Origin of the sequence: Leisingera coralii, assembly GCF_049056525.1 — a bacterium.
Classification (GTDB): domain Bacteria; phylum Pseudomonadota; class Alphaproteobacteria; order Rhodobacterales; family Rhodobacteraceae; genus Leisingera; species Leisingera coralii.
Window position 1 is genome coordinate 1 of the sequence record NZ_JBHUPT010000086.1, and the last position, 43,323, is coordinate 43,323.

The following is a 43,323-nucleotide window of genomic DNA, read 5'->3' on the forward strand; positions in this document are numbered from 1 at the left end:
GGCGTCACCAGCCCGTCATCGTGACAGAGCCGGAAAAATCCAGCTTCTGGCGGTCCAAGGTTGGGGCTCAGAGCAACCACGGCCCCCTTGCACTGGAGTTTATTCTTGAAAAAGGTGGCGCTGCCTACGCCAAGCAGGGCTCTGTACTGCCCTTTCTTAAAACGGGGCAAATCAGCATTTTCGAAGAAGCGGTCAAATTCGCCCACCCCGTGTATATTGTCCGTCCGGCTGATATCCCCAACCCAGCGCTGGACCAGGCTGTCGCTCTGCTACGGAAAATCGTAAGTGACGAGTCCGCCGTAGAAAACTAGCAGGCTCGCTCAGGCGGAGCGGCAGACTTCCACGCCTATGCGGATGATCTCGCTGCTCTATGTGCCACTTGCCTTACTCTGGGTGTGGGCCTTTGGCTTAGGCGGGATCCTGGCGGCGGCGGTGGCGGTCAACCTGACCGCCGTCGCTGGAGCTGTCTGGCCCGCACGGCGCACCAGGCTGTGGCCGCAAAGCGCCCGGATCACCCGGCACATTGCGGCGTGAAGCCGCGTCGGCCCTAAAAAATTCCGGCCACTATGATGCCGCGGGGAACCTTTCGGTGTGGCGGGCGTTGAAAGGGCAGCCAGATGCGCGCCCTGGCGGGCAGCCGCATCAAACAGGATGACCCCGCCGGTGGCCGCCGTTTTCAGGAAACCGCGGCGTGGATGACCGGTCCAACGCAAGCCGCAGCGTCTCGGGCCGCGATACGGGCGCCCTACCCGGCTCCCTCGTACCGGCTTTCCGGACAAGCAGGAGACCGATGATGAGCCCCACTGACAAGCGCGTGCTTGCCGAAGAGGAAAAAGAACGCGAGGCAGTAGAGGAGGCCACCGGCCTGTCCGCCAAGCTGATTTTCGAGACTATCAGACTGGAAGGCGAGGAGGAGCTGAGGCGCCCGGTGCGAGCCCTGTGGTGGTTGGGTCTGGCGGCAGGGCTGCTGATGTCCTTTTCGGTCTGGGGCGAGGCGATCCTGCGCTCAAGCCTGCCTGAAAGCAGCTGGCGGTTCATCGTTGAGAACCTTGGCTACAGCCTGGGGTTCGTGCTGGTCATTCTGGGCCGGATGCAGCTGTTCACGGAAAACACCATCACGACCGTGGTGCCGGTGACCCTTTGCCCGACGTGGCAGTCGTTCCGGCGCACCGGCCGGCTGTGGGCGGTGGTGCTGACGGCAAACGTCGCGGGCGCCTTCATCGCTGCTGCATTCCTGGCATTTACGCCTGTCATGTCCGCCCCGATGGCAGAGGCGATGCTGGCGCTGAGCCATCATGCAACCGGCATGCCCTGGGCCGAAGGGCTGGTGCGCGGCATCCCAGCGGGCGTGCTGATTGCAGCACTGGTCTGGATGCTGCCCCAGGCCAATGGCTCGGAATTGCGGCTGATTATCCTGATCACCTGGCTGATCGCTCTGGGCGATTTCACCCATATCGTTGCGGGGTCGGTCGAAATGGCCTTTCTGATGGTTCAGGGTGAACTGCCCCTGATGCCCGCGCTGTTCCGCTTCTTCCTGCCGGTACTGGCTGGCAATGTGATCGGTGGGACCGCAGTATTCACTCTCCTGACCTGGGCCCAGATCCGGCCGGAAGTGAAAGAGGCTGAGGAAAAAGAGGGCGGCGGGCTGAGGACTTGAGCCACCGTTCGCAGCGTCTTTCACATGCAGGCCGCATCGCGGAGGCGGGTGATGACTGGAAACTAAGCGGCCAATCGCTTTCAGCGCCGCCGCGGTCAGTAATCCCTCGGCTGCCTGGCGGCGGGTTCCAATCCTGACTGCTGCGCCGCTCCTTCGAAACTCGGGGCGGCGAACACGGTGACACCGGTGCCTCTCAAATCTGCCAGATCGCGCTCGTCCGCGCCGCTCAGCCCGTCTGCCGGCACCCGCAGCAGCACCGCGGAAATCCGGCCCGGATGGCGGCGGATGGCAGCGGCGTAGATGGAGGCGTCTTTCTGTCCCGTGTCGCCGATCAGCACCGCTGGCAGCGATGGATGCGCGCTCAGCAACAGGTCGATGCTTTGCCCCTTGTGGCTGCCGTGGCCTGCGGAGATGAACTGGGTTTCGCTCAATCCAAGGTCCCGCAGGAACATCGGGCCGCGCACCACCCCTGCCTGCCGGAACACCCGTGCCAGAAAGGCATGCATGTTCCAGGGAGAGGAGCTGACGTAATACACAGGATTCCGCCCGCCTTCCGACAGCTGGCGGAGCAAATCCGCCGAGTCCGGAAAGACGTGCCGCGTCAGTGCATTACCGCTAAACGTGGTCCACAGGTTCCGCGCCAGCGAATAGGCGGAGGTCTGCAGGACCGTGTCGTCAATGTCGGAAACCACTAGGAACCGGGCATCCGGACGCGGGACCAGCACCGGGCACGCGGTGTGCGTGCCGCCATCCTCGATGGCAACCTGGATGTCATGCCAGCCCGGCCCCCGGCCCGGCGGCAGCGGCAGCGGCAGCTGGAAATACCCCTCTTCATCACTGACCGCTGTGGCGCCGTCGTGGCAGACGGTAACACCGGCGACTTCATCCGTCAGGAAGAGCGAGATCATCTGCCGCACATTGCGCAGAACGCTTTGGCCGTCGCGCGGGGTGCTGCGGCGCAGTTGTGTCAGCACACGGCCGCGCACGATCAGATGCTCCGGCGTGGCGTATCCGATATAGGGGTCGATCACCAGCTCAGCACCGCGGCGCGGCCTGCGCGGCAGAAACCTGTCGATCAGGCGCTCGGCACGCAGGGCGGTGCGGTGCAGGGCTTTCTTGAGCATGTGAAACCTCGTTGCTGTGTCAGGTATACAACGCGCGAGGTTCCGATAAAGTGCCCGGCTCCGGTCTGATACCGGAACCGGGTTCAGGGCCTGTGCTGAGGCACCGTGTCAGCAGGCGGCGGTCACGATGATTTCCACCTTCAGCTCGGGCCGTGCGAGCTTGGCCTCGCCGCAGGCCCGGGCCGGGGCATGGCCCTGGGGCACCCAGGCGTCCCAGACCGCGTTCATCTCGGCAAAGTCCTTCATGTCGGCGAGCCAGACAATCGCCTGCAGGATCTGCTGCGGCGAGGAGCCGGCCTTCTCCAGCAGCGCCTCGACGCGGGACAGGCAGTCGCGGGTCTGTTCGGCCACATCGGCGCCGTCTCCGACCTGGCCGCAGAGATAGGCCACACCGTTGTGCTTCACGATCTTGCTCATGCGGGGGCCGGTTTCAATCCGTTCAATCATCTCTTTCTCCTATTCGGCGGCATTGGCGGATGGTTCTTCCATCGCTGCCAGTTCGCCCAGTGTCACAGGTTTTATCGGCGGCCGGATCCGGTAGTAACCCGTTTCATCCGGCGTCTGACCGTTGGCCTCGGCCAGCAGCGCAGTCACCGTCAGCCCGCAGTAACGGCCCTGGCAGGGTCCCATTCCGGCCCGCCCAAAGGCCTTGGCCTGGTTCGGGCCAAGGCAGCCGAGCTTGGCATAGCTGCGGATGTCGCCCGCGGTGACTTCCTCGCAGCGGCAGACGATGGTGCTGTCCGCGGGCTGCAGGGCTGCGCCGTAGGGCGGGTAGGCCGCATCCAGGAACGGCCGCACCGCGGTTTCCCGGCTGCGCCGGCTGAACAGCGGCGCGGCAAGGCGGTCGCGCTCCTGCGCGGTGATCCTGCCCAGCTCCTCTGCCGCTTTCAGCGCGGCGATGCGGCCCGCAAATTCGGCGGCCATGGCACCGCTGATGCCGGCGCCATCCCCGGCGATCAGGACGCCGTCCTTGGCGGTCTCGCCCCATGTGCCGGTTTCGGGCACAAAACACTGCTGCGATTCGGACCAGACATGCAGCACCCCGATCGAGCGGGCGGCCTGGGTGTTCGGCACCACCCCGTGATGCAGCAGGACGGTGTCGCAGGCGATGCGGTGATCCCGCCCCTTGCTGCGGAAGGTCACCGCTTCGGCCTGGGTGCTGCCCGCCACCGCGAGCCTGGTTGCACCGGTATAGCGCGGCACGCCGGCGCTTTTGATCTCCGCCAGCATCTTCAAGCCCTTGGCCAGGTAGCGCCAGCCGCGCAGCGCTCCGGGCAGGTGGCGGCCAGCTGCCAGCGGGCTGGCCGCGGTCTGGGTTTCGACCAGCGCCAGCGGCGGCGTGCCGGCGCGCACCATCTGCGCCGCAATGAGGTAGAGCAGCGGCCCGCTCCCGGCGAGCACCGCGCGGCGCGGCAGCACGCCGGACTGCTTCAGCAGGATCTGCGCGGCGCCTGCGGTCATCACCCCGGGCAGGGTCCAGCCGGGCATGGGCATCGGGCGCTCCAGCGCGCCGGTTGCCAGGATCACCCGCTCCGCCTCCACCTGCTCACCGCGGCCATTGCGGGTGAAGGAGATGCGGAAACCGTCCTCAATGGCCCAGACAACGACGCCGGACAGATGGCTGATCCCTGTCTGGTGAAGGTTTTCTGTCAAGGACATACCATGAAGGTACTCCTGGCCAAGGATGGCGCCGCGCGGGCCGGCAGCGCGGTCCACGTCGCGGTATATCTGCCCGCCGGGGCGGGTCTGCTCATCCAGCAGGGTGACGCTCAGGCCCCTTTGAGCGGCTTCCGCAGCTGCGGCCATACCACCCGGGCCGGCGCCAATAATGGCCAAGTCACACCGCTGCATCGGAAGCCTCCGCTTCATGCGGGCGGGCAATCCGCATGCCCTCTTCCACTTCGAGCATGCAGGCCTGCTGCACGCGGCCGCCAATCTCCACCAGGCACTCGAAACAGGCGCCCATCATGCAGAACGGTGCCCGCGGCGCGCCGGAGACGGGCGTGTGGCGGAACACCTGCACGCCGGCAGCCAGCATCGCGGCGGCCAGGTTGGCGCCTGCGGGCAGCTCCAGCGGCTGGCCGTCGAACCAGACCCGCACGCGGGGGGCGTTGTCCTGCAGCTCAAGAAACGGGGAATCGGTCTTCACTGAACACCTCCAGATCAGGGGCGGCAGCAGTGCCTTCCAGCCAGTCCGGCAGGAACAGCGCGTGGGCCGCGGCTAGGGTGATGCCGCTGTGGCAGGTGACAAGGTAAGCGCCCGGCATCTCCGGGCTCTCCTGATAGATCGGCAGGCCGTCGGGCGACAGGATGCGCAGCGCGCCCCAGCTTCGCACCAGCTGCGCCTTGGCTAGCGCCGGATAGGCCGCGATGGCCTCAGCGGCCAGACCGGACAGGCCCGGCTGCGTCACACCGTCGTCCAGCCCCACCTCTTCGTTGGTGGCGCCGATCTGGATGCCGCCCTCGTCCACCTGGCGGGCAATCAGCGAGGGGCGGTTGATCATCTTCGGCAGCTTCTCGGTGATCAGCACCTGGCCGCGCTGCGGCCGCACCGGGGCCTTGAAGCCCAGCTTGGGGCCAAGTTCCATCGCGCCGAGGCCCGCGGACAGCACAACCCTGTCTGCCGTCACCGTGGTGCCGTCGCTGCAGTGGACGGTGAACGCATCCGGTTTGGCAACCGAGGTCACGGTTTTGCCGTTCAGGACTTTGCCGCCCAGCCGCCGCACGTCCTCTGCCAGCGATACCAGCAGCCGCAGCGGGTTTGCGTGGCCGTCCTGGTGATGCAGGATCGCGCCTGCCACCTTGGGGCCGATATGCGGCTCCTCGCGGCTGAGCGCGTTGCGGCCCAGAACCTCGTAGGGGTAGTTGCCGCCCAGCTTGTCCTTCAGGGCGTCGTATTGCGCGACGGTGGCGTAAAGCGTCTCTTCGGAGAAATGCAGGTCATAGCCGCCGTTCTGCTGCAGCCCGATGGACCGGCCGGTGCTGTCTTCCAATTCCTTCGCAAAGCCGCCCCAAGCAGCCGCGGACTGCTGGCTCCAGCTGGCATAGCGCGGCTGCTTCATGCCCTTGGACTGGACCCAGACCAGGCCGAAGTTGCCCCGGCTGGCGCGGAACGAGCCGTCATCGCCGTCCAGCACCGTGACGCGCTTGCCGCGCCTCAGCAGCCCCCAGGCCACGGACAGGCCGACAACGCCGCCGCCGATCACTGCATAATCTGCTTCCATCCTGCCGTTTCCCAAAGGTTGGCTGCGGTTGCGGGGCGGCGCGCGGCCGCCCCTGTCTTTGATGCGGGGTTACTTGCCGATCTGGTCAAGAATGCCCTGGCCCCAATCGGCGCCAACGTCTTCCAGAACCACCGGCCAGACATCGCTGCGCACCTTGGCAGCCATTGCGGCCAGTTCCTCGTCGCTCAGCGCGACAATCTTGGCGCCCAGGTCATCGGCCAGACGCTGTTCCCATTTGCCCTGATCCTCTTCGGCAACGGTCCAGCGCTGCGCCTCGAAGTCGGCAGCGGCAGCTTTCAGCGCCTCCTGGTCCTCCGCATCCAGCTCAGCCAGCGAGCCGTTGGAGATGATCATGTACCAGACCTCAAAGTGGGTGTTGGCAGGCACATAGGCCTTGGTCACATCGCGGAACGAGGCGTAGTAGCCTTCGGCGCCGGAGCCGATCACGCCGTCAACCACACCGGTCTGGATCGCGGTGAAGGCTTCGGAGAAGGGGATCGGCGACGGGATGTAGCCCAGGGCCTCGCCGGTCAGCTGGAAGCTCTTGATGCCGGGCACGCGAACCTTGATGCCGTTGGACTGGGACGGGTCGCCGGGGTTGACCGGATCGGTGTTCAGCGCAACGCCGCCGAAGTACACCGGGTAGGCCGCCAGCATGGTGATGTCCTGCTCGGCATAAAGCTCCGCCATCACGTTGCGCACCGGGCCGTCCGGGCCATAAATCGCACGCGCCTCGGCCCAGTTGTTGGCCAGATAGGGGAACGAGCTGATCTGCATCCGGCGGTCCGCCGCGGCGGCTGCGGGCTGGGTCGCCATGTCGATGGCGCCGACGCTGATGCGTTCCTGCACTGTGGTGTAATCGCCCAGGGCAGAAGCCGGGAAGATGTTGATCGAAACGTCGCCGCCGGTGGCCTCGTCCACCTGGGCTGCAAAGGCGCGCAGCTCCTTGTCGATGGTGGTGTCCTGAGGGCGCACGTGGCTCATCTTCAGGTCGGCGGCCTGGGCGAGGCCCGCCAGCGACATCAGGGCAGCGGCAGCGGTGCCGGTCAGAAAGTGTTTCATGGGTAGTCTCCTCCGTAGGGTGTCAGATGTGTGTCTGGGGTGGTTCAGTAGCCGAAGAAACGCGGCAGAAAGAGCGACAAGTCGGGCCACAGCGAGGTCAGGAAGACCACCGGCACATAGCCTGTCACGATCAGGATCATCGCGGGCGGGATCACCTTGGTGACCTTCACGTTGCCGATCCGCGCGCCAAGGTAGAGGATCGAGGCATAGGGCGGGGTGACGCCGCCCATCGCGGTGTTCACACCCATGATCGCGGCGAACTGCACCGGGGTGACGCCGATCGCCTGCATCAGCGGCAGCAGCAGCGGCGCGATCAGGATGATGGCGGTGACGTCGTTCACGACCATGCCGACCAGGAACAGCAGGATGTTGATGAAGATCAGCAGCAGCACCTTGTTCTCGGTGATCTCGAAGATCGCACTGACCATCTTCTGCGGGATCGCTTCATAGACGAACATCTGGCTCAGGATCATCGAGAACAGGATCATCACCATGATCGCGCCTACGGCGGTCGCGGCTTCCTTGCCGGCCTCCAGGAAGCTGTTCCACTTGAGGCCCTTGTAGATGAAGAAGCCGACCGGCAGCGCATAGATCACTGACAGGGCCGCGGCTTCGGTCGGGGTCATGATGCCGCCATAGATGCCGCCCAGGATGATCACCGGCATCAGCAGCGCCGGGGTGGCGTTGAAGCCCTTCTTCGCCACGTCGCCAGCCAGCTGCGAGAAGCCGGGCGCGTCGTCCAGCACCAGGTTGAACTTGCGGCTCATCCACAGGTTCATGGCCGAGAAGTTGAACATGATCAGCAGGCCCGGCCCCAGGGTCGCCAGGAAGCAGGCGAGGATCGAGGTGTCGGTCACCCAGCCATAGACGATCATGGTGACCGACGGCGGGATCAGCAGGCCCAGGATGGATGAGTTGGCAATCAGTGCGGTGGCGTATTCCCGCGGGTAGCCGCGTTTTTCCATCTCGGGGATCAGCAGCGGGCCGATGGCGGCAATGCCGGTCAGGCCGGAGCCGGAGATCGCGCCGATGATGGCGCAGCTGACCGCCGCCACAACGCCCAGGCCGCCGCGGATGTGGCCGATGAAGGCATTGACGAAGTTCAGCAGCGAGGCGGCAATGCCGCTGGCTGACATGATGGTGCCTGCAAGGACGAACAGCGGAATGGCCAGCAGCACCGGGTTGCCCAGCTGCTGGGACCCCCACAGCATCATGCCTTTCATGGTCACATCGCCGAGGAAGTACATGATCATCAGGGCGGCGCCAAAGCAGTACGGCAGCGGCACACCAAGGGTCAGCGTCAGCACCAGGACGGTGATGGCAAGAAGGGCGATCTCGATCATTTTGCGGCTCCGGGGCGCAGGGCATTGACGTGGCGCACCAGGTGCACCGCGGTGTAGAGCATCATCAGGGCCAGTCCGGCCACCAGTGCTGCTTCGGAATAGAATGTCGGCAGGTAGAGCGTCGGGCTCTCTTTCCAGACCCGCCAAGCGTACATGGTGTATTCCCAGGCCCAACTCAGCAGCCACAAACCGACGGTCAGGCTGATAATTTCACCGATAATCGCCAGCACGGTGTGGCCGCGCTCTGTCTTGATGGCGATTTCCAGAACGTTGGCGCGGATGTGGGTATCCTCGCGCGAGGCGTTCACGGCGCCGAGGATATACAGCCAGATGGTCGGGTAGAGCATGGTCTCTTCCAGCCCCATCACCGGGATCTGCAGCAGATAGCGGGTGACCACCTGCACGAACTGACCCAAGGCGACCAGGCAGATCAGACCCGTCAGCAAGTATTTCGAGAATGTGTCCATCGGTCCTCCTTCCGGTGTCCCCTCACCGGGTTTGGCGGATTTGGCTGGACAAAGGGCATAAGATCAATTTCAAAATATCTCTGACTCCATAAATTGCCTTGATACCCATGCCATGAACTTCTCGATCCGCCAGATCTTCACCTTCCGCGAGGTCATGCGCAGCGGCTCCATCTCCCAGGCCGCGCGCACCGTCGGGCGAACCCAGCCCGCTGTCAGCACGATGATCTCGACGCTGGAGGGCGAACTGGGCTTCAGCCTGTTTGTCCGCGAACAGGGCAAATTGATCCCGACGCCTGAAGCGCGGTTCTTTCTGGAGGAATGCGAAACCGTCCTGGAACGCATCGAGCGGATCGAGCGCACGGTGAGCAAGATCCGTTCGCACGAGGCCGGCAAGCTGCGCGTCGCCTGCCACCCGGCGGCGGCCGGGCTGTTCATGCCGCGGATTCTAACGGATTTTCTGCAAGGCAAGGATGAGCTCGAGGTCTCGCTCATCATGCGGTCGTCGGATGTGATCGAGGATCTGATCGCCTCGCAGCAATACGACATCGGATTTGCTGAAACCCCCGTGCCGCGCCCGTCCATCAACCAAATGGATTTCGACCTGGAAAGCGTCTGCATTGTCCCGGAAAGCGATCCGCTGGCTGCGGCCGAAGAGATCACACCGCAGGATCTGGACGGGGCGCCGATGGCGGTACTGTTCGAAAAGCACCCCATGACAGCCCGGACAGAGGCCGCGTTTCAGCGCAGCGGCTGCCGGTTCCGCAAGCGGCTGGAACTGCGCACCTGGGCACCCGGCCTGCAGTTTGTTGCGGCTGGCATGTGCTACATGATTTGCGACATGATCACCGCCTATGGGTGTCTGCAGCAGCGCCAGACAACCGCAGGGCTGGCGATTCGCCGGTTCACGCCGCGAATCGGCTCCAGCGTTTCGATTCTCACACCCGGCTACGCCACACAGTCCCTGACCTCCGAAGCCTTCACGGCGCGGCTCTGCAGTGCCATCGAAAACATGCAGACTGAAATGGAAACCTGCCTCAACCGGCAGCCATAGGTGCACAGGCATCTGCCGGCGGCTCCCCGCCGGCAGCGCCCATTCATCAGTTGCCGTTCAGCGGTGCCTTCAGCAGCACCGGCTTGCCGCCTGACATATCGATCCAGGCATTGGTGCCGTTCAGCCTGGACCCGGCGATGTTGTCTTTGTCGAAATGGATCTCGAACTGCTCCGGCCCATGCGCATAGGCAACGACCAGTCCGTATTCCGGGTCCAGGAAGCCGCCATGCGGCTTGAGGCCGGGATAGCTGATCCGCCATGCCTCTCCCTCCGGGCCAACATGGCCAAGCGTCAGCTTGCCGATGACATCTCCCGGCAGCCCAAAGAACCAGACCCAGGGACCGCCGGACACGATGGTCATCACCTCGTCGATGCCGGTGCCGTCTTCGGCGTGGTTGACGTGCAGTGGGCCGAATTTCTTGTGCACCCAGGCCCGGGTCTCCGCATCCATCTTGTTCATGTCGTAGACCTTGGGATAGGGCGCGACGCCCGGTTCCGAGGTGGTGAGCGAACCGCCGTTTTCGACCGTGGGCTCGCGCCCGGCAGCTTTGATCTCGGCCAGCAGATCTTCGCGGGTCAGCCCGAAGTCTGAGATCAGCTGCGCCTCTTCCGCCGCAGTGATCGCGCGGCTGCGGGAGGCTTTCAGAACCGGCAGCGCCTGGTCCGGGATTGCAACCGTGCTGACGCGGACGCCCACGCTGCGCAGAACCGCGTTCACGTCCTCCACACCCACAGCTGCGGCGCGGCCGTCAGTGTATTCCAGTTTCAGAAGGCCGGCGGTCTCCTCCGCACCGGCAAGGCCTTGGGCCGGCAGCCACAGCACGGTTGCCGCCACGGCAAGTTTCGCAATCAGTTTCATGAGGGAAGTCTCCAATTCAGGTTTCGGGGCTGTGCTCAGGCCGTCGGCCGGTCTCTCTGCCATCACAGGTCTCCCAGGTGACCCGGCCAAAGTATTTGGTTTCCTGAGGGCCGATAATCGGGGTAAGGGGAAACCTGATGTTGAGAAAAACTCACCTATAGCCCGAGGATACCGATGGAAGGAATGGGAGACATCCCTGTTGTCGTGGCGGTAGCCGAAACACATGGGTTCGCAGCTGCGGCACGCCGGCTGGGGGTTTCCAAATCCGCTGTCAGCAAGCGGATCACGCTGATTGAAAAGCGGCTGGGGGCGCAGCTCTTTCACCGTTCCACCCGCAATGTCAGCCTGACCGAAGCGGGCGAGCATTTCTACGCCCATGCCGTCCGGGCGCTGGAGGCCGCGCAAGAAGCGGAGGACAGCGTCCAAGCCTTGCAGGAAGCGCCCAAGGGGAGGCTCAGGGTGAATGTGCCGATGGCCTTCGGGCGCCTGCATGTAGCGCCGCTGATTTCAGAGTTCCTCTCGCGCTATCCCGGCGTGTCGGTGGACATGGTGATGGATGACCGGGTAACCGATCTGTTCGCCGATGGCTTCGATCTGGCCCTGCGCGGCGGGACGCTGGCGGACTCCTCGCTGGTCGCCCGTAAAATTGCGCCCCTGCACAATATTCTGGCCGCCGCCCCGGAGTATCTGGAGCGGTTTGGCACACCTGAAGCCGTTGCTGACCTCAGCCGTCATAACTGCCTGCAGTATTCCTACAGCCGGGACTTTCAGGAATGGGTCTTTCACTGCGGCGGCAAGCTGGAAACCTTCCGGCCGCAGGGCAGCTACAGCGTCAACAACGGCGAAGCGCTGCGGGAGGCGATGCTGGGCGGAACGGGCATCGGCCGGCTGCCAAGTTTCACCGCAGGCCCCGACCTGGCCGCGGGACGGCTGGTAAGGGTGCTGCCGGACTGTCCGCTGCCGTCGCAGACCCTTTATGCGATCTACCCCGAACGCCGCCATCTGCCCGCGAAGGTGCGCGTGTTCATCGACTTCATTCTTGAGCATCTCGGCGGCGAAGTTCCGCCCTGGGACCGCGACGCAGGCCTGTGAAACCGGCGGAAATGCAGCGGTATGCCTGCCGTTGATGGCAGGTTTGTTTCGTTTAAAATCAGTATTTTGCCATACGTTTCCCGGGCGAAAATCTGCCTCGGCGGCGTATCTCCCGGGAACCTTTGCGGAATACGGCGCGTTGTCCGGCTGAAGCAACCCGAAAGGACAGTACCATGAAACCTTCCTATATTTTCGCCGCCGTGGCCGGCATTGTTGTGCTGGCTTTTGCTGTTTACATGATCGACATCGACCAGACCGAGGAAACCCGCCTGCCTGACGTCGATGTCAGCGTCGAAGGCGGCCAGCTGCCTGAATTCGACGCCGACGTCGGCGACATTGAAACCGGCTCCAAAGACGTGACCGTGACCGTTCCGACCGTCGACATTCAAAGCCCGGAAGAAGACGCCAAGGACGACAGCTGATCCTGGCCTCCGGAGATCAAAAAAGCGCAGCGCAACCCGCTGCGCTTTTTTTGCGCCCTCCAGGAACACGGTGGCGGCGAAAGACCCCTCAATCTCCTAAAATGGAACCATTCGCCAAGGGCGTGCGTTGAGGTGTCAGAAGATCAAGCCAAAGGGGAAACACCATGGAATATGGACTTATTGGCCTGCTGGTCCTGGCGGCCGACATTTACGCTATCATTCAGGTCTTGGGCTCCGGGGCCTCGACCGCTGCCAAGATCGTTTGGGTGCTCGTCATTCTGATCCTGCCGGTGCTGGGCTTCATTGCCTGGCTGGTGGCAGGCCCAAGGTCCTCTGCAGCGAAAATCTGACACTGCCGTTTCTGATACGTCCCGGCCCGGCTCTGCGCAGCCGGGCCGCTTTCTATTGCAGGCAAGCCCTGTGCGGCCGCCTCACTCCGCCTTCTGCTGCGCATCCAGCAGGTTTTCCCCGCCATCCAGCCCTTCGCGCTCCCGCTCCGCCGCGCCGGCAACCGCCAGCTCCGCCCGCTCCGGGTCAGCCGCTTCCGGCAATTCGGCGCTGACGGCCTCCTGCGCTGACGGCCCGGACGCCGCTTCCTTGGCCGGAGCTGGCACCGCCTCCGGCGCGCTGTCCAGCCGGACCCTGTAGATCGGCTCCGGCAGGCCGAAACCCGCTCCTTCCAGCGCCATCTTGGCGGCCCGGATCGCCTCGCCGCGCGCCTTGGCGAAATCCACCCGGGTCTGGTCCACCCAGCCGGTGAAGGTCAGGATCACGTTGGAATCCCCCACCTCGCTGATCCAGGCGCCGACCTCAGGGTCCTCCAGTACAAAGGGCTGCGCCTCCAGCGCGGCAACGGCGGTGGCCAGCGCCGCCGCCAGATCCGCATCCGCGTCCACGCCCAGGTTGAAGCCAAAGCGGCGCCGGGGATCGCGGGTGAAATTCACGATGCGGCCCTTGAACACGGTGGCATTGGGAATGCGGATGTGGTTGCCCTCTGGCGAGATCAGGATGGTCGCGCGCGAGGTCAGCCGCGCCACGGTGCCCTTGTCACCCTGGATATCGACGAAGTCATTGGGCCGGAACGGCTGCCGCAGGCTGAGCAGGATCGAGGCGATGAAGTTCTCCACCGTATCGCGCACCGCAAATCCGAGCGCCAGCCCGACCACCCCCGCCGCCCCCAGCACCGCGCCGATCAGCGCGGTGGCATTCAGGATGTCAAGCGCCAGCACCAGCCCGGTCAGGATGAACAGGATCCGCGCCACCGCCCGGTAGACATCAGCGATGAAGGCATTGGGTGCCAGCCGGGCCCAGATGCCGATCCGCGTGGTCAGCAGCCAGCCGCCCGCTGCCACCGCGGCAAAGGCGGCCAGTGCCACCAGGAAGATCGGCCCGTTGGCCAGCAGGTTGCGAGTGCGGGCGGCGATCCGCTCCATGGCCGGGGCCAGCCGCTCCTCCAGAGTGCCGCTGATCTGGGTCTCGTTTTCGATCGCCACCACGCCGGCGACCCGGTTGATGATCTGCGTCAGCCGGTCCTGGGCGGCGTTGTCGATCACCTCGCCGGTGATGCGGACTACTCCTTCGGACACGGACACATTCACCGCACCGTAGCCGTCAATCTCCGCCAGAAGCTTCTCGATCCGGCTCAGGATCTCGCTGTCGCGCACCGCCGCCTCGCCGACCTCGATCCGGCCATCGGTCTGCACCGGGTCCGCAACGGTCTGGGCTTGGGCTCCACCGCAGCCAAGCCAAAGCGCCGCCGCCAGCATTAAACCATGCAAAACCGCCAGCACCCCCCGGCCCGGTCCGCTGAGGCGCCCCTTGCGCCGTGCGCAGCTTGTCATTTCGCGGCTCAATTCCGCATCCTCCCGATCAAATCACGGCCCGGCGCAGTGTCAGGCGGGCTCAACCAGTCTTTGCCGCAGCAGCCCGCCAGTGCAAGGCCGCAGCCGCGCAGATCCCAGGCGTGCCCCCGCCGCCTGCCAGATTTTATGTCCTTGCTATGTCACAGTTTAATGCGAGCCGCTGCGCAGCGGTGCCATTCCTCGCGTTCAAAAACTGAGGAGTAACAATGAGTACCAAAGCCGCCGGCGCAAACGCGCCCGTACTGATCCTGACACCCAACGCGCTGGAGGCAGCAGACATCAGCGACTACCTGCTGCGGCGGGGGTATCCGGCGGTCAGCAGCGAAACCCGCCTGGACGGTCTCGCCAACCCGCTGGAATTCACCGCGCGCGCGCCTCACATGGTGTTCTTTGGCTTCCCCCTCAGCGATCCGGCGGCACGCGACTGGCTGCGGTCGGCCATGGTCACGGAATGGCGCATCATTCTGATCAATGGCGACACCACGGAGCCGGAGCTGCAGGCGCTGCCAATGCTGAGCCGCCCGTTTGCAACCCCGCATCTGGATGCAGTGATGCAGCTTCTGGGCGAATAACCGCCTCTTCACCGGCGGCAGGGGACAACCCTGCCGCCGCGGCTTCGCGCGGAAACCAGTCAGGCATTTCGCCTCTCGGCTGCGAAGCAGGGATAACGCGCAATCACGGAACTTCGCTGCCGTCACCTGGGGTCGGCAGCATCTCCGATCGGACCGCAAACGGCCCCGTACCCGGTGCAGGCCGCGTTCCGGCTGACCGGCTCCAACGCTGCAAACAGCCGTCACTGCAGCTGCGAAAACAGTGCATCGCCCGCCGCGGCGTCCTGATCCAGCTGAGTCGCCTGGTCATCCTAAGCAGCACGGCAATGCCGCGTATCCCCGCGCCGCCTGCCGCTCCGCTGCGGCAGGGCACCCGGCGGTTCCGTGGCTGGCCGCCATGACGCCGGGCCTCTGACCATATTGGCCGCCAGTTTAACTAACTTCAACGCAAGTAGTCAGCCGCCCCTTAACCCAATGTTTACAGCCCTTTCCGGGCAATTGCGGCCAAAATCGGGCAGTTCTGCCGCAATTGCCCGGAAAGCGCCGCGAACGTTCCGCAATTGGCTTTCAGCGTGGAGGCAAACCCGCGCCTTCCGGCCGGACCCCCCGCTGCCACGAGGAACTGACGCTGTGCCGCACGACACTTATTCCGCCGATCCGGCGCCGGTCTGCGAACTGCCCTGCGGCTTCAAGCTGCTGCAGGGCCAGTACCAGATCGAGCGGCCGCTGATCAGCGGCGGCTTCGGTATCACCTATCTGGCCCGCGACAGCCTGGAGCGGCGCGTTGTCATCAAGGAATGCTTCCCGGCAGGCCTCTGCCGCCGCGATGGCACCGACGTGGAACCCAGCGCCCCCGAACATTCGAAATCCTGCCGCAATGTGCTGCGCGCCTTCCTGCGCGAGGCGCATCTGCTGGCCCGCGCCCGCCACCCCGCCATCGTCGGGGTGCACCAGGTGTTCAAGGAAAACCAGACCGCCTACATCGCGATGGAATTCATCGACGGGCTGGACCTGCTCACCGTGCGCGAGGAGCAGCCGGAAAGGCTGACCGGGCCGGTGCTGCGCCGGATCCTCAATCAATCGCTGGAAGCGCTGGCATGCCTGCATCGGCTGGGCGTCCTGCACCGGGACATCTCGCCGGACAACATCCTGCTGGACAAGGACGGCACGGTGACGCTGATCGATTTCGGTGCCGCCTGCGGCAGCACACCCGATGACAGCACCGCACTGCCGATGCTGCTGGCGGTCAAGGACGGCTATTCCGCCCATGAACTCTACAGCCCCGATCTGCCCCAGCGCCCGGCCTGCGATCTCTATGCGCTTGGGGCCACGCTGTATTACCTGATCACCGGCGCTCCGCCTGTTTCCAGCCAGAAGCGGCTGGCAGCGCTGCTGGCCGGCGAACCGGACCCGTGCCGCCCGCTGCTGGGCGGGCCGTGGGCCGCGGACCCGGCGCTGCTGGCGACCGTGGATATGGCAATGTCGGTGCTTCCAGCGGAGCGGTTCCAGAGCGCAAGCGGCTGGGCTGCTGCCCTGGCAGAAGAGGACTCGCCGCAGGACGCCGCAAATACGCAAACCGGTCCGGCCCCCGCAACGCACTCAGCACCCGCCGATGACTCCGGCAGGCTGGTTGCGGTTATTGCCGAACTGGTCGCCAAGACCAATAGCAGCCTCATACCGGGCCTGCCCCTTTCCGCCCGCCAGACGCAGACCCCGCCTGCCAGCCCCCCGGCCGCCCCCCGCCGCCCGCTGGTCAACATCTTCGGCGAGCCGGTCACTGATCTGGAGGCCTGGCTGGAGGAAGAGGACGCAATCGCCTGGCGCAAGAAAATCGCTCCCTCCGCGCAGCAGCCGACGGCCGCAGCCGCAGCGCCGCTGGCGAATCCGTCAGACCCCGCTCTGGGTCTGCGCCGGGACAAGCCGACATTCACCGGCCGCTTGCGCAAGATCTTCGGGCGTCACGGCAACAGCCCGCAAACGGTTAAGAACTGAAGGGAATGGGTATGAAGTTCATCAAGGATATCATCGGTGAAAAGCGGGAACGGGTCCGCCTGGACGGCTCAGCCGCGGCAACCGCGCAACCGGTGCAGCCGCCCGCGGAGGATACCGGCAGCCGCGCGCCCCTCAGCCTCGGCAATGGCTTCCGGCTGGACCCGGCGGACCCAGATCCGGCCCCAGCCTCTCCAGACAGCGCCGCAACCCTGCCGGAGGATTTCAGCGGCACGCTGGCAGAGCCCGGCGCAGCCTTGAGTGAAGACCCGGAGGAGGACTTCGGCGGTCTGGACGGCGACGCGCCGGACGAGGACGCCATCGCCGCCTTCTTCGCCCGCGAGCAGACTCAGGCTGCGGAGCCCTCAGCGCAGGAGCAGCCGGATACTGCCGCCTTCTTTGACACCCCGGACTATGACACCGCAGAGGCGGATCCTGCGGAAGAGCCGGAAGAGGATTTCTTTGCCCGGCAGGAAGAAGAAGCGGAGGAAGATACAGCGGATCCCTTCGGCGCGGATCCGGATTTCAGCAGCCTGGAGCAGCCGGAGTCGGCAGCGGACACCGCCAAGCCCTATCGGGTCTTCACGCGCAACAACGCTGCCGGGCGGGAGCTGGACGCCAAAGCGGACCGCGGCGAAACCGCCGCAGCCGCCGCCCTTGCACCGGAACAGCAGCCGGACGTGCAACCGGTCCCGGAACCGCAGCCGGAACCGGAGCTTACCCGCACGCCGGATACCCTGCAGGCCAGCGCTCCCCAGCCGGAATCCCTTGCCCGCCAGGCTGCCCCCGCCGCCGCGCCAATTGACGTGCCCGCGCCGTCAATGGGACGCGGCGCCAGCCGCGCGGGCCGGGTCAAGACCCGCCTCCTGGGCTTCAGCCCGGCCCAGGCGGCAGGCAGAGACCCCTTCGCCCGCAGCTCGGAGGCCACGGCGCCCGGCTACACCCAGTTCCCCGTCGGCTGGCTCGCTATCGTGCAGGGCCCGGGCCGCGGCGCCGCCTTCACCCTGTTCAGCGGCGTCACCGTTATTGGCCGCGGCGAGGACCAGACCGTGCGGTTGGACTTCGGCGACAACAGTATCTCCCGAGACAACCACGCCGCCATCGCCTATGACCCGGAGCAGAAAGCCTTCTTCATCGGCCACGGCGGCAAGGCCAACCTGGTGCGCCGCAACGGCCGCCCGGTGCTCAGCACCGAGGAGCTGTCGGGGGGCGACGTAATCCGGATTGGCGAAACCACCCTGCGCTTCGTGCCGCTGTGCGGCGCGGACTTCGGCTGGGACCAGCCGCAACAGAGCGATGCCGCAGATGCTGCGCTCCGCTGAGGTCGAATATGACGCCGCGACGGCCATCAGCCAAGGCCGCCGCGAGCGTCAGGAGGACGCGGTTGCCGCCGATTTCCCGGCCGGCACCAGCACCGGCTTTGCGGTGCTGGCCGACGGCATGGGCGGCCACGCGGCCGGCGACATCGCCAGCCGGATAGTGGTGACCGAGGTGTTCAGCGAACTGAAGCTGCAGGCCGGGGACCCTGCGGCGCTGGAGCAGGCCATCGGCGCGGTGCTGCAGCAGGCCGCCAGCGGCGCCGATGCCTGCCTCGGCGAATATGCCAGCCACCAGCCCCAAGCCCGCGGCATGGGCGCCACCCTGCTGGCGCCGGTGCTGTTCCGCGACCGGCTCTACTGGATCTCGGCCGGCGACTCGCCGCTTTACCTGTTCCGCGATGGCCGCCTGATCCGGCTCAACGCCGATCACTCGATGGCGGCGGAATTCGACGGCTTGGTGGCGCAGGGCCGCATGGATCCGGCAGAGGCCGCCAGCCACCCGGACCGCCACTGCGTCACCTCGGTGCTGACCGGCGCCGGCATCCCCCGCATCGACTGCCGCAGTGCTCCGGTCCGCCTGCAGGCGGGCGATATCGTGCTGGCCGCCAGCGACGGCCTGCAATTCCTGCCGGAAGCTGAAATCGCTGCCGTTCTGGCCGCCGAATGCCGCAGCCCCAGCGCCCGTATCGGCGCGGTGCTGATGCAGCGGCTGGAGGAACTGAACGCGCCGGAGCAGGACAACGCCGCGCTTTGCGTCATCAAGCCGTTCGACCCGCATGCCGCGGACTTGGCCCCGGTACAGCCCTCGCCGCCGCAGCAGCAGCCCGCGGCGCCCCGCCCCCGCGCCGGCCGCCGCGTAATCACCCTGCTGGCTTCCGCGACGTGGTCCGCCGCGCCTGCCGCCAGCCGCAACAAGACGGATGCACCGGTGTGAGCCTGCCCCAGAGAGACATAACCCCGCTTGCCGGCCAGCTGGAGCACACCCTCAGCTCCGGGCTGCTGCCATCGGAAGTCACCGGCTGGGGCAATCAGCTGCTGCAACGCCTGCGCCAGCCGGTGCAGGTGGCCGTCACCGGCGCCCCGGGCACCGGAAAATCGGCGCTGATCGACATGCTGCTGGGCCGGGTGGTGACAGGCAAGAACGCCGCCGGCCTGCTGACCGGGATCTGCCACGGGCCGGAGGAACGGGTGGAATTCGAAACCGCCTCGGGCGAGCGGCTGCAGCAGGCAGGCTGCCTGGCAAACGCTGCCGTGCCGCCGGGCACGGTGCGGGTGCGCCAGTATCTGCCCGATCCGCGGCTGCACTCCCACAGCTATACCGAAATCCCGCTGGCCGGACCGCCGGACCGCCAGCAGGACACCCTGCGGCAAGCCTCTGCCGAGGCGGACATCATCCTGTGGTGCAGCGAAACCTTCTCCCGGGCCGAGCAGGATCTGTGGTCAACCGTGCCCGACAGCACCAAGGACCACAGCTTCCTGGTCCTCACCATGGCCGACCGCCAGATCATGCGCGGCACCCTCCCCGGCCTGATCGAGGCGCTGGAGCCGGTGGCGGCAGAGGAATTCCTCGGCGTCTACCCGGTGGCCGCAATTCAGGGGCTGACGGCGCAGACGGCGGCCACCCCGGCAGAGGGCCTCTGGCGCTCCAGCGGCGGCAAGCAGCTCGCGGACGATGTGAAACGCCAGATCGACCTCGGCCGCGCTTCGGATGCGGATCAGGCTGAACTTTTGATCCGCCAGTTCGGTGGCACCCTCCCGGCAGACACGCCGCCGCCCCAGCCCCAGGCCGCTGAGGCCCCGCAAGCTCCTGCCGCCAGCCTGGCCGCCGCGCTGGATCAGCTGCAAAGCGGCGCCGAGGACATGCTGGCCCAGGCCGAAACCGCCGACGGCCCCCAGGCCGGTCCCGTCCTGGCCCAATGCATGGATCTGATCCGCGGCCTGTCTGCCTCGCTGGAGGCCCTGCCCGGCAGCGCCGCGGTGACGGCTGCCCGCGAGGCCGCCCAGGACGGCGAGGAGCTTCTGATGCTCTGCCAGCTGGAACAGGATGAGGACGCGGCGATCGACGCGGTGACGCTGCTTTTCCAATTGAAGAAGGAGCTTGCCGAAGACTCCCCCGGATAAGGCCCACGCCAGCATCCCCCCAGAAAACACGCCAATGCAGGAACAGCAGATTCAACCATGAACATGGAAGCCCAGATCGAGAGTGCAACCGATATCCGCGCCTCCGCGCGGCCGACCAACCTGAACGCCGGGCTGGAGCCGCTGGCGGCCTTTGCCCGCAAGGCGCAGCGGCTGGACACCGCGCTTGCCGCCCTCGCCGATGTGTCGGGCGAGCGCGTCCGGCGCAGCCTGGCCCGGCTGCAGGCGGAGCTCGGCACCTTTGAGCCCAGCGTCACCCTGCTGGGGCAGGTGAAGTCCGGCAAGACCTCGCTGGTCAACGCGATGGCGGGCTGGGCCGACCTGCTGCCGTCCGACGTGAACCCCTGGACCTCGGTGGTCACCTCGCTGCACCTGGAGCCGGGCGAGACCCGCACCGAGAACAAGGCCTGCTTCCAGTTCATGACCGAGGAGGAATGGGACCGGCTGCTGACCAAGGGCGGCCGCATCGGCGAGATGGCGGGCCGCGCGGGCGCCGGCAGCGAGCTGCAAAAGATCCGCGCCCAGATCGAGGAAATGCGCGCGCGTTCCCGCCAGCGGCTGGGCCGCAAGTTCGAGCTGCTGATGGGGCAGAAGCACGAATACGGCTATTTCGACAAGAACCTGATCGAGCGTTACATCTGCCTCGGCGACGACTTCGGCGGCGAGGAGCCGGGCGCGGTGGACGAACAGGGCCGCTTTGCCGATATCACCCGCGCCGCCGACCTCTACCTCAATTGCCAGACGGTGCCCCACCGCCTGTGCCTGCGCGACACCCCGGGCGTCAACGACACCTTCATGATGCGCGAGCAGATCACCATCCAGGCGATCCGCGACAGCCGCATCTGCGTGGTGGTGCTGTCGGCGGGCCAGGCGCTGACCTCGGTCGACATGGGGCTGATCCGGATGATCTCCAACCTCAAATCGCGCGAGGTGGTGATCTTCGTCAACCGCATCGACGAGCTGGCCGACCCTGCAAACCAGGTTGCCGAGATCGAGGCCAGCATCCGCCAGACCCTTCAGGATCACCACGGGCCCCAGGACGCCGCTATCCTGTTCGGCAGCGCCTATTGGGCCAACAATGTGCTGACCGGCGGGCTGGAGGACATGGACAAGGCTAGCTCCGCCGCGCTGCTGAACTGGGCCGAGGCCTCGGTCAACGCCACCCACGCCAATGCATCGGCTCAGAACATGGCCTGGGAGCTGTCAGGCCTGCCCGCCCTGAACCGGGCGGTGTCGGAACGCATCGCTGCCGACCTCGGCACGCCTCTGCTGGCCCGTATCGCCGCCTCGGCCACCACCGCGGCCACCGGGCAGGAGGCCGCCAATACCATTCAGGTGCAGGGAGAGGGCGGCGGCGCCCACGCCAATATCCACGACACCCGCACCGCCTTTGAAACCCTTTGCGAAACCCACCTGGAGGCACTGGAGGCCGAGATCGCCGAGGTCCTCGGCGCCTTCCGCGAGCGCGCCGACCGGGCCCATGCCACCTTCGCCGACCGCGCCACCCACGCGCTGATCGACCATCTGGAAAAATGGGGCGAGGACTGCCATTGGGAGTATAACCCCGCCGGGCTGCGGATGCTGCTGCGCTCCGCCTACTCGGTGATGGCCAGCCGCCTGCAAGCCGCGGCGCAGGCCCGCTACGAGGCCGCCGTGCAGGACGTGGCCGAGCTGCTCTTTGACGGCTTCGGCCCCGCCGTCGAGGGCATCCAGCTGGCCGTTCCCGAGGTCCCGCCGCCCGGCTCTCCCGTTGCCCTGGCCCAGTCCATCGCGCTCGATTTCAACGACAGCTGGTGGGCCGTCTGGTGGCGCCGGACGCGGGGCTACAAGGCCTTTGCCAACCGCTTCCGCAGCCTGATCCAGGCCGAAACCGAAGATTTCATGACCCAGCTGAAGACCGTGCAGACGGCGGAGGCCAGCGCCGCCATTCTTGCCCGGCTGCGGGCCTTCCTGGACGAACAGCGCGACATCCTGCTGGAAATCACCGATTGCCGCCGCGGCGGCGGAGACATGCAGGCGCTGTTCGATGGCGATGAGGCCCGCCACCGCCAGTCCCAGACCGCCACTGCCTTGGAAACCCTCAGGAGCTTCACCGCATGAACCAGCAAACCGCCATTACCGCCCCCCTCGTCCCGGACGCGGCCTGCGGGCGCAAGCCGCGCCTGGCGCTGATGGGTGAATTCAGCGCCGGCAAAAGCACCCTCACCAACCTGCTGGCCGGCCGCGCCCCGCTGCCCACCCGCGTCACCGCCACCCGGCTGCCGCCGGTCTGGCTCTCGCACGGGCCGGAGGGCGCCCGCCTCATTGGCACCGACGGCAGCGAAACCCCGGTGCCGCTCGAGGACATTGCCGACGCGCCGCTGGAGTCCACCGCGCTGATCCGCCTGACCCTGCCCGCCGAGGCGCTGGAGCTCTGCGACCTGATCGACATGCCGGGCATCTCCGACCCCAACATGCCCGCCAGCGTCTGGCAGAACCTGCTGCCCGAGGTCGACAGCGTGATCTGGTGCACCCATGCCACCCAGGCCTGGCGCCAGTCCGAGGCCGCGGTGTGGGAACAGATCTCCGCCCGCCTCAACGGCCCCAGCACCCTTCTGATCACCCACTTCGACAAGCTCCGCAATCCCCGCGACCAGGATCGCGTGCTGCACCGCGTGCAAAAGGAAACCGGCGATGCCTTCAACGCCATCTTCCCGCTGTCGCTCAGCCAGGCACTGACCGCGGGCGAGGATATGGAGGCCTGGAAGACCAGCGGCGCCGACCGCTTTGTCGAATACCTGGTGGATCAGCTGCTGAACTGGGCAGAGCCCGGCCGCCGGCCAACCCAGACTGGCTCACAGGCTGCCCCGAAAGCCGCTCCGCAGGCTGGCGACGGACCGCGCGCCGATGTGCTGGACTTCGGCAGCAAGCGCGAGGCCGCCGCTCCGCCGCAGCCGCAGGAAGCTCCCGCCTGCGCCGATCCCGCCAGCCGGGTGATGCCGCGGCGCGTCGCGCCCCCGGCCAAGCGCAGCCAGCGCCCTGCCCGCGCCCGCCCCGAAACCCAGCCCGCCGGAGACTGACGCCGCCATGCCGCCCGCAGCCGCACCCCATTGCGCAAGCCTTGAAGGAGATCCCCGGTGACGCTTGCCCGCCAGCTCGACACCCTGCGCCGGCACGAGGACGGCTGCCGCCTGGCGGCCTTCGGCGATCTTGGCGCCAGCATCGTCCTGCGCAGCAGCAGCGCCGCCAGCCACCCGCAGGAATACCTCGACGCGCTCTGCCAGCAGGCCCGCCGCGGTTTCCTGCTGCTCGACGCCGCTGCCCAGGCCGGGCCGGAGGCGGCAGCACCGCCCGCCGATGACATTCTGATGCTGGCACCGGGCGAAGCCCGCCTCAGCATCCGCGCGGCTGACGGTTCCGGCGACGCGCTGCTCTGCGTCTGCAGCGACGCGGAAACCGCCGCCCGCCTTGCCGCCCCGGCCCGGGCGCTGCTGGCCAGCCTGGACGGGGGCGCAGGATGACCAGTACCGCCCGTCAGCTCCCCTCGGCACAGCCCGGCCCAGATGCGCTGCTGCAGGCACTGCGGCGCTTGGCAGAGCCGGTTCAGGCCCTGCCGGCCCGCACGCAGCACGCCGCCACGGGCGGGCAGCCGCTGATTGACGCCCTGCTCCGCGAAATCAGCGAAACCGTCTTGCCACGCGAAATCACCCTCTCCATCGGTCAGACCCCCGCCGCCGTTCTCACCGCCGCCCACCGCAGGCTCGCAGGCCTCACCCTGGGCGGCACGGCGGAGGCGGGCGCCGCACCGGAGGATCCCGCCGCCGCCGCCGAGCTCTTTGCCGCGCGGCTGCGCAGGCTGGAGGTCGAGGCAGCAGGTGCCGGCTTCTCCTTGGGCCGCCGCCCCTGCAAGGCACCAGAGGGCGCAGGCAGCTGCACCCCGGAAATGCTGCAGGAAGCGCTCGCCGCCCCCGCCCGCAGCCCGCTCAGCAGTTTCCGCGCCGCCGCCGCAGATCAGGCCCTAGCGTGGATCCACTGCGGCCCCGGCCGGCAGACGCCGGTCACCGGCGGCCCCGCACCCCTGCTCGATCAGCTGCAGGCGGTCCGCAGCACCTTTACTGCCAGTGCCACCCGCCCGGGCTCAGCCAAGATCCCCGCCCGCAAGCCGGACTGCCTGCTGCTGCCGGTCTCGTCTGAGATCCGCATCCTGGTGGCCTCCCATGAGGACGAACTGCTGTTTCTGGCCTTGCCGCCCAAAGCCGTCCCGGGGCTGATTGAGACTTGGAACAGCCTCTTCTCCTGAACCGTCCCTGCCCGCCGCTGCCACGGGTGCACCTTCCACCATCAATGTGATAATTACCGCTCCCTAACGCGGCTCCGATCGCAGATGACAGTGGCGCCATAGGCGGAATGCGGGCTATCGTAAGAGGTCGACGCCTGCTGCTGCACGTCATGTTCCAGACGGCGCTCACCCGGTGCCAGCATCAGGATGCCTTCGCCCTCGCAGCAACCGTCTTCTACTGGTTATGAATCATCGGGGAATTTGTGGCTGCTTCCCTCGGAGCGGAAAGAGGGCTCACACTTCTGGCTTTCGAAGCTGAAGGAAGGAAGCAGCCATGAGACACTATGTCGGACTGGACCTGTCGATGGACAGAACGCAGGTTTGTATCGTCGATGAAAACGGTGGGAAAGTGGCCTCGATGCTGGTCGAGAGCGCGCATGACCAGATCGCATGTGCGTTGGATCGAGTCGGCGACATTGAGCGGGCGGTGATCGAATCCGGCCGCATGTCGCCGGCAATCTGCCACGGCTTGCGAGCTCTCGGCGTTCCCGTCGTTTGCATCGACGCCCGGCAGGCGCATCAGAGCCTAAAGGCATTAAAGGCGAACAAGACTGACCCGCATGACGCAGCCGGGCTGGCGCAACTTGCCAGGACAGGCTTCTACAAGGAAGTGCATGTCAAATCTGCGGCCGCCCATGGCGTGCGCAGCGTCATCGCGACGCGCAGCCATCTCGTCGAAGCCCGGGTGCGGCTCGACAACATGATCCGAGGTATATGTGCAACTTTCGGGTTCAAACCCGGCCCCGGTCAGGGCAAGTCGTTCATCGACCGGGTGATGACAGCTGCAGATGTACCGGGCCTTGGCCAGAGCATCAAAGCGCTGGTCGCCGCCAGAACCGGATTGGTGGAACAGATCAAGCAGCTGGATCGTGTCTTGCGTGAGTTCGCTCACCAATCGTCGGCCTGCAGGCAGCTCATGAGCATCCCCGGCGTCGGCGTTCAAACTTCCGCCGCTTTCGCCGCAGCCATCGATCAAGCTGACCGCTTCCGGCAATCCCGCACCGCAGGCGCCTACTTCGGATTGGTCCCCAGGCGTCACCAATCCGGTGAAATCGACTGGACAGGACGCATCACCAAACAGGGCGACAGCATGGTCCGCAAGCTGCTCTACGAAGCGGCCAACTCGATCCTGACGCGCAGTCGTGGCAGCTTCGCCCTCAAGACCTGGGCCCAGAAGATCGCGAAACGCCGAGGTCTGAGAAAGGCGCGCGTGGCGCTTACCAGGCGGCTGGCCGTTATCATGCACGCGATGCTGCGTGACGGCACTTTGTTCGAAGCGTGAGGTGAGATAGAAATCATTTGCCAGCGGTGAAGCCGGAAAGCTGATCCGAGAGCGGTGTCCCGAGAGGGAACGCAGGGACGAACGATCTGCGAAGGTTACCGGATGGGCCCAGGAGCCCGCTTCGAGTCAATGCAACGTTCGGCCTTGTGAAATCCGATACAGCACGATCGCCTCACAGCAATCAGTGCGGACAGATCCTTGAAACCCTCAGGGGAAACACCGCCGAGCTCCGCAAATTACAGTTCCTGACCCTAACTTAAGGGTGCCCTCACACTCAATCAGTCAGAGATGATACTTCCACCGTCACCTTTGGCGGGTAGTCGGCATCCGCAAGCAGTTTTTTGCCGCCATTCGCCAGATAACATTCCGGGATGAAAACAGTCTTTTCGTTAAAGGCGGTGTTTTTCTTCAGCGGCGCGGTAAAGCTCGCCCCTTTGCACGAGATCCGTACAGACAGCGAACCGGCGGCCTGGCTATGGCCTTCTCCTGGATTCAACTCCACATAGGGTCCGCCGCTAAGCGAGGAGAGGCATTCCGAACGGGTTGACAGCTGACCAGACTGGAACAGGCCGTCACCCGTGACAAGATAGCGCGCCTGTTCCTGGCTACCATCATCAGCAGGTAAGGACGGCAAAGCAGGCGCCGGTACTGCCTCCACAGGAGTTACAGGTGTCCCGTCCGCCGCGAACACGCCGAATCCCGGCACCTCCGCTGCAATCGCGGCCTGAACCTGCTCTGCCGTAACCGGTTGCAGATCCTGACCCATGGCTTGAGCAACCTGCCTGAAAACCTGCCGCGGCGCGGGGCCGGAATACGCAGCGTCCCGAACCGCCTGCACCTGCTGTACCCGCCCTTCGTTGCTGGTGAAGGTGCCGTCTTCTTCGCCATATGACGGGGCAGGCAACAGCACATCCGCCAAGCCCGCCGTGGTGTTCATATACGGCCCATGCAAAACCAGGCAGCCGACGCGCCGCCCGCCCCTGTCCCCCGGTCCGCCGTTCGGCCAGTTGCGGGCCGGATCTGCGCCCAAGACATACAGCAGCTCCGGCGCCTCATCCGCTGGTGCCGCAGTGCCACTGCCCATCCGCCAGCCCGGCAAAACACCCGGCAGGCAGCCCAAATCCCACAGGCCCAGCTGATTGGGCCGGTCGAAAAGGAATTGCAGTTGCACTGCCTTGCCTTGAGCCGAGTAATGAGCAACCGCATGGGCAATCCACTTGAGGGTTTCAGCGGCTGCGGCGGTGCGCAGGAATTCACACCCAACCAGCAAGGCAATACGCTCCGCATCCGCCAGAACCGGTTTCGCGGCGTCTGCAAACCCGGCCATGGCGCGGCCCTCCATCTCCTGTCCGCCTGCCGTCAGCAGCGCCAGAAGATGCGCCTCCCGGCCCGGCAGCAGGCGCAGCTGCGCGGCCGCTATTCCGTCCAGGCCGCAAGGTCTGGAAGATGCCACCAGCAGCCGCCTGCCGGCGTCCGCCATCGCGGCGCGGATCAGATAGCCGGTCACAGGATTTTCATCGGTCACATTCGACCCCAACACGAAAATGCAGTCCGCTTTCAGAAGGCTCTCCAACGGCCTGCGGGCCGCAAGCCCCCCCGCGGTCTGCGCCAGAGCTGCAATTGCCCCTTCAGCCTGCAAACCGCTGAACCGGCTGCTGGAGCGAATATCCTTGGAGCTGAAGACCTGCCGCACCAGCCGCTGAAACATGAACGCGGTCTCATTGGTCTGCCGCGGAGAAATCTGACCCTGGATGCGGCCGCCCTGCTCCCGGACTTCGCGGGCCTTTGCGGCGATGAAGCCGATTGCCTCCGCCCAGCTGGCCGGCGCCAGGCTGCCGTTCTTCCTGATCATCGGCTCGCAGATGCGGGTACCGCCGCCGATGGAGTCAAAACCGAACCGGCCCTTGGCACACAGCAGTTCGCCATTGATCCCGGTATCAAAGCGGCTTTTCACCCGCTTGAATTCACCGTCGCGCGTCTCCACCGTCATGCTGCAGCCGGTGCCGCACATGCCGCAGATTGTTTCGGTCCGCTGCATGTCCCAGGGGCGCGCCTTGTAGCGGTAAGGGATGCTCATCAGCGCGCCCACCGGGCAGACCTCGATACAGTTGCCGCAATGACTGCAGTCCTTCAAGCTGTTGCCGGTGCCGGTGATTTCCGAATCCAGCCCGCGCTCGGCGGTGCCCAAAGCCACGTCGCCGACAATTTCCTCGCACATACGCACGCAGCGCTGGCACTGGATGCAGCGGTTGGCGTTGAAGACGATCACCTGGTTGAGCTCGATGTCCCGCTCGCGGAACACCCGTTTCGGATCGCGCAGGCGCGAGCTGCCGCGGCCGTATTCGAACACCGTATCCTGCAATTCGCATTCGCCGCCCTTGTCGCAGACCGGGCAGTCCAACGGGTGATTTGCGAGCAGGATCTCCAGCATGTCCCCGCGAGTCTCCACAACCCGGTCCGAGTGGCTGTGAACCACCATGCCTTCAGCCACGGCGGTGGCGCAGGAGGGCTCCAGCTTGCCGCGGCCTTCAATCTCGACCAAGCACATCCGGCAGGAGGCGGAGATCGACAGGCGTTCCTGATAGCAGAAGGTGGGTATTTCGATCTCCACTGAGCGGGCGGCTTGCAGGATGGTGGTGCCGGGCTCGACCTGCATTTCCCGCCCGTCCAGTGTGAAGCTCACCATAGCCGCATCTCCTGAACCGGCTGCACCTGCGCCGGGATCAGCGCCTCGAACTCATGCCGGAAATGCTTGAGCGCCGCTCCCAAGGACCAGGCAGCACCATCGCCAAGCGCGCAAAAGGATTTGCCAAAAATGCTGCCGCAAAGCATTTCAAGCTGCTCCACATCGCCGGGCGAGCCCTCGCCGGCCTCAATCCGGCGCAGTATCTTGGCGGCCCAAGTCAACCCTTCACGGCAGGGGGTGCATTTTCCGCAGCTTTCATGGCTGAAAAACTCTGTAATGCGCCTCGCCACCCGCGGGATTGACGCACTCTCGTCCAAGCCGATCACCCCGGCAGACCCCAGCATACTGCCTGCCTCCGCCAAGGAGCTGAAGTCCATCTTCACATCGAAACCGCTCTCCGGGAACATTGGCGCCGACACGCCGCCCGGGATCGCTGCCTTGAAGCGGCCGTTGAGCGCGCCGCCGCCAAAGACCTCCAGCATCTCGCCCAGAGGCAACCCCATCGGCGCTTCATAAACGCCGGGTTTTTTCACATGGCCGCTGAAGCAGAACAACTTCGGCCCCGGCCCGTCCTTAGGCCCCATCGAGGTGAACCACTCCACCCCGCGGCGGAACAGATGCGGCAGGCAGGCCAGCGTTTCCACGTTGTTGACCACCGTGGGGCATTCGTAAAGGCCCGCTACCGCCGGGAACGGCGGTTTCAGCTTAGGTTGGCCGCGCTTGCCTTCGATCGATTCCAGGAGCGCGGTTTCCTCGCCGCAGATATAGGCGCCAGCCCCCTTGTGAATGTGAATGTCCAGGTCAAAGCCGCTGCCAAGGATATCGTTACCGAGATAGCCCTTGGCATAGGCTTCGGCGATGGCCTGTTCGCACCGCTGCACCGACAGCCCGTACTCGCCGCGGATGTACAGATACGCCACATTGCTACTGATCGCATAGGCGGCAATGATCATGCCTTCGATCAGCTGATGCGGATCGCGCTCCATCAGGATGCGGTCCTTGAAGGTGCCTGGCTCGCCCTCATCCGCGTTGCAGCACAGATAGTGCGTCTTGCCGCTGTCATTGGGGACAAAGCTCCACTTCAGGCCGGTGGGGAAACCGGCCCCGCCCCGCCCCCGCAGGGTTGAGGTCTTCACAGTTTCAATCACCTGATCCGGCGCGTAGCCGCGCAGCACGATCCTTAAGCCCTCATAGCCGCCGGAGCGCTCATAGACTGAGATGTCAGGCGCATCGGGGTTCCCGATGTTCTTGAGAAGCACCAGGTCGCTCATGCCGCGCCCTCCTTTGCCTCACGCGTGAGGGCTTTCAGGAGCGCATCAAGCTTCTCTGCGGTGACGTCTTCATGATACTCATCATTGACCATCAGGACCGGCGCCTTGTCGCAGGCGCCCAGGCATTCCACACCGCTGAGCGTGATCAGCCCGTCCGCCGTGGTTTCACCGCCTTTCACCGACAGCTGCTCTTGCAGGCTGTCCAGTATCTCCTCTGCCCCGCGCAGCATGCAGGACACGTTTGTGCAAAGGCGCAGATGGTAGCGCCCTGTCTTCACCCGGTCGAACAATGTGTAGAAGCTCGCCACCTCGAACACCCAGATTTCCGGAACATCCAGCAGCTCCGCAATGGCCTGATAGGTTGTGCCATCGACGCTGCCGAATTTCTGCTGGGCCAGTTCAAGCGCAGGCATGATTGCACTGCGGTTTGCGGGGTAGCGCGCCGCAGCTTCCTGCACCTGGGCAGCCAGCGCGGTTTTGATCCCGGCAACGGTGCGGTCATCGCTCATTTGTCAACCTCCCCCATCACCGGATCCAGGCTGCCAAGCATGGCAATCACATCGGCCAGGTATTTCATGTTGGTGGTGCGTTCGGTAAGCGCCTGAAGGTTGACGAAGGAAGGCGAGCGCACCTTCAGCCGGAAGGGTTTCTCGCTGCCGTCGGAGATCAGGTAATATCCCAGTTCGCCCTTCGGCGCCTCGATAGCGGTGTAGACCTCGCCCTTCGGGACCTTGAAGCCATAGGCCGCCAGTTCGAAGTGATGGATATGGGCTTCCATCGAATGGGCCAGCAGATCCTTGTCCACCGGGAAGGCAATCTTTGGATCATCCACAAGAAAATCGCCGTCGGGCATCTGCTCAACGCATTGCCGGATCATCCGCAGGCTTTCGCGCATCTCGTCCAGGCGGCATTTCCAGCGGTCATAGCAATCGCCGTCCTTGCGGGTGATCACGTTGAAATCCAGTTGGTCGTAGATTTCATAAGGCTCATCGCGGCGCAGATCCCAATCCACGCCGGAGGCACGCAGGTTGGGCCCGGTCAGGCCAAGCGCAATGGCATCCTCGGCGGCGATATTGCCAATGTTCTCCACCCGGGCGAGGAAAATCCGGTTGTTTTTCAGCAGGGTTTCGTAATCCGATATCCGGTCGGCGAAGATGTCGCAGAATTCCAGGATCCGTTCCTCGCAGCCCTCGGGCAAATCCTCGCGCACGCCGCCGACGCGGACAAAGGATGTGTGCATCCGCACCCCGCTGATCATCTCCATCAGGTCCAGCACCATTTCCCGGTCCCGCATGGTGTAAAGCAGCGAGGTCATCGCGCCGACATCCATCGGCAGCGCGCCGGTTATCAGCAGATGCCCGGAAAGGCGCGCAAGTTCCGCCATGATCACCCGGATGTACTGCGCTCTCAGCGGCGCCTCGATCCCCAAGAGCGTCTCGACAGCCAGCGCATAGCCGAGGTTGTTCGACGGCGGGCAGAGGTAGTCCAGCCGGTCGGTCAGCGGGAATATCTGGGTGTAGGTGAAGCTTTCGAACAGCTTTTCCGTGCCCCGGTGCAACAGGCCGATATGCGGCTCGATCCGCTCAACGATCTCACCATCCATCTGCAGCAGCAGGCGCAATACGCCGTGGGTGCTGGGGTGCTGCGGGCCGAGGTTCATCAGAACCTCGCGGGCAAAGCCGCTGCCGGTCTTTGTTTCCTGGAGGGTGGTGACTTCGGTCATGCGCCGCCCCCGTCATCGCGTCGCGTTGCCCCCAGGGGATTGTAGTTATCCTTATACCCGCGCAGCGGATAATCCCGCCGCATCGGGAAACCGTCGAATTCCTCCCACATGTAGAGCCGCCGCAGGTCGGGGTGCCCGTCAAAGGTGATGCCGTACATGTCGTAGGCTTCCCGCTCATGCCAGTTCGCGGTGGTCCAGACGGGAGTGATAGTCGGAGCCGCCGGAGGATCGGACAGACGGCATTTCAGCCGCAAGCGCCAATGATTGGGAATGGAGACCAGATGATAGACCAGCATGAAGCGCGGGCTGTCAGGGAAGAAGTCGACCCCGCAGATATCGGACAGGAAATCGAACCGCAGCGCCCCATCATCGCACAGGAACCGGCACAGCTCCACTAGGTCCTCCGGCGCCACGGAAAGGCAGGGCATGTCGGTTACCGTTTCATCGGGTTCCACTCTGCCGCTGAACCGCTCCAGCACCATTGCCAGGGGAAACTCTGCCGCCATGATCACGACCCTTCCGGAGAAGGCAACGTTTCAGGCTTTTCCGCGCGCAGCACCCGCGTTCCGGTGATCTTTTCCTGCAACTGCAGGAAGCCGTGAAGCAGGGCTTCAGGCCGCGGCGGGCAGCCGGCCACATGGATATCCACCGGGATGATACAATCGACCCCCTGCACCACCGCATAGGTGTTGTAGACCCCTCCCGAGATGGCGCAGGTCCCCATGGCAATGACATAACGCGGCTCGGCCATCTGGTCGTAAAGCCGTCGCACGATCGGCGCCATTTTCCGGGTCACCGTGCCGGCCACGATCATCACGTCGGACTGCCGCGGCGAGGGCCGGAACACCACCCCGAACCGGTCCAGATCGTAACGGGAACAGCCGGCCGAGATCATCTCGATCGCGCAGCAGGCAATGCCGAAGGTCTGCGGCCACAGCGATGATTTCCGGCTCCAGTTGATGATGTTGTCCGAAGTGGTGAAGAACACGCTGTCTTGGAAGCGGTTGGTCAGGACACCCATTCCAGAGCTCCTTTTATCCAGGCATAGGCAAAACCGACCAGCAGCAGCATGATGAACACGAACATCTCGATATAGCCGAACAGCCCGAGGTCGGTGAGCACCACCGCCCAGGGGAACAGGAACATGGTCTCGACGTCGAACACGACAAAGAGAATGGCGATCACGAAGTACTGAACTTTGAACAGCCCGCCCGACGCCTCGCCGACATGATCCACACCGCATTCGTAGGGGCGGTTCTTTTCCGGATAGGGGTTGTCTGGCCGGATCAGCCGCGACAGGGTCAGGATAAAGACCGACAGCACGACGATCACCGCCACCATCAGAAACACTGGCAGAAAGTCGATAGGCATTGCTGTTTCCCCTTCTTACTTGCTTGCCCCGGTTTCGCCCTGGTAACTGAAACGGTGAAATGTTGGCACTGGGGGCAGCGCCAAGCACGGGCCAAGCGGAAAGCGCCCGCCTGTTTTTCTAGAGGCAACCCTTCGGTTTGACGGGGCGGGCCGGGCGCGGCCCGGCGTTGCCGCCGGGCGGTTCGGCGTTTCCGGAAAACGCTCTCTGTTAGCGGCACAATCATACACCAAAGCGTCGATTCAACCAAATCCCGCCGCTGCCGCCGCCTGCGCCAGCCCCAGGAACCAGGCAGGCAGAATACCCGTGGCCAGAGTACCGCCCAGAGCTACCGCCAGAACCAGCCGCATTGGCGCCGAAACCGCAATCCGCGCGGGTGTGGCAGGCGGCTGGGTGTACATCAGCATGATAATCCGCAGATAGAACCAGGCCGCCACCGCGCTCAGCAGAACTGCAATCACTGCCAGCGCCGCATGGCCTGCCTCGATCAGCGCCATCAGCACATAAAACTTGGCAAAAAAGCCGCCTGTCGGCGGGATGCCTGCCAGCGAGAACAGGAACACCAGCGCCAGTGCCGCCAGCAGGGCATGGGTCCGGGCCAGGCCTGCAAAGGCCGTAATCGGCTCCCCCCGCGCGGCCCCTTCGTTCAGCAAAACTACAACGGCAAACAGCCCCAGCGTCATGAAGGTGAAAATCAGCAGGTAGAGCATCACGCTGGCCAGTCCGCCGGGGCCGCCCGCAATCAAGCCCAGCAGCAGGAAGCCGGCATGGGCAACTGAGGAATAGGCCAGCATCCGCTTGATATTCTCCTGCACCAGCGCCGCCAGACTGCCCAGTGCCAGGGTCAGCACCGCCACCGCCACCACGCTGGCGCGCCAGACCGCCTCCAACGCCACCAGATCCAGCATCAGGATACGCAGCACCACTGCAAAGGCCGCCGCTTTGCCGACCGCCGCCATGAAACCGGTGATGGGCGAGGGCGCGCCTTCGTAGATATCGGGCAGCCACATATGGAACGGCACCGCGCCGACCTTGAACAAAAGGCCCGCCACCAAGAACAGCGCTGCCAGCATCAGCAGGGGGCTGGAGATATCCTGCTCCACAAGTGCGGCTTGCAGGTCCTGCAGTTGGGTGGTGCCCGCAAGGCCATAAAACAGCGACAGGCCAAAAAGCAGCAGGCCTGAGGAAAAGGCTCCCAGGATCACATATTTCAGCGCGGCCTCGTTGGAGCGGCCGTTGGTTTTCAGGAACCCCACCAGCACGTAGACCGAAAGCGCCTGCAGCTCCAGACCGACATAGATGATCACAAGATCGGTGCCCGACACCATGATCATTGCCCCCGCCAGCGCACAAAGCAGCAAGGCGTAGTATTCGCCTTTGACCGATTTCTCCGTGGCCAGGTAGCCGCCGGACATCAGAACGGTCAGCGCGGTGCCAAGATACAGCACCATCTTGAAGAAGGTGGAAAAGGCGTCGACGGCAAACATGCCGGAATAGACCGTTTGCGGGTTGCCTGCGAGGCCCCAGCTCATGCCCGCGGCCAAGACGATCATCAGAACGCTCAGCCCCGCCAGCCATCTGACATGGCTCGGGCCGGGCAGCAGCGACAGCATCAGCACCGCGCAGGCGCCCAGGATAATAATGATCTCGGGGCCGGAAGCCAGCACCGAGACGGTGACCGACGTCATCTCCATGCCACCCTCCTCATTGCGCCGCCCCCGTTGACGCAAGCTGGGTCATCAGATGGTCCAATGACGGCTGCAGGATGGTGAGGAAGGGCTTTGGATAGAGGCCGAACCAGAATACGAACAGCAAGAGCGGCGCCGCGCAGGCCAGCTCGCGGCGCCGCAGGTCACGCATCACGGAACCTTCCGGCACTTTCACGGGGCCCAGCAGCACCTTCCGGTAGAGGCCCAGCAGATAGGCCGCACCGATCAGGGCGCCCAGAACGCCAGCGGTCCCGGCCCAGCCGCTGACCCCGAAGGTGCCCGCCAGCACCAGGATCTCGCCGATGAAGCCATTGGTGCCGGGCACTGCCATCGACGCCAGCAAAAAGGCCGCAAACAGGATGCCAAAGATCGGCACCGCCTTGATCATGCCGCCATAGGCGGCAATTTCGCGGCTGTGGGTGCGCTCGTATATCAGCCCGACAAACAGGAACAGCGCGCCGGTGGTGATGCCGTGGTTGAACATCTGGATTACCGCTCCAGACATGCCGTTTGCCTCGAAGGTGAACAGGCCGAGGGTGACAAATCCCATATGGCTGACGCTGGAATAGGCGATCAGCTTCTTGATGTCGCTCTGCGCCAGCGCCAGGAGCCCGCCGTAAACAATCGCCGCCGCCGACAGGGTGATTATCAGCGGCGCCAGGTATTGCGACGCATCCGGCAGCATCGGCAGCGAGAAGCGCAGGAAACCATAGGCACCCATTTTCAGCAGCACTCCGGCCAGGATGATGCTGCCCGCCGTCGGAGCCTGCACATGGGCATCCGGCAGCCAGGTATGCACCGGCACCATTGGGACCTTGACCGCGAAGGCGACCAGGAAGGCCAGGAACACCCAAACCTGCAGACGGAACGGATATTCCCCCGCCATCAGCGCAAGCATGTCAAAGGTCCGCCCGCCGGCAAAATACAGCGCCAGCAGGCCGACCAGGAACAACAGGCTGCCCGCCAGCGTGTAGAGAAAGAACTTGAACGCCGCATAAACCCGGCTGCCACCGCCCCAGATGCCGATGATCAGATACATCGGCACCAGCATCACCTCCCACAGCACGTAGAACAGCACTAGGTCGAGCGCGCAGAACACACCGACCATCATGGACTGAATGGCCAGCAGGCAGGTCATAAATTCCTTCACCCGCACGGCAATCGCCCGCCAGGACGCCAGCACGCAGATCCAGCCCAGCAGGGTAGTAAGCAGCACGAACCAGACGCTGATGCCGTCGATGCCCAGCCGGTACCCCATATTCAGCGCGGGCACCCAAATGCGGGCCTCGCGGAACTGCATCGCGGCGGAAGCCGGATCAAAGGCGGCCAGGATCCAGACCGCAAGCAGAAAATCCGCAAGCAGCACCAGAAGGGTGAACCAGCGCACCGCATCCCTGCTGCGCAGGAACGGCACCGCGACTGCCCCCGCTGCGGGAAGCAGGATCAGGATGCTGAGGACAGGCAGGCCGCTCATGGCAAACCTACCCCGGCGATCAGCGGCAACCCGAGCACCGCAATCAGCCCGGCGATGATCCAGAAGGCGTAATGCGACACCACGCCGGTCTGCAGCCGGCGCAGCGCCAACCCACCCCTGCGGGCGGTCTCTGCCACGCCATTGACCAGCGCATCCACTACCCCGAGGTCCGCCCGCAGGCTCAGCCGCGACAGGCGGTGCATCAGCCGCAGCCCGGCACCGTCGCCCAGGGTGATCAGCATCTGTTCCCAGACCAGAACCGGCCCCTTGGCCAACCGCATGAACAGCTTGGCACCGCGCCGGTAGACCCAGTCGGTATCGAGGCTGATGGTGTCCTCCGGATCCAATTGTTTCAGCAGCAGCACAAAGGCCAGGAGTGTGAACATCAGGATCCCCAGGCTCTCAGTCACATGCACGCCCGTGTAGGGCTGGTAGCCCACCGGATAGGGCAGCAGGGCATAGAGCATCTGCGGATAGACCCCGATGCCGATGCAAAAGGCCGCCGCAATACCCATCGCCAGCAGCATGTTCAGCGGCGGCTCCGGCGGCCGCAGGCCGCTGTCCTTGCCGAAGAACATGTAATAGGGCAGCTTCAGCCCGGTGTGCAGGAAAGTGCCCGAGGACGCCACGGTCAGCAGCAGCGCCGCGGCGGCACGGTGATCTCCCGCTGCGGCAGAGACCACCATGGATTTGCTGACAAACCCGCTGAACAGGGGGAAGGCCGAGATAGCAAAGGCGCCGATCATGTACAGCACGACAGTCAGCGGCATCGTCCGGTAAAGCCCGCCCAGCTCGGTCAGCTTGCGCCGCCCGGCCATCATGATCACGGCGCCCGCCCCCATTAACAGCAGCCCCTTGTAGAGGATATGGGCAAAGGCATGACTGGCGGCCCCGTTCAGCGCCATCTCGGTACCGATCCCGACACCTGCCACCATGTACCCCACCTGGCTGACGATGTGATAGGCCAGCAGCCGGCGGCAGTCATTCTCCAGCACCGCAAACACCACACCGTAAAGCGCCATGGCAACACCAAGGCCCACTAGGATCTCCGCCCCCGGGTAATTGCGGATCAGCACGTAAACGGCGGTTTTGGTGGTGAAGGCGCTGAGGAACACGGCGCCGGTCACTGTGGCTTCGGGGTAGGCATCGGTCAGCCAGGCATTGAGCGGCGGCACGGCCGCATTGATCAGGAAGGAGATCAGGATTAGCCAGTAGGCCAAGCCCCCCTGCCCCGCATCCAGCGGCCCCACCAGCCAGGAACCGGTCTGCAGCCCGTGCAGCACAATGCCGCCGAACAACAGCACCCCGCCCGCCACATGAACCAGCAGATAGCGGAACCCCGCCGCTACGGCCTTGGCATTGCGGGAGGCAAAGATCAGGTAGGCGGAGGCAAAGGCCATCACCTCCCAGCCGATCAGCAGCGTCAGCCAGTCGCCGGCAAAGACCACCCCAAAGGCGCTGCCCGCATAAAGAAATGCGGCGACCCGCTGGCCGGTGCCCTCGATATGCCAGGCATAAAGGTTGCCGATCACCGACATGATGGCAAAGACCCAGGCAAAGACCAGCGACAGCTTGTCCGCCTGGAAAAGCACAAGCTCGACCCCGGCAAATGTGATTTTGCCGGACGTGCCCGGCGCCATTTGCGACACGCTGTACAGTACCAACAGCGGCACGATCAGCGACAGCAGCTTCTGCCCGGTGCCGCGGATGAGCGGCAGCAGCAGCGCGCCCAGAAGCATCAGAATTGCGGGGTGCAGCCACTCAGTCATAATAGTCCTCGTCCCGCATGATGCCGCCCTTGTGGCCGATGAACTTGCTAACGAAGATGATGGCCACGCAGCTGGCAAAGCCGAACACCGCACCCCAACCGGGGATGGCGTCCCAGAAGTGTTCACTGTGGTGGCGCGGCACCAACAGATCGGCGATCAGAATCAGCGCAAGCACCGTCAACAGTAGCCGCCAGCGCGGCCTCTTGTACCGCGCGTCGCCAAAGAAATTCACCAGCCTGCCGATCATCACAGCCCCGCTCCGCGCATCACAAGCTGCGCCAGTTCAACAAAGAAGCCCGGGTTCAGCCCCAGCGCCAAGGACAACAGCGAGGTGATCAGCAATGGCACCGCCACCATAGGGATCTCGCGCACGTCCTGCATCGCCACCAGATCAGGGGCGCCGGGTTTCTCAGCCTCAAAGAACGCTGTGTAGGTCACTGGCAGGAAATATGCGGCATTGAGCAGCGCGCTGGCCAAAAGCACGGTCAGGAACACCATCTCCTGGCCCCCGGCCGATCCCAGCACCAGATACCATTTACTGACAAACCCGCCGGAGGGCGGAATGCCGATCATGCCCAGGGAGCCAATGAAAAACGCTGCCATGGTCCAGGGCAGCCGCCGCCCGATGCCTGACAAATCACTGATGTTGCGGCGGTGCGAGGCGCAGTAGATCGAACCGGCGCAGAAGAACAGCGTGATCTTGCAAAACGCATGCGCCGCAATATGGATGATGCCGCCAATCGCCGCCATCGGCGTCAGCAGCACCGCTCCCAGGATTATGTAGGAAAGCTGGCTGACTGTTGAATAAGCCAGCCGCGCCTTCAGGTCGTCGCGGGTCAGCGCATAGACCGACGCCATCACGATGGTAAAGGACACCAGATAGGCCGTGGCGATGCCCAGCCCCAGGCTGTCCATCAGGTCCACGCCCATTACATGGAAGATCACCCGCAGCATGCAGAACACGCCCATCTTGACCACCGCCACCGCATGCAGCAGCGCGCTGACCGGGGTGGGGGCAACCATGGCCGCAGGCAGCCAGGCATGAAACGGCATCACTGCCGCCTTGGCGAAACCGGCGAGGTAGCAAAGATAGACAACGCTCAGCAGCCAGCTCTCCGCCCCGGAAGCGGCCAGCAGTCCCTGCGGCATGAAATCCAGTGATCCAGCCAGTTGATAGGTCAGCGCCAGCGCCGCCAGTAGAAAGGATTTCGAGGCACCGATCAGATAGACCGCATAGCGGCGGCTGCCGACCCAGCTTTCGCTGTCCTCCTTGTGGTAGACCAGCGGATAGGTCACAAGGCTCAGCACTTCGTAGAAGATGACCAGCGTGAACAGGTTCGCAGCAAATGCGCCGCCTACCGCCGCCGACAGAGAGACAGCAAAGGCGGCAAAAAACCGGGTCTGCGCGTGCTCTTTCAGGCTGCGCATATAACCGATCGAATAGAGCGCTGCGAAAATCCACAGCAGGCTCGACACGGTAGCGAATACCATTCCCAGCGCGTCCGCCCTGAAGGCCAAATCCACCCCCGGCAGGATTTCAAACAACCTGAGTTCCAGAGTGCCGCCTGCCAGCACCAGCGGCGCCATCGAAATCACGATCAGGAACTTCAGCACTGCCGCGGCCACCGATACAGCATCCCGCAGGTTGGGGCGCTGGTGCAGCCACAGGATCAGCGCTGCCGCAGCTAGGCTGACGGCAATAGCCAGAACTGGCCGGATGGACAGAAGAAACTCCACCGCGTCACCCTTTCAAGACCGTTAGCTCATCCACTTCCAGCGTGTGGTTGTTGCGCAGCAAGGCGACCAGAATGCCAAGCGCGACCGCGACTTCCGCCGCGGTAATCGCAATGACGAAAATGGCGATGATCTGCCCGCGCAGGTCCTGCAGCACATGCCCGAAGGCAACCAGGTTGATGGTGACGCTGTTCAGCATGAGCTCCAGCGACATCAGCACAACCAGAACATTGCGGCGCAGCAGGACCCCCGCTGCGCCGATTACAAACAGCACCGCGGCAAGGATCAGATACCACGCCGCCGGGATCATCGGGCTGCCCTGCGCGGGGCTTTGCGCTGTGCCGCATTGCTGTCGGCTTCTTCGCTGCGGGCCAGAACCACCGCCCCGATCAAGGCAACCAGCAAGATTACCGAAGCCACCTCAAACGGCAGAAGGTACTCCTGGAACAGCAGCAGGCTGAGATCCGCCACAGACGGCTGCTCGGCGACCCGCGGCCCCGGCCCCATGACCGCGTGCAAACGGGCGCTTTGCAGCAGCAGGAAAATCAGCTCAGCCGCCAGGATTATCAGCGCGATAAGGCCGGGCAGCGGCGCTTTGGGCAGGAACCGGGCCTGCGCCTCCTTGCGCACGTCCAGCATCATGATGACGAAGAGGAATAGCACCATAACGGCGCCGACGTAGACGAATATCTGGATCACCGCGAGGAAGGGCGCCCCCAGCAGAACATAAAGCGCTGCAATCTGGACCAGGCAGGCCACCAGCGCCAGCGCGCTGTGGATCGGGTTCCGTGCAATGACCACAAGCAGCCCCGCCCCCACCGCAACCGCCGAGAGCAGCAGAAAAAATGCCTGTTCCATCAATGCCCTCCCTGGAAATTTTCTCCTGCTTTTTCTTCCTTCCGGCCCGCCGCCGCTGCTGTCACACGCTGTAGCCGGTGCCTTCGATGTATTTCAGAAGCTCTTCTTCCTCGTGTATGATCTCATCCAAGCGGTGCTTCACCACATCGCCGATGCTGATGACCCCCTGCAGACCCTCGTCGTCACAGACCAGCATGTGCCGGTTTCTCTTTTCCGTCATGACCGCCATGAGCCTGATAAGATTGTCGTCCGGCGCGCAGGTAAGGATATCTGTGGTCATCACCTCGCGCACGGCGGACTTCCGGCTCGCCCCCTCCGGGTCCGACAGCGCAATGCAGATATCGCGTTCCGAGACCCCGCCAACCACCTTGCCGGCTGCATCCCGGACAACCGCAAATCCAACCTTGTTTGCGTTAAACAATTGCAGAGCCGTCAAAACACTGTCGTCCGGCGCAACCGAATAGGTCTCATATCCCTTCTGCCCCAACACTGCTTTGACATACATTTTCTTACCCCCCTATCTGTGCCCGCCTTTGCCGTTCTCCCGGCCGCGCCGCTTACAGTTTCGCTTCACTTTCCCTTGCGTATGTGCCGCCACCAGTCGTGGCCTTCAGTCCCGGCCGCAGCAGTGGCCACCGACCGCCGCTTGCCGCCCGGCTCCAGCCTGGCGGGCCGCACTTGGCCGCCGTCCCCGGCCTTGCGCGGCGCGGCCACCAAATCTTCCAGATGCACCACCAGCTTGGGCCGGTGATCACAGGCGACCTCATATTCTTGACCTAGTTTGATTGCGTCCGCCGGACAGGCATCTTCGCAAAGCCCGCAATAGAGGCAGCGCGCCAGGTTGATATCAAACACCTTCGGGCGCCGGTCGCCCTTCTCGTTTTCATAGGGAATTACGGTGATGCAATCGCAGGGGCAGATCTGCGAGCAGAGCTCGCAGGCGACACAGTTCACATCGCCTTCGTCATTGGTCTTGATGAAATGATGGCCGCGGTGGCGCTCGTAGGGCACCCATTTCTCATGGTCGGGATAGCGGTGCGTCACCGTCTTGGAAAACATGTAGCGCAGTGTAAGCCGCAGCCCGGCCAGCAGGTCGAGGAAGAAGACCCTGCCGATCCAGCCCGCCTTTTTGACTGATGTTCTTGCCATCTTGTCTTACCTCCGGATCATAGCATCAGTATCCCGCTGACCAAAATATTGAGCAGGGATAGCGGCAGCAGCACCTTCCAGCCGATCGCCATCAACTGGTCATAGCGGTAGCGCGGGAAGGTGAACCGGAACCACATGAACACCCAGACGAAGAAGCCGATCTTCAGCAGGAACCAGATGGTGTCCGGCAGGAAGAACGGGCTGCCCTGCCAGCCGCCGAAGAACAGCAGCACGTTCAGCGCCGCCAGCATCACCACCACCAGGTATTCCGCCAGCATGAACAGCGAAAACCGGATGCCGCTATATTCGGTGTGGTACCCCGCCCCCAGATCGCCCTCGGCCTCGGGCAGATCAAAGGGGATGCGCTGCGCCTCGGCCAGCCCGGCAACGAAGAATACGAAAAAGCCGACCGGTTGCACAACGACGTTCCACAGCCCGTCCTGCGCCGCAACGATCTGGCTCAGGTTCATCGAATTGGCCAGCATCACGACCCCGATCACCGAGAACCCCATCGGGATTTCATAAGAGATCATCTGCGCAATCGACCGCAGGCTGCCCAGCACCGCGTATTTGCTGTTCGATGCCCAGCCCGCCAGGATAGTGCCGAACACGCCGATCCCGGACACTGCCAGGATGAACAGAAGCCCCACGTTCATGTCGGACAGCATCAGCGTGACCTCTGTGCCGAAGACCTGAACCGGCCCGCCGAACGGAATAACGGTGAACACCAGGAACGGCGGCACCAGTGCCACCACCGGCGCCATCGCAAACAGCCGCCGGTCGGCCTCCGCCGGGAAATGGTCTTCCTTGGTCAGCAGCTTGAGCGCATCCGCCAGCGGCTGCAGCAGGCCATGCCAGCCCACCCGCATCGGCCCAGGGCGCTGCTGGATATGGGCGGCAATCTTTCGTTCCATCCAGGTCAGCGGAAGCGGAAGCAGCAGCAAAACGCCCACGACGACGGCCATTTTGAGAAGCATCGGCAAAAGCGCCAGAACGTACTCCATGCTGCCGAACCTCCGATCCCGGCCGCGTCATTTTCGAAAGATTGTTCGCTGTCAGAGAGTTGCGCCAGCCCTTCCTTACGGGAACCGCCGACCGGTGATCTTGCCGCAAAGCATTGCGAACAAACCCAATTAATCTGCTCTTTATACTATCAGTTCTGCGCAAATTTTGCAAAATGCGCAAATGGGCGGCTCACCGTTGGAATGCCTCATCCGAGTACGGCAGCTATAGCTACCGCCGCGTTGCAGTTCTGCTGAGGGACGCTGGATGTCAGACAGTTGACAAACTACTATTTGCCGGGTGCGCTTGAAGAAGCCGTTGAAGCCTTTGTCGAGCTCTGCAACCACCGCCGCTGCCACGAGAGCCTCGGCAATCTAACACCGGCCGATGTCTATTTCGGTCGAGATCACGCCATTCTCAGCGAAAGGAGAAAAATCAAGGACAGAACATTGAAACAGCGCCGCTTGCTCAATCTCGGACACACCACTTAGGATCAAAACCCATGAGCCAGATCTTCCTGATCGCATTCTCATCAACTGGCCCGCTTCATTTGATGACGGACACACCTTGAGAGCTTAAAGTGCCGTCTGGACAAGACTGGCTCTGATTTCCGGGGCAGATCTGCGCTCCATCGATGATTGGGTATTTCCTTCTATCCGTCGCACAGCGCAAAGAAGGTGCTCTGCCCCCTGAAAACTGGATCGTTCGGAGCTGGAGTTTTCCGCTAAATTTCCCTGGCTGGGAGAGGAGCGGAATCGCATGAAAGCATCGAAGTTCACAGAGGCGCAGAAGGCGTTCATCCTGAAGCAGGGCGAGCA

At 64.3% G+C, this 43,323-nt stretch carries 44 protein-coding genes and 1 pseudogene; 17 read left to right on the top strand and 28 right to left on the bottom strand.

Going from position 1 to position 43,323, the window contains the following annotated elements; all coding sequences use genetic code 11:
* Together ACFMBG_RS21965 and ACFMBG_RS21970 are read left to right on the top strand one after the other, a co-directional pair.
* The coding region (locus tag ACFMBG_RS21965) for a hypothetical protein (protein WP_421056806.1) at positions 1-311 on the top strand (311 nt) is incomplete at its 5' end.
* Between the two features lie 482 nt (positions 312-793).
* Entirely contained in the window at positions 794-1,657 is an 864-nt protein-coding gene (locus ACFMBG_RS21970) for a formate/nitrite transporter family protein (RefSeq protein ID WP_421056807.1), read from the top strand.
* Positions 1,658-1,752: 95 nt separating this feature from the next.
* Here the strand turns inward: ACFMBG_RS21970 and ACFMBG_RS21975 are convergent, their stop codons facing one another.
* The 8 genes from ACFMBG_RS21975 to ACFMBG_RS22010 form a co-directional block, all read right to left on the bottom strand.
* Complete coding sequence (locus ACFMBG_RS21975) at positions 1,753-2,781, bottom strand: phosphatase domain-containing protein (RefSeq protein WP_421056808.1); 1,029 nt, start codon at positions 2,779-2,781, stop codon at positions 1,753-1,755.
* A gap of 108 nt (positions 2,782-2,889) precedes the next feature.
* Positions 2,890-3,228: a RidA family protein gene (locus tag ACFMBG_RS21980; RefSeq protein WP_421056809.1), complete on the bottom strand. Its 339-nt coding sequence runs from the start codon at positions 3,226-3,228 to the stop codon at positions 2,890-2,892.
* A gap of 9 nt (positions 3,229-3,237) precedes the next feature.
* Positions 3,238-4,632: an FAD/NAD(P)-dependent oxidoreductase gene (locus tag ACFMBG_RS21985; protein WP_421056810.1), complete on the bottom strand. Its 1,395-nt coding sequence runs from the start codon at positions 4,630-4,632 to the stop codon at positions 3,238-3,240.
* Positions 4,619-4,930: a (2Fe-2S)-binding protein gene (locus tag ACFMBG_RS21990; RefSeq protein WP_421056811.1), complete on the bottom strand. Its 312-nt coding sequence runs from the start codon at positions 4,928-4,930 to the stop codon at positions 4,619-4,621. Before ACFMBG_RS21990 ends, ACFMBG_RS21985 begins: the two co-directional genes overlap by 14 nt.
* Entirely contained in the window at positions 4,905-6,005 is a 1,101-nt protein-coding gene (locus tag ACFMBG_RS21995; RefSeq protein WP_421056812.1) for an NAD(P)/FAD-dependent oxidoreductase, read from the bottom strand. The genes ACFMBG_RS21990 and ACFMBG_RS21995 overlap by 26 nt, the downstream gene beginning before the upstream one ends.
* A 69-nt stretch (positions 6,006-6,074) precedes the next feature.
* Entirely contained in the window at positions 6,075-7,067 is a 993-nt protein-coding gene (dctP, locus tag ACFMBG_RS22000) for a TRAP transporter substrate-binding protein DctP (protein ID WP_421056813.1), read from the bottom strand.
* 44 nt (positions 7,068-7,111) lie between these two features.
* Positions 7,112-8,410 (bottom strand): TRAP transporter large permease, encoded by a 1,299-nt coding sequence (locus ACFMBG_RS22005; protein ID WP_421056814.1) that lies wholly within the window; start codon positions 8,408-8,410, stop codon positions 7,112-7,114.
* Complete coding sequence (locus ACFMBG_RS22010) at positions 8,407-8,877, bottom strand: TRAP transporter small permease (RefSeq protein WP_421056815.1); 471 nt, start codon at positions 8,875-8,877, stop codon at positions 8,407-8,409. The genes ACFMBG_RS22005 and ACFMBG_RS22010 overlap by 4 nt, the downstream gene beginning before the upstream one ends.
* 112 nt (positions 8,878-8,989) lie before the next feature.
* On the opposite strand from ACFMBG_RS22010, the gene ACFMBG_RS22015 reads away from it, so the two are divergent.
* Positions 8,990-9,928: a LysR family transcriptional regulator gene (locus tag ACFMBG_RS22015; RefSeq protein WP_421056816.1), complete on the top strand. Its 939-nt coding sequence runs from the start codon at positions 8,990-8,992 to the stop codon at positions 9,926-9,928.
* A gap of 46 nt (positions 9,929-9,974) precedes the next feature.
* Here ACFMBG_RS22015 and ACFMBG_RS22020 read toward each other — a convergent pair whose 3' ends face one another.
* Positions 9,975-10,787, bottom strand: coding sequence for a hypothetical protein (locus ACFMBG_RS22020; RefSeq protein WP_421056817.1), 813 nt, complete (start codon positions 10,785-10,787; stop codon positions 9,975-9,977).
* Between the two features lie 183 nt (positions 10,788-10,970).
* Between ACFMBG_RS22020 and ACFMBG_RS22025 the strand changes: the two genes are divergently transcribed.
* The 3 genes from ACFMBG_RS22025 to ACFMBG_RS22035 all read left to right on the top strand — a co-directional run bounded on the left by ACFMBG_RS22025 (position 10,971) and on the right by ACFMBG_RS22035 (position 12,651).
* Positions 10,971-11,879 (top strand): LysR family transcriptional regulator, encoded by a 909-nt coding sequence (locus ACFMBG_RS22025; protein ID WP_421056818.1) that lies wholly within the window; start codon positions 10,971-10,973, stop codon positions 11,877-11,879.
* A 173-nt stretch (positions 11,880-12,052) separates the two neighbouring features.
* Positions 12,053-12,301 carry a hypothetical protein gene (locus tag ACFMBG_RS22030; RefSeq protein WP_421056819.1) on the top strand — a complete coding sequence of 83 codons (249 nt, stop codon included), beginning with the start codon at positions 12,053-12,055 and terminating at the stop codon, positions 12,299-12,301.
* Positions 12,302-12,465: 164 nt separating this feature from the next.
* A complete protein-coding gene (locus tag ACFMBG_RS22035) occupies positions 12,466-12,651 on the top strand; it encodes a PLD nuclease N-terminal domain-containing protein (protein WP_141892180.1) in 186 nt (61 codons plus the stop codon).
* Between the two features lie 81 nt (positions 12,652-12,732).
* Here ACFMBG_RS22035 and ACFMBG_RS22040 read toward each other — a convergent pair whose 3' ends face one another.
* Positions 12,733-14,142: a mechanosensitive ion channel domain-containing protein gene (locus ACFMBG_RS22040; RefSeq protein ID WP_421056820.1), complete on the bottom strand. Its 1,410-nt coding sequence runs from the start codon at positions 14,140-14,142 to the stop codon at positions 12,733-12,735.
* 227 nt (positions 14,143-14,369) lie between these two features.
* Between ACFMBG_RS22040 and ACFMBG_RS22045 the strand changes: the two genes are divergently transcribed.
* From ACFMBG_RS22045 to ACFMBG_RS22085, 9 genes are all read left to right on the top strand, one after another.
* Positions 14,370-14,735 (top strand): hypothetical protein, encoded by a 366-nt coding sequence (locus ACFMBG_RS22045; RefSeq protein WP_421056821.1) that lies wholly within the window; start codon positions 14,370-14,372, stop codon positions 14,733-14,735.
* Between the two features lie 609 nt (positions 14,736-15,344).
* Entirely contained in the window at positions 15,345-16,706 is a 1,362-nt protein-coding gene (locus ACFMBG_RS22050) for a serine/threonine protein kinase (RefSeq protein ID WP_421056822.1), read from the top strand.
* Between the two features lie 11 nt (positions 16,707-16,717).
* Positions 16,718-18,025 (top strand): FHA domain-containing protein, encoded by a 1,308-nt coding sequence (locus tag ACFMBG_RS22055; RefSeq protein ID WP_421056823.1) that lies wholly within the window; start codon positions 16,718-16,720, stop codon positions 18,023-18,025.
* Positions 18,009-18,956, top strand: a complete 948-nt coding sequence (locus ACFMBG_RS22060; protein ID WP_421056824.1) for a PP2C family protein-serine/threonine phosphatase — start codon at positions 18,009-18,011, stop codon at positions 18,954-18,956. Before ACFMBG_RS22055 ends, ACFMBG_RS22060 begins: the two co-directional genes overlap by 17 nt.
* Positions 18,953-20,143 carry a hypothetical protein gene (locus ACFMBG_RS22065; RefSeq protein ID WP_421056825.1) on the top strand — a complete coding sequence of 397 codons (1,191 nt, stop codon included), beginning with the start codon at positions 18,953-18,955 and terminating at the stop codon, positions 20,141-20,143. Before ACFMBG_RS22060 ends, ACFMBG_RS22065 begins: the two co-directional genes overlap by 4 nt.
* Before the next feature lie 57 nt (positions 20,144-20,200).
* A complete protein-coding gene (locus ACFMBG_RS22070; protein ID WP_421056826.1) occupies positions 20,201-22,261 on the top strand; it encodes a dynamin family protein in 2,061 nt (686 codons plus the stop codon).
* Positions 22,258-23,220 carry a dynamin family protein gene (locus ACFMBG_RS22075; protein WP_421056827.1) on the top strand — a complete coding sequence of 321 codons (963 nt, stop codon included), beginning with the start codon at positions 22,258-22,260 and terminating at the stop codon, positions 23,218-23,220. The genes ACFMBG_RS22070 and ACFMBG_RS22075 overlap by 4 nt, the downstream gene beginning before the upstream one ends.
* A gap of 57 nt (positions 23,221-23,277) precedes the next feature.
* Positions 23,278-23,661 carry a hypothetical protein gene (locus tag ACFMBG_RS22080; protein ID WP_421056828.1) on the top strand — a complete coding sequence of 128 codons (384 nt, stop codon included), beginning with the start codon at positions 23,278-23,280 and terminating at the stop codon, positions 23,659-23,661.
* Positions 23,658-24,440 carry a hypothetical protein gene (locus ACFMBG_RS22085; RefSeq protein ID WP_421056829.1) on the top strand — a complete coding sequence of 261 codons (783 nt, stop codon included), beginning with the start codon at positions 23,658-23,660 and terminating at the stop codon, positions 24,438-24,440. Before ACFMBG_RS22080 ends, ACFMBG_RS22085 begins: the two co-directional genes overlap by 4 nt.
* A 53-nt stretch (positions 24,441-24,493) precedes the next feature.
* On the opposite strand, the gene ACFMBG_RS22090 is transcribed toward ACFMBG_RS22085, so the two are convergent.
* Positions 24,494-24,622: a hypothetical protein gene (locus ACFMBG_RS22090; protein WP_421056830.1), complete on the bottom strand. Its 129-nt coding sequence runs from the start codon at positions 24,620-24,622 to the stop codon at positions 24,494-24,496.
* 131 nt (positions 24,623-24,753) lie between these two features.
* Between ACFMBG_RS22090 and ACFMBG_RS22095 the strand changes: the two genes are divergently transcribed.
* A complete protein-coding gene (locus tag ACFMBG_RS22095) occupies positions 24,754-25,761 on the top strand; it encodes an IS110 family RNA-guided transposase (protein ID WP_421056831.1) in 1,008 nt (335 codons plus the stop codon).
* 274 nt (positions 25,762-26,035) lie between these two features.
* Here ACFMBG_RS22095 and ACFMBG_RS22100 read toward each other — a convergent pair whose 3' ends face one another.
* From ACFMBG_RS22100 to nuoH, 17 genes are all read right to left on the bottom strand, one after another.
* Positions 26,036-28,447, bottom strand: a complete 2,412-nt coding sequence (locus ACFMBG_RS22100; protein WP_421056832.1) for a molybdopterin-dependent oxidoreductase — start codon at positions 28,445-28,447, stop codon at positions 26,036-26,038.
* Positions 28,441-29,718 (bottom strand): NADH-quinone oxidoreductase subunit NuoF, encoded by a 1,278-nt coding sequence (gene nuoF, locus ACFMBG_RS22105; RefSeq protein WP_421056833.1) that lies wholly within the window; start codon positions 29,716-29,718, stop codon positions 28,441-28,443. The genes ACFMBG_RS22100 and nuoF overlap by 7 nt, the downstream gene beginning before the upstream one ends.
* Positions 29,715-30,227: an NADH-quinone oxidoreductase subunit NuoE family protein gene (locus ACFMBG_RS22110; RefSeq protein ID WP_421056834.1), complete on the bottom strand. Its 513-nt coding sequence runs from the start codon at positions 30,225-30,227 to the stop codon at positions 29,715-29,717. The genes nuoF and ACFMBG_RS22110 overlap by 4 nt, the downstream gene beginning before the upstream one ends.
* Positions 30,224-31,441, bottom strand: a complete 1,218-nt coding sequence (nuoD, locus tag ACFMBG_RS22115) for an NADH dehydrogenase (quinone) subunit D (protein WP_421056835.1) — start codon at positions 31,439-31,441, stop codon at positions 30,224-30,226. Before nuoD ends, ACFMBG_RS22110 begins: the two co-directional genes overlap by 4 nt.
* On the bottom strand, positions 31,438-31,947 hold the full coding sequence (locus ACFMBG_RS22120; protein WP_421056836.1) for an NADH-quinone oxidoreductase subunit C: 510 nt from the start codon (positions 31,945-31,947) through the stop codon (positions 31,438-31,440). Before ACFMBG_RS22120 ends, nuoD begins: the two co-directional genes overlap by 4 nt.
* 2 nt (positions 31,948-31,949) lie before the next feature.
* Positions 31,950-32,462, bottom strand: coding sequence for an NADH-quinone oxidoreductase subunit B (locus ACFMBG_RS22125; RefSeq protein ID WP_421056837.1), 513 nt, complete (start codon positions 32,460-32,462; stop codon positions 31,950-31,952).
* Positions 32,450-32,812 (bottom strand): NADH-quinone oxidoreductase subunit A, encoded by a 363-nt coding sequence (locus tag ACFMBG_RS22130; protein ID WP_421056838.1) that lies wholly within the window; start codon positions 32,810-32,812, stop codon positions 32,450-32,452. The genes ACFMBG_RS22125 and ACFMBG_RS22130 overlap by 13 nt, the downstream gene beginning before the upstream one ends.
* A gap of 240 nt (positions 32,813-33,052) precedes the next feature.
* A complete protein-coding gene (locus ACFMBG_RS22135; protein ID WP_421056839.1) occupies positions 33,053-34,504 on the bottom strand; it encodes an NADH-quinone oxidoreductase subunit N in 1,452 nt (483 codons plus the stop codon).
* A 10-nt stretch (positions 34,505-34,514) separates the two neighbouring features.
* Positions 34,515-35,993, bottom strand: coding sequence for an NADH-quinone oxidoreductase subunit M (locus ACFMBG_RS22140; protein ID WP_421056840.1), 1,479 nt, complete (start codon positions 35,991-35,993; stop codon positions 34,515-34,517).
* On the bottom strand, positions 35,990-37,762 hold the full coding sequence (locus tag ACFMBG_RS22145; RefSeq protein WP_421056841.1) for a Na(+)/H(+) antiporter subunit D: 1,773 nt from the start codon (positions 37,760-37,762) through the stop codon (positions 35,990-35,992). The genes ACFMBG_RS22140 and ACFMBG_RS22145 overlap by 4 nt, the downstream gene beginning before the upstream one ends.
* Positions 37,755-38,009, bottom strand: coding sequence for a hypothetical protein (locus tag ACFMBG_RS22150; RefSeq protein ID WP_421056842.1), 255 nt, complete (start codon positions 38,007-38,009; stop codon positions 37,755-37,757). Before ACFMBG_RS22150 ends, ACFMBG_RS22145 begins: the two co-directional genes overlap by 8 nt.
* Positions 38,009-39,499, bottom strand: a complete 1,491-nt coding sequence (locus tag ACFMBG_RS22155; RefSeq protein ID WP_421056843.1) for a monovalent cation/H+ antiporter subunit D family protein — start codon at positions 39,497-39,499, stop codon at positions 38,009-38,011. Before ACFMBG_RS22155 ends, ACFMBG_RS22150 begins: the two co-directional genes overlap by 1 nt.
* 4 nt (positions 39,500-39,503) lie before the next feature.
* A complete protein-coding gene (gene nuoK / locus ACFMBG_RS22160) occupies positions 39,504-39,806 on the bottom strand; it encodes an NADH-quinone oxidoreductase subunit NuoK (RefSeq protein ID WP_421056844.1) in 303 nt (100 codons plus the stop codon).
* Complete coding sequence (locus ACFMBG_RS22165; protein WP_421056845.1) at positions 39,803-40,354, bottom strand: NADH-quinone oxidoreductase subunit J; 552 nt, start codon at positions 40,352-40,354, stop codon at positions 39,803-39,805. The genes nuoK and ACFMBG_RS22165 overlap by 4 nt, the downstream gene beginning before the upstream one ends.
* A gap of 61 nt (positions 40,355-40,415) precedes the next feature.
* Positions 40,416-40,859 carry a CBS domain-containing protein gene (locus ACFMBG_RS22170; protein ID WP_421056846.1) on the bottom strand — a complete coding sequence of 148 codons (444 nt, stop codon included), beginning with the start codon at positions 40,857-40,859 and terminating at the stop codon, positions 40,416-40,418.
* Between the two features lie 65 nt (positions 40,860-40,924).
* The gene (locus tag ACFMBG_RS22175; RefSeq protein WP_421056847.1) at positions 40,925-41,503 is read right to left on the bottom strand and encodes a 4Fe-4S dicluster domain-containing protein; all 579 of its coding nucleotides are present in this window, start codon (positions 41,501-41,503) and stop codon (positions 40,925-40,927) included.
* Positions 41,504-41,520: 17 nt separating this feature from the next.
* Entirely contained in the window at positions 41,521-42,507 is a 987-nt protein-coding gene (gene nuoH / locus ACFMBG_RS22180; protein WP_421056848.1) for an NADH-quinone oxidoreductase subunit NuoH, read from the bottom strand.
* Positions 42,508-42,783: 276 nt separating this feature from the next.
* On the opposite strand from nuoH, the pseudogene ACFMBG_RS22185 reads away from it, so the two are divergent.
* Positions 42,784-42,996 (top strand): annotated as a pseudogene (locus ACFMBG_RS22185) (IS3 family transposase); the annotation flags it as partial.
* Positions 42,997-43,323 lie beyond the last annotated feature (327 nt).

Coding starts and splice junctions, on each gene's coding strand:
- ACFMBG_RS22075 (WP_421056827.1), top strand. CDS start 22,258: ATGAACCAGCAAACCGCCATTACCGCCCCCCTCGTCCCGGACGCGGCC.
- ACFMBG_RS22040 (WP_421056820.1), bottom strand. CDS start 14,142: ATGACAAGCTGCGCACGGCGCAAGGGGCGCCTCAGCGGACCGGGCCGG.
- ACFMBG_RS22130 (WP_421056838.1), bottom strand. CDS start 32,812: ATGCCTATCGACTTTCTGCCAGTGTTTCTGATGGTGGCGGTGATCGTC.
- ACFMBG_RS22120 (WP_421056836.1), bottom strand. CDS start 31,947: ATGGCGGCAGAGTTTCCCCTGGCAATGGTGCTGGAGCGGTTCAGCGGC.
- ACFMBG_RS22020 (WP_421056817.1), bottom strand. CDS start 10,787: ATGAAACTGATTGCGAAACTTGCCGTGGCGGCAACCGTGCTGTGGCTG.
- nuoD (WP_421056835.1), bottom strand. CDS start 31,441: ATGACCGAAGTCACCACCCTCCAGGAAACAAAGACCGGCAGCGGCTTT.
- ACFMBG_RS21970 (WP_421056807.1), top strand. CDS start 794: ATGAGCCCCACTGACAAGCGCGTGCTTGCCGAAGAGGAAAAAGAACGC.
- ACFMBG_RS22010 (WP_421056815.1), bottom strand. CDS start 8,877: ATGGACACATTCTCGAAATACTTGCTGACGGGTCTGATCTGCCTGGTC.
- ACFMBG_RS21995 (WP_421056812.1), bottom strand. CDS start 6,005: ATGGAAGCAGATTATGCAGTGATCGGCGGCGGCGTTGTCGGCCTGTCC.
- ACFMBG_RS22100 (WP_421056832.1), bottom strand. CDS start 28,447: ATGGTGAGCTTCACACTGGACGGGCGGGAAATGCAGGTCGAGCCCGGC.
- ACFMBG_RS22015 (WP_421056816.1), top strand. CDS start 8,990: ATGAACTTCTCGATCCGCCAGATCTTCACCTTCCGCGAGGTCATGCGC.
- ACFMBG_RS22085 (WP_421056829.1), top strand. CDS start 23,658: ATGACCAGTACCGCCCGTCAGCTCCCCTCGGCACAGCCCGGCCCAGAT.
- ACFMBG_RS22135 (WP_421056839.1), bottom strand. CDS start 34,504: ATGGAGATGACGTCGGTCACCGTCTCGGTGCTGGCTTCCGGCCCCGAG.
- nuoF (WP_421056833.1), bottom strand. CDS start 29,718: ATGAGCGACCTGGTGCTTCTCAAGAACATCGGGAACCCCGATGCGCCT.
- nuoK (WP_421056844.1), bottom strand. CDS start 39,806: ATGATCCCGGCGGCGTGGTATCTGATCCTTGCCGCGGTGCTGTTTGTA.
- ACFMBG_RS22035 (WP_141892180.1), top strand. CDS start 12,466: ATGGAATATGGACTTATTGGCCTGCTGGTCCTGGCGGCCGACATTTAC.
- ACFMBG_RS22150 (WP_421056842.1), bottom strand. CDS start 38,009: ATGATCGGCAGGCTGGTGAATTTCTTTGGCGACGCGCGGTACAAGAGG.
- ACFMBG_RS22030 (WP_421056819.1), top strand. CDS start 12,053: ATGAAACCTTCCTATATTTTCGCCGCCGTGGCCGGCATTGTTGTGCTG.
- ACFMBG_RS22060 (WP_421056824.1), top strand. CDS start 18,009: ATGCTGCGCTCCGCTGAGGTCGAATATGACGCCGCGACGGCCATCAGC.
- ACFMBG_RS22090 (WP_421056830.1), bottom strand. CDS start 24,622: ATGCTGGCACCGGGTGAGCGCCGTCTGGAACATGACGTGCAGCAGCAG.
- ACFMBG_RS22170 (WP_421056846.1), bottom strand. CDS start 40,859: ATGTATGTCAAAGCAGTGTTGGGGCAGAAGGGATATGAGACCTATTCG.
- ACFMBG_RS22125 (WP_421056837.1), bottom strand. CDS start 32,462: ATGGGTGTCCTGACCAACCGCTTCCAAGACAGCGTGTTCTTCACCACT.
- ACFMBG_RS22070 (WP_421056826.1), top strand. CDS start 20,201: ATGAACATGGAAGCCCAGATCGAGAGTGCAACCGATATCCGCGCCTCC.
- ACFMBG_RS22045 (WP_421056821.1), top strand. CDS start 14,370: ATGAGTACCAAAGCCGCCGGCGCAAACGCGCCCGTACTGATCCTGACA.
- ACFMBG_RS21985 (WP_421056810.1), bottom strand. CDS start 4,632: ATGCAGCGGTGTGACTTGGCCATTATTGGCGCCGGCCCGGGTGGTATG.
- nuoH (WP_421056848.1), bottom strand. CDS start 42,507: ATGGAGTACGTTCTGGCGCTTTTGCCGATGCTTCTCAAAATGGCCGTC.
- ACFMBG_RS22165 (WP_421056845.1), bottom strand. CDS start 40,354: ATGGAACAGGCATTTTTTCTGCTGCTCTCGGCGGTTGCGGTGGGGGCG.
- dctP (WP_421056813.1), bottom strand. CDS start 7,067: ATGAAACACTTTCTGACCGGCACCGCTGCCGCTGCCCTGATGTCGCTG.
- ACFMBG_RS22175 (WP_421056847.1), bottom strand. CDS start 41,503: ATGGCAAGAACATCAGTCAAAAAGGCGGGCTGGATCGGCAGGGTCTTC.
- ACFMBG_RS22145 (WP_421056841.1), bottom strand. CDS start 37,762: ATGACTGAGTGGCTGCACCCCGCAATTCTGATGCTTCTGGGCGCGCTG.
- ACFMBG_RS22005 (WP_421056814.1), bottom strand. CDS start 8,410: ATGATCGAGATCGCCCTTCTTGCCATCACCGTCCTGGTGCTGACGCTG.
- ACFMBG_RS22140 (WP_421056840.1), bottom strand. CDS start 35,993: ATGAGCGGCCTGCCTGTCCTCAGCATCCTGATCCTGCTTCCCGCAGCG.
- ACFMBG_RS22110 (WP_421056834.1), bottom strand. CDS start 30,227: ATGAGCGATGACCGCACCGTTGCCGGGATCAAAACCGCGCTGGCTGCC.
- ACFMBG_RS22095 (WP_421056831.1), top strand. CDS start 24,754: ATGAGACACTATGTCGGACTGGACCTGTCGATGGACAGAACGCAGGTT.
- ACFMBG_RS22025 (WP_421056818.1), top strand. CDS start 10,971: ATGGGAGACATCCCTGTTGTCGTGGCGGTAGCCGAAACACATGGGTTC.
- ACFMBG_RS22055 (WP_421056823.1), top strand. CDS start 16,718: ATGAAGTTCATCAAGGATATCATCGGTGAAAAGCGGGAACGGGTCCGC.
- ACFMBG_RS21975 (WP_421056808.1), bottom strand. CDS start 2,781: ATGCTCAAGAAAGCCCTGCACCGCACCGCCCTGCGTGCCGAGCGCCTG.
- ACFMBG_RS21980 (WP_421056809.1), bottom strand. CDS start 3,228: ATGATTGAACGGATTGAAACCGGCCCCCGCATGAGCAAGATCGTGAAG.